Raw genomic sequence first — 57671 nt, 5'->3', positions numbered from 1 at the left:
TGGTACCCACCAGGGTGATCTGCGGGTTGCCCGAATCACCGAACAGGTCGCCGTCAGCGGCTTCGCCCCTGGGCTCGGTGCTGAACTGGTCCATGTACTGCACGGCATAGCTGGTGCCGCATAACTGGCCGGCCATGTTGTGCAGGGTGCCGGTCTTGCCCATGCGCCCGGAGATTCTGGTTTCGAATTCGCGCCGGGGAATATCGGCGAAAGCGGGGATTTTTTTCACCGTGTCGGCGACGATTCTGGCGGTGCGTTCGGCGCCGTAGGGTGTCCAGTGCTGGTCGCCGCGGAAGTAGAAATCGTGGGCCTGTTTTTCGTTGGTCAAAGGCGACAGGTCAGGCACGTGGTAGCCCATTTTGGCGAAGCGCCCGAGCATGGCCTGGTAGTTTTTCAGGGCCTTGTCGTAGTCGTAGCGGTCACGCTCGGCAGGCATCAGTTTGTTGCGGTTGACCAGCCCGCGGGTCGGTTGATACACCACCACCAGTTCCACACCTTTGCTTTTGAACGCATCGTGCAGTTGCTGCATGCGTCGGTAGCCGGCAGGGGTGGTATCGAATTCGGTGCGCAGGTCTTCCTGGGTGCGGAACAGCCAGTCGCCTTCAGCCTGCACCAGGGTGGTGAAGTTTTGCTGGTAGCGGGTGGTGTAGTTTTTCGCATCGTGGGCTTGGGGGCACAGGTTGCAGCAGGGTTCTGCGTTGAACGCCGGGGCTTGAATCTCATCTGCCTGCACGCCGGCACTGACAGCGAGGATGGCGGCGGTCAGGCCCGACAAGCTTAGAAATTTGATCATTTTGGGGGGCATAACAGTCATCCTCAGTCGCGCATTTCGGTCTGGCGTTCAACGGGGTCGATCAGCACGGCTTTTTGCTGGCGCACCAGCAGGTCGAGAATCTCGCTCTGGCGCTCACCCAGAATGCCGTTGAAGCTGATGCCGCTGGATTTGCTCGGGGCCAGCATCGATACCCGATACAGCTCGATGCTCAGGGGCGAGTCGATACTCAGCGGGCCGCTGCCGTTACCGGCCAGTTCGCCGCCCACCAGGATCAGTGACACCTGGGTGTCGAACGGGTCGAGGTCGATATCGCGATCGGTATCGGTCAAATCCTTGATGTGGCCGTAGATGCCGGTCAGGCCGTTGGCCAGGGCGATGTTTTCGTACAGCCGGATATTCACGCTGTTGCGCACCCGGATTCCGTGGCGACGGTTGTTGATCACCTTGTTGCCCCACAGCAGGTTGTCGCCGCTCTCGTACAGGGTGATGCCGTCGGTGTGGTTCTGGAAAATCTGGTTGTCGGCAATCAGGTTGTTGGAACTGTTGCGGTCGATCACCAGGCCCGACAACTTGTTGTCATGGCTGCGGTTGTTGAAGATGAAGCTGTCGTTCACCTCGCGGGAAATGATGATCCCGTGCTTGCGCTGGGTCCCGAATACATCGTTGTCGGCGATGATCAGCCCGCGGGAACGGTCATGGGGGTCGATGCCGTAGACGATGTTGTCGCGGTAGGTGTTGCCCTTGACTACAAAGTCGCGGGTTTCATAGCAGTAGAAGCCGTACCACATGTCCGAGAATTCGGAGCCCAGGATCCAGCCGGTGGGCTCATCGCGCTTGACCACCTTGGCCATGTTGGGTGTGTACTGGGAAATACTCACCCCGTACGACTTGCTGTTGGCGTAGCCGAAGCTGGCCATTGTGCTGTTGACGATATAAGTCTCGGTGCCACCCCAGGCCAGCAGGAACGGGCGAAACTCTTTGGCATCACGGAAGGTCGCCGGGCCGTTGGCCTTTTCGCGCCAGCCGGTAACCTTGGTGTCGCGTACGAACAGCTGGCCGTCGTTGACCATGAACGCACCGGCTTCTTCGGACAGGCGCAGCTCCCTGGTGCTGCTGTCGATTTCCAGAATGCCCTTGTGCCCGACCACGATCGGCAAGCGTGCCAGGTACACCCCCGGTGCGGTTTCGCTGAAGTATTTTTTCGGCAGGCGGCGGGCCAGATCCTTGAGGTTTACATAGCCGTCGTCGATGAAAATTGCCTGGGGGATACCGCCCTGGCGCACCACCCATTCGGCCATCTTGTTGTCGCCGCCGATGAAATCCTTGAGGGCGTTTTCCTGCATCATGCGGCGCACGCTGACCTTGCCGGCGGTGCTGCGCACGATCTTGGCCGCAACTGCTTCGGCGGTGTAGCCGCTGGTGTCGGGCAGTGCCGGTTTGGCTATTTCCAGCGGCGCACTGGGGGCTGTACGCACGGTATAGGTCCTGGCCTGTTGCAGCTCTTTGGCCAGGCCCGGGCGCAGTGGCTCGACATTGCCAAAGGCGACTGAACTTGCCAGCAGCAGGGCGCCGGCCAGCAGGCTGATTGCGCCTTTATTGGCAGGATGGATCATCTCTCGCACTCCCGTTGGCGTGGTCATCAGAAGCGCCAGATCACGTCGACAAACGCGCGGTGCATGTATGAGTCGACGCTTTTGCCGTAGGCATCGCCGGGCTTGAATACACCGCCGCGAAAGCGCACCAGCGCCGAAGGTTCATCGATGGACTGGCTGAGGGCGGCCGGCAGCAGGCCTTGTTTGAAGTACTTGGTGACCACCAGATCCATTTCCTGACCGAGGTCGTTTTTGCCGTCGACCAGCGGCAGCGAGGTGCTGGAGAGCAGGCCGCTGGTGGGGTCTTCGCTGTTTTCTACGGCATTGATACCGTTGCTGCCCACCGGTTTGCTGGCGTCGACGCGCCAGAACTTGTGATAGACCAGGCTGGCGTCGTAGTCCTCGCGCAACTGCCACGAGGTGAACAGGCTGGCGCTCTGGATGTTCTGCATCTCGCCACGGAAGGCTTCGCCGAAACGGTGGACCCGCGAGCGGGTGCCGGTGAAGCTGGAGCGGTTGCTCTCAAGCCCGGTCTGCTGGTAGTCGGCGCTGGCCCGGGAGTAGGCAGCGCCCACTTGCCAGTTCGGATCAAGGCGCAAACGTACCCCCAGATCGGTGGCCCAGCCGTCGACGTCGTCACTGGTTTTGGCGCCGGCTAGGGTGCGCCCGTCGATCGTCGAGGTGGCCAGGGTGTCGCGCTTGCCGGTCATGCCGGTGACGCTGGCCCAGTAATTGACGGTGTTGCTGTTGCGGTAGTTGTAGGCGTCGCTGTTGGCCTCGATACCGAGCCAGGTCAGGTCGCCGTTACGGGTTTTATCCAGGGCGTCGACTTCTGCGCCTTCGTGTTTGAGCTTGCCGTCGTCGTGGCTGTGGTGGGCGCGGACGCCGACCCATTGGCCGGGCTGCCATTGCGCCGAAATGTCGCCGTACAGGTGCAACCGGTCCTGATCGTCCGGGGCCAGTTCGCTGAGGTCGGTGCGGTACTCGCTGAAGCGCTGGGCAGCACCGAGGTTGGCCTTGAGCAGGGTGGTGTCGAAGGTCCAGTTCAGGGCTTCGATATTGGTATCGCGCCACATACCGTCATCGTTGTGCAGGCGCTGGCGTCCGAGTTTGAGCTGCTCGCCGGGGTAAGCGGTGAAGCCTTTGTAGCCGATCCAGAATTCGCGCAAAGCCAGATAGCTTTTGTCCGGTTGGCGCGCGTCATTGCCGCTGCTCGATTGCTCTTGATCGGACTGCTGCAGGGTATCGGTTTCAATGATGTCGCTGGAGGTCACGGCCTGGCCCATGGCGTAGGCGCTCCAGTTACCGCGCTCGCCATATACCCAGGGGCGCAGGTCCAGACCCACGCCGTTGACGTCGCCTCCCTCGCGGGTGCCCAGGTCGCGATCGTCTTCGGACTGGGCGGTGACTTTCAGGTCCAGCCCGAAATTCTGCTCGTCGGTCAGGGCGGCCAGGGTCGGACACGACCACAGCAGGGCGAAAGACAGACCAATGCCGGCTTTCACAAAGGGATTCAGGGTCATAGGGCTTCCTCGCCGTTTTCTTGTTCCAGCGACTGCACGGCCAGGGCGTTCTGGCTCAGGCTGGCACGCAGCGCTTGTTCTTTTTGCAGCAGGCGCCGGGCTTGTGCGCGCTGCTCTACGGGTAACTGCTCGTCGAGTTGCGCGGCCAGCTCGTTGCCCTGCGGGGTGTCCTGGACTATGGCCAACTGGCTGAATACATAGGCATTGAGCAGGTTGGGGCGGGTGCCCTTGCCCTGGGAGAACAGCTGGGCGATGGCGAAGTCGGCGCTGTTCTGGCCGTTGCGGGCGGCCTTGAGCAAATGATCGAGGGCTTTTTGCGGGTAGACCTGGCCCAGGTAGCCCCGGCGGTAGATCTGCCCCAGGTAGTAATCGGCGGCCACTTCTTTATCCACTGCCTGCAGGAAATGCGCCTCGGCTTTTGCCGCGTCCGGGGTCAGCCACTTGCCGTCGTAGTACAGCTTGCCCAGCAACAGTTCGGCTCGCGGCTGGTCTGCGGCCCGGCCGTTGTCCAGGTACTCCTGCAATTGCGCGACATCGCCTTGTTCCGGGAAGTCGTAGAGCAGTTGCGCGAGGCTGACCCAGGACGCCGGGTAAACCGGTGCGATGTTCTCCAGCAGCGACTTGGCCGTGTCCGGGTCGGGAGTGCCGAAGGCGGTCAGCACCCGGGCGACCCCGTCGACCCGCTGGGCTGATGCCGTGCCACGGCTGTAAGCGTTTTGCAGTTGCTTGAGCAGGTGTGCCTGTTGCTCGGTTTTGCCTTGTTTCTGATAAACCGTGGCCAGCTCGACGTAGCAGCTGTCATTGCTGGCCAGCGCCTGTTTGCAGATGGATTCGACTTGATCCAGATGCTGGTCGTAGGTGTCCTGGATGCGATAGAGGGCAATTTGTGCCAGGCCCGCCTGGGGATAGCCGGCCGCGAGCCACTGGCTGATTTGTTGCTGCGGGTTGACCTCGGGGAAGCTCTGCGGGTGCTGCAAATACAGCATGGCCAAAGGCGTGAGGCTGCTGGCGTCGCCGCTGGCAAAGGCTTGCTTGAGCAAGGTTTGCGCTTCGTGCAGTTCGGCTTCGCTGGCGCCTGGCTTGGCTGCCAGCAAGCGACCCAGACGCGCCTTGGCCCGGGGCGAAGTTTTCGCCGCTGCCCGGTAGGTGGCTTCGGCTTTTTTCAATTGCCCGGCGTCGCGGCTTTGCATCCAGATATCGGCCAGGCCAACCTGGGCCTCGGTGTAGCCCAGGTCTGCCAGCACTTGGTAGTTCTGTTGCGCGGTGGCGATATCGCCGCGCTTGAGCGCTTCATTGGCCAGGCGTTGATCGGGCAGGCCGGAACAGCCGGCCAGGGCGATGGCCAGCAGACATAGCGCGGTAATCTTGTGGGAGCTGGCTTGCCAGCGATACGGTCCATGGGGTTGGCCTGCAACACCGGGGGGATGCAATCGCTGGCAAGCCAGCTCCCACAACTGATTGGGGGTAGGGTTTGTCATGGTTAAAGACCCGCGGCCATGGCTTTGTCGATCAGCCAGTTCAGCGACGGCCCCCGGTCGCTGCTGACTTCAACCGGGCGGCCGGTGAGGGCGCTGTCGAGCGGGGCGTCCGGCTTGATTTGCACGCGGATGTCCGAGGACAGGTTGTCGCTGTCCAGGCTGGTGCTGCTGATGATCTTGCCGCTGCGCACGGCGTCTTCACCGGCCACCTGGAAGTTGACCCGGGTGCCGGGCAGTACGTTGCCAAACTGGCGATAGCTGAAGCGTGCTGCCACGTCGGCTTCACTGTTGCGCGGTACCAGTTTGAAAATCACGTCGCCCTTGCTGGCGTACTGGCCGTTGGCGACCAGTTGCTCGGCAACCACGCAGTCACAAGGCGAGGTCAGGGTGCCGGTCATTTGCTTGCCGAACAGGGTTTCGATGTTTTCGGGTTGCAGCTGGTTTTCGTCCAGATGGCCCTTGAGCACATCGAGCATGCTGGTGCTGAAGGTGGCCAGGGGCGCGCCGTTGGCCGCCAGCTGGTCATCCTTGATCAGGCTTTGCACGGTGCCGTCGCGGGGCATGGTGATGTTCAGGCCCTGCACGCTGACCAGTGCCGACTGGGCGTGGGTCACGAAGTACAGGCCGTAGACCGATTTGGCCACGAAGCCGAAGGCCAGCAGGCCGACGAAAAAAATCCCGGCGCTGAAGGTGACGGCTTTGAACCGCCCGAATGGGCTCATGCCGCTGCCACCGTCCTTGACCTTGCGCGCCTTGGTGAAGTTGTCGCGTTGCAGGGTGGCCAGGACTTCGCCCATGGTCACGATGTCGCCGCTCAGGTGCGAGGTGATGAGGTGGCGCAAGGTGGCAATGTCTTGCAGGTCGAGGTTCTGGAACTGGCAGCCGACGCGACCGGTCTGGCGGTCTGCGTTGCGCACCAGCAGGTCGACGTCCATCGTCAGGCCCAGGTTGTCGATCACAAACTGTAAGCGCCCCTTGATCAGGTCGCCGGCCTTGAAGGTCTGGTTGGCGGCGTTGAAGCTCAGGCCCCCGGCCGAGAGGTCAATCAGCTTGACCTCCATCGGCGTACGATCGGCGCCGGAAAAGTGCAGCCTGGCCGGGATTTTGACCCGCGCATGCTGACGCTGGGCTTCAGATTCGTGGACAACGTTGGCGTTTACTTGAGTGTTCATAAGGTCTTGTTCCTGGTTAATTCGATCGAAGCGGTTCAGACCATCAGCAACAGCACGGCGACGAAGATGCTGCCGGCGGAGAAGGTCATGGTCCGGGACGACCAGGTGTTGAACCAACGTTGAAAGCTGGCCAGATCACGGGTCAATTTGGTGTCCTGACGGGTCCAGGATTGCTGGTCGAGGCGGAAGAACACGTAGATCTTCACCAGGGCGCCAACGATCTGGTTGTAATAAAGAATCAGCGGGTAGGCCGGGCCGATCCGGTGCCCGGAGCAGGCGAGTAACAGGGTCAGAATCAGGCGGGTGAAACCGATCCACAGCAGGTAGGCGATGAGGAAGCTGATGCCGTATCGGGCCGTGGCGATCAGCGCGGCGGTCAGGCCCAGCAAAGAGGTCCACATCGATACCCGCTGGTCGAACAGCACCAGGCTGGTGAACAGGCCCAGGCGTTTGACCCCCAGGCCCAGGGCCCGGGCGTTCTGGCGCAGGTTGTTGCCGTACCAGCGAAACATCAGTTTGCGGCTGGCCTTGATAAAGCTTTTTTCCGGCGGGTGTTCCACGGTGTAGATGGCGGCGTCCGGCACGTAGAAGGTGTCGTAACCCAGGCGCATCAGGCTGAACCAGCTGGACTTGTCATCGCCGGTCAAAAACTTGAAGCGGCCCAGGCGCCAGTGCTGCAGCGAGTCGCTTTCCACATCGGCGATAAAGGCCGGGTCGGTGACCACATTGGCGCGGAATACCGACATGCGCCCGGTCATGGTCAGTACGCGTTTGGACAGGGCCATGGAGCACATGTTGATATGGCGCTGGGCGAAGCGCAGCTTGTGCCATTCGCTCATGATGTAGCCGCCGCGCACTTCACAGAATTCGTTGGTGGTGAGGCCGCCGACATTGCCGAACAGCTGAAACCAGGGCACGGTTTTGCGTACTACGCCGGGGGCGAGCACGGTGTCGCCGTCAATCACTGCAACCACTGCGCGGTCATCCGGCAGATGGCGGGAGATGGCGCGAAAACCAAAGGCCAGGCCATCGCGCTTGCCGGTGCCGGCGATGCGTACGAAGTCCAGTTTGACCCGGGCTGGCGGGTTGAGGCGTTGCCACATGCTTTTGACCAGCAACTCATCGGATAGCTCGACCAGCGAGCAGACGATGGTGGTGGGCAGGCCGCAGTCGATCGCTTCACGAATCACCGAGCTGTACACCTGGGCGGTGGTCAGGGCGTCGATGCGAAAACTGGTGACCATCAGGAACACGTGGGAGGGGTCGGCAGCCGTGCCCAGCTTGCGCACTTTGCGCCGCAGGTGCGGGTACACCACATATAAAAACAGCATGCCGCGCAGGAAGTGCGTGGCACCCATTGAGTAGCGCCAGATACCCACGGCGCCAATCAGGAAAATAAAGTTTTTCGACTCGGCGTCGAAGATCGATGTCGGCAGCGCCAGGGCGAGACCCATCAACAGTGTCAGGTAAAACAGCCAACCGGCGGCCTGGAGAAGGCCGTTTTTAAGCCTGGGCATGATCAGTATCCGTTTGGGTTCTGCGCGGCCCCGCAGGAGCAAGCTCGCTCCTGCGGGGGGATATCGGTTTGTTACCAGCAGATGCCTTCAGTGCGGCCGGTTACGCTGGTGGCCCGGGACATGAAGCCCACCAGGTCGATCACTTGTTTGCCGTGGGGGGCGTTTTGCGCCAGGGCGCGGAATTTTTCGTCGCGGTTACCCAGGATGATCAGGTCGCTGTTGTTGATCACTGCGTCAAAATCCGAGTTGAGCAGGGACGAGACGTGGGGGATTTTCGATTCGATGTAGTCTTTGTTCGAACCATGAACGCGGGCGTATTCGACGTTGGTGTCGTAGATGCTCAACTCGAACCCCTTGCCGATCAGCATTTCGGCCAGTTCAACCAGCGGGCTTTCACGCAGGTCATCGGTACCGGCCTTGAAGCTCAGACCGAGCAGGGCGACTTTGCGTTTGTCGTGGCTGGAGACGATGTCGAAGGCGTTCTGTACTTGTGATTCGTTGCTGCGCATCAGTGAGTTGAGCAACGGTGCTGCAACGTCCAGGGAGCCGGCACGGAAGGTCAGTGCACGGACATCCTTGGGCAGGCACGAGCCGCCGAAGGCAAAGCCGGGGCGCATGTAGTACTGCGAGAGGTTGAGGGTTTTGTCCTGGCACACCACGTCCATCACTTCGCGGCCATCCACGCCGACTGCTTTGGCGATGTTGCCGATTTCGTTGGCGAAGGTCACTTTGGTGGCGTGCCACACGTTGCAGGTGTACTTGATCATCTCGGCCACTTCGATGTCCTTGCGGATAATCGGCGCGTCGAGTTCTTCGTACAGTGCCTGCAGCACATCCCCGGAGGCGGTGTCGAGTTCGCCGATCACGGTCATTGGTGGCTGGTCGTAGTCGGCGATGGCGGTGCTTTCACGCAGGAACTCAGGGTTTACTGCGACCCCGAAGTCGATACCGGCTTTTTTGCCCGAGCATTGCTCAAGGATCGGGATCACGACATTTTTCACGGTGCCCGGCAATACGGTGCTGCGTACCACGATGGTATGGCGCGAGGTTTTGTCACGCAGCACCGCGCCGATTTCACGGCACACCGCTTCGATGTAGTTGAGTTCCAGGTCGCCGTTTTTCTTGCTCGGCGTGCCGACGCAAATCATCGACAGATCGCTTTCACGAATCGCCGAGGCAAAATGGGTAGTACCGCGCAGGCGGCCGGTCTGGATGCCCCGGGCCAGCAGTTCGCCCAGGCCGGGTTCAACGATGGGCGACTTGCCGAGGTTGATCAGGTCGATTTTATCCTGGGAAATATCCACTCCGATAACTTCGTGGCCACGTGCAGAGAGGCAACCGGCGCACACGGCACCGACGTAACCCAAACCAAATATGCTAATGCGCATCGCGTATACCTCTGTCATCTAAAGTGTGGGCGAGCCAGGAATTACGGCGAATAAAGTCCGCAACGCCAGGAATCGGCATTGTTAATGTTCAAACTTTTTTAAGTTGTGCGAATGGCAGTCAACTGATGATTTACTGCAAGGCGTGCCGGGTGAAGGGGGCAGCCGTGTATTGTCGATGATCGTCTGTAAATCGTTGGTTTTTAAACGATTTAATGCCGCTCGTGATGAGGGTTGACGCTCATCTTTATCATGCTTACTTCAGTCGTATATACCTTCGAAGTTGGAGCCTTGGTTGTAAGTCATATCCTACAATCCTTGTAATAAATGTTACGGGTTCTCTGAGCGGCGCTTATGGACATAGTTCCAATCCGTTGATCGCGTTTTCTCGGAATATGAACATTTACGAAAAAGATGGCACTGGTCTCATATTGATGGCACTTGAGGTTTGGCCCTTTAATTACGGGTAGTTAGTTGTGGCTAATAGTTAAGTGCCATTACCGGACAAAAAACAGGGTGCCATTACGAAAAAAATTCACCGTTGTCGAGTGAATTTAAGTTCATGGAGCACAGAGACAGGATTTTTACAGCGCGACGCATGCTCTGTGGGGCAGAGCTGCGTCATAAGGGCGGGGGTTACTCGGGGGCGTGATCACGCAAGAAGACCAGCAGGTCAGGTTTTGACTGCTCGGCACTGTAGCGATAGCCCTGCTCATCGAACTGCTTGAGCAGTTCCGGGTTATTGATCCGCTCCTTGATCACAAAGCGGCTCATCATGCCCCGGGCTTTTTTCGCATAGAAGCTGATGATTTTGTGCTGACCGTTTTTCAGGTCCTTGAATTCGGTGTTGATGATGCGTGCGTTCAGGGCCGGTTTTTTGACCGCCGAGAAGTACTCGTTGGACGCCAGGTTGAGCAGCACGTCATCGCCCTGTTCGGCCAGGGCCTCATTCAGCCATTCACTGATGCGCGTGCCCCAGAACGCGTAAAGATCCTTGCCTCGGGCATTGGCCAGCTTGGTGCCCATTTCCAGGCGGTACGGCATCATCAGGTCCAATGGGCGCAGCAGGCCGTACAGGCCCGAGAGCATGCGCAGATGAGTCTGGGCGTAGTCAAAGTCGGCTTCACTGAAGTCCACGGCGTTGAGGCCGGTGTACACGTCGCCCTTGAAGGCCAGCAGCGCCTGCTTGGCGTTTTCCGGGGTGAAGGCCGGTGTCCAGCTACCGAAACGGGCGGCGTTGAGGCCCGACAGCTTGTCGGATAGATGCATCAGTTCGCCAATCTGTTGCGGGCTCAGCTCGCGCAATTGCTCGATCAACTCCTGGGAGTGGTCCAGGTATTGCGGCAGAGTGAACCGCGCAGTGGCCGGCGGCGTCTGGTAATCGAGGGTTTTGGCGGGTGAAATCACCATCAGCATGGGGTCGTCTCCTTTTAGCGTCGGGCGATTCTAGGCGCTGGCGGGTTTTGACTCCACCTATGGTGGTGATAGAAAGCCCTCGTCGCTGACAAGGTACGAGGTTGCAACAAGGGCCGAAGCAGCCTCAGCAAATCCTTTCGCAACCTCGTGCCTCGTCAGGGACTACGGTGCGGTTATAGTGCTGGCAGTTATTTAAAGGGGAACTGATCCGTGCGCATTGCTCTTTTTTTCTGCGCCTGGCTGCTGGGTTCGGGGGCTGTCGCCGCAACCAATGAACCCGCGACGCTGGACCGCAGCACCTGGCCCGAACAATTGCTCAGCCCGGCCTTGTTCGATGTGGCCTCGCGTGCCGAAATCCTGACCTTCGCCCGTGAATTGCTGACCAGCGAGGCACTTGATGACGACGCCCTGAAGCAGCGCCTGAATCTGAAAATCATCAACATCGACGAGATTGATGGCGTTCGGCGCAGGATGTGGCTGCGGCTGCTGGCCAATTATGATTTTGCCCAGCAAAGCTGCGACCAGGATGCATCGTTTTGTTATTACGTCGACGACATGGCCAGTTTGCGTGAGCAGGCCGGCAAGTTCGAAGTCGCCGATGATTCGTTTTATGCCGCCTGGGCCGGGCCGAGTCGCGAGTTTCACCGGCGCTATCTGGATGAGCAATTGCGCCTGGCGGCACTGTTCCCGCAAATCAGCAGCGAAATCGGTCTGTTTGGCGATCAGGAATTCAACGGCGACGAGATGAATGACCGGCTGTTCATGCTGACCTTTGACAGCGGTCCGACACAGTTGCCGGGCAACACGGACTGGTTGACCGACTATCTGCGCAAGCAGTCCATCAGTGCCACTTTCTTTGTCTTGGGTAACGGTCTGCAAGGGCGACTCGATAAAAGCTCGGAAGCGGCAGTGCAAGCGCTGTACAAGGGGCAATGCGTGGGCGTGCAGGGCTGGGAGTATCGTTCCCATAGCCATTGGCAAGACTGGCAGGGTTCGATCTTGCGCAGTGTGGCGTTGGTCAGGCAAGTGGTGCCGCAGAACTACGTTCCCCTGTTTCGTCCGCCTTATGGGCAGCGTCGGGCGGACAGCGCCGGGTTCTTTGGGGCACAAGGCTTGAAAGTGGCGCTATGGGACATTGATTCCCGGGACCTGGCTGCCAGCCTGACCGCCGAACAGTCGGCGCAACGGGTGTTGAGCCTGATGCTGCTGTGGCGCCATGGGGTTATTGTCTTTCACGATACCCAGGACAAGGTGCGCAGTGCAGTGCCCTGGCTATTGAAGGCGACGGCGCAGAGCGGGCTTGGCTGGGAGGATTGCGCGAAGGCTATGTAGGAGCGAGCTTTTCAAACAGCTCGTTCCTGCGGGGCTGGGGTAACAAAAGATTACATATAGACCTCTGACTCTAGCTGCGCTTCGGGCATCCGCCAAGGCTATTCGTCAGTCTGAAAAATAAATTCCTTATTCGTTAAAAATCCTTTTTTTTGTCACACGTTTAGGAGTATTACGAAGACAGACCGCCGAAACCTGCACCACAGGTGGCGTCTTCCAGGACCCATCGGGAAGGGTATTCATCTGAACGCATCAGATGAGTTCGGCAGTCACTTCGAGGCGCAGCACTGTTGAGGTATTGCGTCGAATGGCTCCCACAAAGGTGACCGAGTATGGATGATCACGGACGCACTCCTTCTTCCAACCAGCCAATCCTTTATGTGCTCGATACCAATGTTCTGATTCACGATCCAAACGCATTGCTTAACTTCGAGGAACACCACGTCACCATCCCGATGACGGTGCTCGAAGAGCTCGACAAACTCAAAACCGGCAAATTACTGGTGGCTGCGGAGTGTCGCCAGGCGATCCGTCTGATTGATCAGACACTGGGCGCGTCTTCTCCCGAAGACGTCGAGTTGGGCGTACCTATTCTGCGGGGCAAAAGCGGTCCCAAAGGCTTTTTATCGATTCTGATGAACAAGCGCCGGGAGCCCAACGCGCTGCTGCCTGAAAACCTCAACGACAACATCATCATCAACCAGCTGATCGATCTGCATACCCGTGACCCTGCGCGGCGTGTGGTGCTGGTGACCAAAGACATCAACATGCGCCTCAAGGCCCGGGCGTGCGGGATCGCCTCCGAGGACTACAGCACTGACCAGCTGGTTGACGACGTGGCGCTGCTGCCCCGTGGCTATCACACCATGACGGGCTCGTTCTGGGACCGGGTCAGCAAAGTCGAAACCCGTCAGGGCCATGGCCGTACCTGGCATCAGGTGCAGTTGATCGACAACCTGCCGGCCGTGCATATCAACGAGTTCATCATTGATGAACAGGGTTTTGTCGGCTGGATCAAAGAGATCCGCAAGGACCACCTGCTGATTCTCGACCTGCATCAGGAGCCGCTGCTGCATCAGGAAGCGTGGGGGCTCAAACCGCGGGATATCTATCAGGCGCTGGCGCTGTTTGCCTTGCTTGATCCGGACATTCATCTGGTCAACCTGTCGGGTGCGGCGGGTTCGGGGAAAACCATTCTGGCGCTGGCCGCCGCCATCGAACAAACCATGGTCAGCAAGCGCTACCGGCGCATTATCTGTACCCGCAGCGTGCAAGGGCTGGATCAGGAAATCGGCTTCTTGCCGGGCACCGAAGCCGAGAAAATGGAACCCTGGCTGGGGGCCATCACCGATAACCTTGAAGCCTTGCATATGGAGGACGAAAACACCCATGGCAGCGTTGATTACATCCTGAGCAAGGTGCCGTTGCAGTTCAAATCCCTGAACTACATCCGTGGCCGCAGCTTCCAGCAAAGCCTGATCCTGATTGACGAGTGCCAGAACCTGACACCGCACCAGATGAAAACCATCATCACCCGTGCGGGCGCAGGTTCGAAAGTGGTGTGCCTGGGCAACCTGGCACAGATCGATACGCCTTACCTGTCGGCCACCAGTTCGGGGCTGACCTACCTGACGGAGCGTTTCAAGGACTTCCCCAACGGTGTGCACATCGCCCTGCAAGGGGTACCGCGTTCGATTCTGGCCGAGTACGCCGAATCTCACCTCTGAGTTAACCCGGCAATAAACCTGTAGGAGCGAGTTTGCTCGCGAGCTTTTGAACAGCTCGCGAGCAAGCTCGCTCCTGCTTCAGTAGCCTGAGGTAAGCTTGCTCGGCTTACGCGCTGTTGCAGTGTGTTGTTCGGGTTCAGGCATGCAGCGCTCCCAGGAGTTGGCCAAGACAGGAGAGTCGGGTGTTATTGCGTAATATCGATTTGAATTTGTTGGTGGTGCTCGATGCGCTGCTGACTGAAAAACACGTGACCCGTACCGGAGTCCGTTTGCATTTGAGTCAGCCCGCCATCAGCCACTCGCTGAATAAACTCAGGGTGTTGCTCGATGATCCGTTGCTGATTCGCCAGGGCAACGAGGTGGTGCTCAGTGCGTTGGCGCAAAACCTTCAGGCGCCACTCAAGGAGATCCTGGGGCAGATTGAAACCTTGCTCGGCCAGTCCATCGACTTTGTGCCGGCAGACTCGCAACGTACCTTGCGCATAGCCATGTCCGATTACGGGGCCGCGATCGTGCTGCCAAAATTGCTGGTGCAACTCAGGGCGCAGGCGCCGGGCACCTCGCTGGTGGTAATCCAGGACAGCCGCCTTGGCATGCTTGAGCAAGTGGGGCAGGGCAGGATCGACCTGGCCATCGGTGTGTTTCCCGCTCCGGGGGCGGATATCTGCACTGAGGTGCTGTTTGAAGAAACCTTTACCTGCCTGCTCGACCGTCGTTCTCTGCCTGAAAATGGTGTGCTTGATCTGGACAGCTACCTGGCGCGCCCGCACCTGCTGGTGTCGATGGACGGCAACACCCGGGGAGAGGTCGATAACGTCCTGCGGGCCCGGGGTTTAAAACGTCGGGTGGCGGTCAACGTGCCTCATTGGGGTACGGCCCCCGGGATGATTGCCGATACCGACCTGATCCTCACCGTGGCCACCCGCACCCTGACCAACGTGCCGTTTGGCGACACCCTGGTGGCAATGGCGCCGCCGCTGACGGTTGCCCCGTTCAACTATGTGCAGGCCTGGCATAACCGTTTTAACCAGGACCCGGCCCATCGCTGGTTGCGCGAACTGGTCAGGCAGGTGAGTGCCTGATCCTCCGATCTCCTGATCTCCTGATCTTTCGATCACCTGATCTTTCGATCACCTGATCTTTCGATCACCTGATCTTTCGATCTCCCGATCTCCCGATCTCCCGATCTCCCGATCTCCCGATCTTTCGATCTTTCGATCTTTCGATCTGTAGGAGCGAGCTTGCTCGCGAGCTTTTGATCTTGAAGAGCTCGCGAGCAAGCTCGCTCCTACAGTTTTGGCAGTTTTGGCAGTTTTGGCATTTGGGGCAGTGTTGGCAGTGTTGGCATTTGGAGCAGTTTTGGCAGTTGAGACAGTTTTGGTGGCTAAGGCAGTTGAGACAGTTGAATCATTCCGTCAGCCCCGTGAGGCGATGACAAACCCTGCCAGCACTACGCTCACCCCGATTATTTTCTGCAGGCCCGGAGTGTTCTTTGGCAGTCCGAGCAAGCCGAAGTAATCAATCACCAGGGAAATAATCAACTGGCCCAGCACCACTGCCATGATGAAATTGAGTGCACCCAGGCGCGGTACGCTGATCAGCGCGACGGTGATGTAGAACACGCCGGCCAGGCCGCCGAGCCAGATCCACCAGGGGCCGCTCAGCAAGGCGCCAAGGTGGGGGCGCGGGACTTTGACGATAAGCATCACCAGCGCAATGGCGACACTGCTGACCAGCAATGAAATGACGGTGGCCCAGAATGGATGTCCCAGCGTCATCCCCAGCCGGGCGTTGCTGGCGGCCTGCAAGGGCACCGCAACGCCCGCCAGCAGGCTCAGGGCAATGGCAATAAATAGTGGCATGAGTACGGTCTCCAAAGTTTCAACCGTTGTACGGCCAAGACGCGCAGGTGGCCAATTCGATGTTCTGATGCGCGGTATTCGCGGGGTCGATGGCCTTGAGCCGGGCCCCGGGTTTACAATCGCGGCTCCCCTCTGGAGTACTCCCCTGTGCTGACTCATCTGGATTCCCAAGGCCGCGCGAACATGGTCGATGTCACCGATAAAGCCGTGACATCCCGTGAAGCGACGGCACAAGCGGTGGTGCGCATGCGCCCTGAAACCCTGGCAATGATCGTCAGCGGCGGTCACCCCAAGGGCGATGTTTTTGCCGTGGCGCGGATCGCCGGAATCCAGGCCGCGAAAAAAACCTCGGATTTGATCCCGTTGTGCCATCCGCTGATGCTCACCAGCGTCAAGGTTGAACTCAGTGCCCAGGGCAGCGATGCAGTACTGATCGTGGCGCGCTGCAAACTGTCGGGGCAGACCGGCGTCGAGATGGAGGCCCTGACCGCCGCCAGCGTCGCGGCCCTGACTATTTATGACATGTGCAAGGCTGTCGACCGCGGCATGAGCATCGAAAGCGTACGCGTGCTTGAAAAGCTCGGTGGCAAGAGCGGGCACTTTCAGGCTGATGCCTCATGAAACTAAAGGTGATGTTCTTTGCCCGTTACCGCGAAGCCCTGGGGCTGGATGGCGAAGCTGTCGAAGGCCCGTTCACCTCCATTGAGCAGTTACGCGGGCACCTGGTGCAGCGGGGCGGAGCCTGGCAAGTATTGGCCGAGCCCAACCTGATGTGCGCGCGCAATGAAGAGCTGTGCAAGCCTGACGAGCCCTTGGCGGACGGCGACGAAGTGGCGTTTTTCCCGCCCGTGACAGGAGGCTGAAGATGACGGTTCGGGTGCAAGCGGCAGCCTTTGATCCGGGGGCGCAGGTCAATGCGCTGCACGCGGCCAACCTGGGGGTGGGCGCGGTGGTGAGTTTTGTCGGCTATGTGCGCGACTTCAACGACGGGCGCGATGTGGCGGGGATGTTTCTGGAGCACTATCCGGGTATGACCGAAAAAGCCCTGGACAAGATCGTCCTGGAGGCCGAACAACGCTGGCCGCTACTCAGGCTTGAAGTGCTGCACCGGGTTGGCGCGCTTGAACCGGGGGAGCCGATAGTCTTTGTCGGTGTTGCCAGCGCCCATCGTCAGGCCGCATTCGATGCCTGCGCCTTTGTCATGGACTACCTGAAAACCCGGGCACCGTTCTGGAAGAAAGAACAGACCGGCGATGGACCGCGTTGGGTCGAAGGTCGCGTGAGCGATGAGGAAGCAGCGGACCGCTGGAAGAAATAATACCCCTTGGGAGCGAGCTTGCTCACGAGCCGTTAAAAGCTCGCGAGCCAGCTCGCCCCAGAGGGAGATGATCAGGCCGTTACAGTCGGATCATGGGGCTTGCGCACGGCCCGTACTACAGGTCGCAGCAATTCAGTCGGCGGTGTTTCGCAGCTGATTTTTTTGCCCAGCAAGGCTTCGATCGACGGCAACTGATAGGAGTCGTCTTCACCGGCAAAACTGATCGAGACGCCGCTGGCGCCCGCCCGGCCAGTACGGCCAATGCGGTGCACGTAGTCGTCCGGCACTTCGGGCAGGGTGAAGTTGATTACGTGGCTGATACCGTCGATGTGAATCCCGCGTCCTGCCACATCGGTGGCCACCAGTACGCGGATCTTGCCTTCGCGGAAACCTTCGAGGGTCTTGATGCGTTTGTGCTGCGGCACGTCACCCGACAGTTGCGCGGCGTTGATGCCGTCACGCACCAGGCGTTCTTCGATGCGGCGCACTTCATCCTTGCGGTTGGCGAAGACGATGACCCGCTCCCAACCGTTGTCGTTCACCAGGTTGAACAGCAACTTGTACTTGTCTGCCCCGGCAACCGCGTAAACGTGTTGCTCCACCATGTCGCTGGCGACGTTGAGCGCTTCGATTTCGACAATGGCCGGGTCGGTGGTCCATTGCTTGGCCAGGTTCATCACGTCCTCGGTAAAGGTCGCAGAGAACAGCAGCGTCTGGCGCTCGGCTTTCGGTGGGGTCTGGCGAATGATCTGGCGGACTTGCGGGATAAAACCCATATCAAGCATGCGGTCGGCTTCGTCGAGCACCATGACTTCGACCATGTCCAGATGCACTTCGCCGCGCTGGTTGAAGTCCAGCAGACGGCCCGGGGTGGCTACCAGAATGTCGCAATGGCGGGCTTCGAGCTGTTTCAGCTGCTTGTCGAAGTCCATGCCGCCGACGAATGTCATGACATTGAGGTCGGTGTACTTGGTCAGGTCGGCTGCGTCTTTGGCGATTTGCACCACCAGCTCGCGGGTCGGCGCAATGATCAGTGCGCGCGGCTCGCCCATGTAGCGTTCTTTGGGCGGCGGGGTCTGGGTCAGCTGGCTGATGATCGAAATCAGGAACGCGGCAGTTTTGCCGGTACCGGTCTGGGCGCGACCGATGGCGTCACGGCCGCTGAGGGTATAGCCCAGTACGCCAGCCTGAATCGGGGTGCAGTACGGAAAACCCAGGTCTTGAATGGCGTGCATCAGCTCCGGGGCGAGCTTGAAGTCGTGAAAACGGACTTTGCCTTCTTGTGGCTCGACCACGAAGTCTTCGAGTTTCCAGGGAGTGACCGGCGGCTTGGGGGCCGCTTCTCGCCGTGGTTTTGCAACTTTGGGTTGTTCGATCTGAACCGGTTCAGGAGCGGGCTGTACGTCGGGAGTGTCCACCGAGGCTTGAGCAGGGGCAGAGCGGCCAGGCTGTTGCGCGTCGGTGCGCGGGCTGGTGGTGCTCGAAGGTGTCACTGAAGCTGATGCGAGTGGCTCAGCCTCGCTTTTACCGAATATTTTTTTGAGTGCTTTGAGCACGGTCATCTCATCAGTTGGTTAAGGAGTGTACGCCGGGCAGTGTAATGCAAGTCGCGTGCTCGGCGTAGTGAACGACAGGATGTTTCGGTTTTAGCCCAGATGTTTGGCCAGCCAGGCACCGATGTCGCTGATCTCTTTGGGTAACACTTCATGACCCATTGGGTATTCCTGCCATGTTACGGCCACACCCGCAGCCTTCAATCGCTCATAGGCCGTACGGCCCATGGCGTTTTGCACCACTTCGTCGTACTGGCCATGCAGGCACAGGGCCGGGATCCGTTGCTGACTGGCGGATAACGGCAGCACGTCAGTGAAGGTCGGGGCATAGGTGGAGAGGGCAAGTACGCCACCCAGTGCACCTTCATATCTCACATAGGCGGTGTGATAGACCACGGCGCCGCCCTGGGAAAATCCGGCGAGGAAAATCCGGCTGGCGTCTATTCCGGCCCTTTTCTGATCTTCGATCAAGCTGAGGACGGTTGCCGCGGACTCTTCCAGCTCTTCTTCGCTGATGGAACGCGCCGGGCTCATGGCCTTGATGTCGTACCAGCTGGGCATGGCATAACCGCCATTGATCGTCACCGCGCGGGTGGGGGCCTGGGGCAAAACAAAGCGGGTGGTCAATAACTTCTCTTGCAGCATCTCGGCCACCGGCATGAAGTCATAACGGTCGGCGCCCAGGCCGTGGAGCCAGATAACACAGGCATCTGCAGGCTTTTGGGGCTGGATAAACAGGGGTTCGGTCATGGCTGCTCCATCGTTGTGCGTGCGCGCGGCTTGGGTGCGCGGCAAAGGTGCGTGTTCGTCAGGAAATTACAGAAGATGTCGCCTGCTTGAACGTTTTATCAGCAAATGCGACCTGAAATGTTCAAGGCTTCAGAGTGGTACGCGCTTTGCTATGTGGACAGGGACGTTAATGCGTTCACCTTCGGCGGTAACACTAACAGGCTACTGCCGATGGAGGGACAGCAAAAGCCCGAGGTTGAAGTTAGACATGGAATTCAACAGCTCAAGGGAGCGCTTCGGTTCGAAGGCTGGTGCGATATACCCATCGCTCAAGGCTTATGCCGCGTGACCCAATAAAAAGCCGACACGGGTCAACATCGCCTCACAAGGGGGCGGCGGGTCTTGTTCAAACACAACAAAAGCAGTACTTGGAGGTTTGAATGAAGCAGTTGAAATCCACCCTGGCTTTGGCCACCGCAGCCATCGTGTTGAGCGTTAGCGGTTTTGCTCACGCAGGCGCGACGCTCGATGGCGTTAAAAAGAAGGGTTTTGTGCAGTGTGGCGTCAGCGATGGTTTGCCGGGTTTTTCGGTGCCTGACAAAGACGGCAAGATTCTGGGGATCGATGCCGACATCTGCCGTGCAGTGGCCGCCGCCGTGTTTGGCGATGCAACCAAGGTCAAGTTCAGCCAGTTGAACGCCAAGGAGCGTTTCACCGCGCTGCAATCGGGCGAAGTCGATGTGCTGTCGCGCAACACCACCTGGACCAGCTCCCGTGATGCGGGCATGGGCATGGTGTTTGCCGGGGTTACCTATTACGACGGCGTCGGCTTTCTGGTCAATAACAAGCTGGGGGTAAAAAGTGCCAAGGAACTGGACGGTGCAACCATTTGCATCCAGGCCGGTACTACCACTGAGCTCAACGTGTCGGATTACTTCCGCGCCAATAACCTGAAATACACTCCGATCACCTTCGACACCTCCGACGAAAGCGCCAAGTCGCTGGAAAGCGGGCGTTGCGACGTGCTGACCTCCGACAAATCGCAGCTATATGCACAGCGCAGCAAGCTGGCGAACCCGAATGACTACGTGGTGTTGCCGGAAACCATCTCCAAGGAGCCCCTGGGCCCTGTGGTTCGCAAGGGTGACGAGGACTGGTTCAGCATCGTCAAGTGGACCCTGTTCGCCATGCTCAACGCTGAAGAAGCCGGCATCACCTCGAAAAACGTCCTGGCTGAAGCCAAATCCACCAAGAACCCCGATGTTGCCCGCTTGCTGGGTGCTGACGGCGAATATGGCAAAGACCTGAAACTGCCAAAAGACTGGGTGGTGCAGATCGTCAGCCAGGTCGGCAACTACGGCGAAGTGTTTGAGAAAAACCTCGGCAAAAGCACTCCTCTGGCCATCGACCGCGGGCTGAATGCCTTGTGGAACAACGGCGGCATCCAATACGCACCACCTGTGCGCTGATGGACCTGTCACCCGGTGGGCCAACCACCGGGTGACGTTCTGATCCATTTTTTCAGGGGCACTTCATGCAGACTAAAGTCGGCGCACCCAAGCCGAGGCTCAGCCTCAGCGATCCACGTGTGCGTGCGTGGTTATTTCAGATCATCACCGTCGCGTTGGTGGTCTTCATGGGCTGGTATCTGTTCAACAATACCCAGACCAACTTGCAACACCGGGGTATCACTTCGGGTTTTGACTTTCTTGAGCGCAGTGCCGGGTTTGGTATTGCGCAGCATCTGATTGATTACACCGAGTCGGACAGTTATGCCCGGGTGTTCGTGATCGGCCTGCTGAACACGCTGCTGGTGTCGGTAATAGGTGTGATCCTGGCGACCATCCTCGGCTTTATCATCGGTATTGCCAGGTTGTCCCCCAACTGGATGATCAACAAGCTGGCGACGGTTTACGTCGAGGTGTTCCGCAATATCCCGCCTTTGCTGCAAATCCTGTTCTGGTACTTCGCGGTCTTCCTGACCATGCCGGGGCCACGTAACAGCCATAACTTTGCTGACACTTTCTATATGAGCAGCCGTGGCCTGAACATGCCTGCGGCCATTGGCACCGAGGGGTTCTGGCCGTTTGTGGTCAGCGTGCTGCTGGCGATTGTGGCAGTGGTGCTGATGGCACGCTGGGCCAACAAGCGGTTTGAAGCGACCGGTGTGCCGTTCCACAAGTTCTGGGCCGGGCTGGGCCTGCTGCTGGTGATTCCGGGGCTGTGCATGCTGATCTTTGGCTCGCCGGTGCACTGGGAAATGCCGCAGCTCAAGGGCTTCAACTTTGTCGGTGGCTGGGTGCTGATTCCGGAGCTGCTGGCGCTGACCATCGCGTTGACTGTTTACACGGCGGCGTTCATTGCCGAAATCGTGCGCTCGGGGATCAAGTCGGTCAGCCATGGCCAGACCGAAGCGGCGCGCTCGCTGGGCCTGCGCCCCGGGCCGACGCTGCGTAAGGTGATCATTCCCCAGGCGCTGCGGGTAATCATCCCGCCGCTCACCAGCCAATACCTCAACCTGGTGAAAAACTCGTCGCTGGCGGCAGGTATCGGTTATCCGGAAATGGTTTCACTGTTTGCCGGTACGGTGCTTAACCAGACCGGGCAAGCGATTGAAGTCATCGCCATCACCATGAGCGTTTACCTGGCCATCAGCATCAGTATTTCGCTGCTGATGAATTGGTACAACACGCGCATTGCGCTGATCGAGCGATGAGGACGGGACTATGACAACTCATGTTTTCAAACCCGACATGCCGCCGCCGGGTAACCGCATCGGCATCGTCGCCTGGGCCCGGGCCAATCTGTTTTCCAGTTGGCTCAACACCTTGCTTACGCTGTTTGCCTTTTACCTGATCTGGTTGATCGTGCCGCCGCTCCTGAGCTGGGCGATCTTTGACGCCAATTGGGTGGGCACGACCCGGGCCGACTGCACCAAGGACGGCGCCTGCTGGGTCTTCATTCAGCAGCGCTTCGGCCAGTTCATGTACGGCTATTACCCCCGCGACCTGCGCTGGAGGGTCGATCTGACGGTGTGGTTGGCCGTGATCGGTGTGGCGCCGCTGTTTATCTCGCGCTTCAAGCACAAGGCGATCTATGGCCTGGGCTTTTTGGTGCTGTACCCGGTGCTGGCTTACAGCCTGCTGCATGGCGGTTACTGGGGGCTGAGCAACGTGGCCACCAGCCAGTGGGGCGGCCTGATGCTGACCCTGGTAATTGCCACGGTCGGCATCGCGGGTGCTTTGCCGCTGGGGATTTTGCTGGCGCTGGGAAGACGCTCGGACATGCCGGCCATTCGCGTGGTGTGCGTGACGTTCATCGAGTTCTGGCGCGGCGTGCCATTGATCACCGTGCTGTTCATGTCTTCAGTGATGTTGCCGCTGTTTCTGCCCGAAGGCATGAACTTCGACAAACTGCTGCGGGCCTTGATTGGCGTGATCCTGTTCCAGTCGGCCTATGTCGCGGAAGTGGTGCGTGGTGGTTTGCAGGCCATTCCCAAGGGGCAATACGAAGCCGCCGCCGCGATGGGGCTGGGTTACTGGCGTAGCATGGGGCTGGTCATTCTGCCCCAGGCCTTGAAGCTGGTGATCCCCGGCATCGTCAACACCTTTATCGCCCTGTTCAAGGACACCAGCCTGGTGATCATCATCGGTCTGTTCGACCTGCTCAACAGCGTCAAACAGGCTGCTGCCGACCCGACCTGGCTGGGTATGGCCACCGAAGGCTATGTGTTTGCGGCGTTGGTGTTCTGGATTTTCTGTTTTGGTATGTCCCGCTACTCCATGCATCTGGAGCGCAAGCTGGACACTGGCCACAAGCGTTAGGTAGGAGTGCGACATGAGTGAAGCAATCAAGAAACCTGCGAGCCCTGAAGGCATTATTCAAATGCAGGGCGTCAATAAATGGTACGGCCAGTTCCACGTGCTCAAGGACATCAACCTTAACGTGCAACCCGGGGAGCGGATTGTATTGTGCGGGCCTTCCGGTTCCGGCAAATCGACCACTATCCGTTGCCTGAACCGCCTCGAAGAGCACCAGCAAGGGCGCATCGTGGTTGATGGGGTTGAGCTGACCAACGACATCAAGCAGATCGAAACGGTGCGCCGTGAGGTTGGCATGGTGTTTCAGCACTTCAACTTGTTCCCGCACCTGACCATCCTGCAGAACTGCACGCTGGCGCCGATGTGGGTGCGCAAGATGCCCAAGCGCCAGGCCGAAGAGATCGCCATGCATTATCTGGAGCGGGTACGGATTCCGGAGCAGGCGCACAAGTTTCCGGGGCAGTTGTCCGGTGGTCAGCAGCAGCGGGTAGCGATTGCCCGGGCGTTGTGCATGAAGCCTAAAATCATGTTGTTCGATGAGCCGACTTCAGCCCTCGATCCGGAGATGGTCAAGGAGGTGCTGGATACCATGATCGGCCTGGCCGAAGACGGCATGACCATGCTCTGCGTGACCCATGAAATGGGCTTTGCCCGTACCGTGGCTAACCGCGTGATCTTTATGGACAAGGGTGAAATCGTCGAGCAGGCGGCTCCGAACGACTTCTTCGACAACCCGCAAAATGACCGGACCAAAATGTTCCTGAATCAGATTCTGCATTAACCGCACCCCCTGTAGGAGCGAGCTTGCTCGCGAGCTCTTCCGCGCCCCGGTAAACAGCTCGCGAGCAAGCTCGCTCCTACAGTTTTGTGGCGTCAGGCACCCCCCGTCTCCCGCAGAAAATGACCGGACCAAACTGCTCCTGAATCAGATTCTGCATTAACCGCACACCTCCCCGTAGGAGCGAGCTTGCTCGCGAGCTCTTCCGCTTCCCGCCAAGGCTTTTGCAGACCTTTTAGCCCGTGGTCGATTGCCCTTGCGCAGGGGGCTGACTACCATGTTGGGCAACTCATCAGAGGACTGTGCTGACAGGCGTACCGCATGTCAGACACTTCCCGCTATCAAGTCATGGCGCTCTGCCGGACTTCTTGACTGCCCAACACCGGAGATCCCATGCCGCGCAATGCCTCGCCATCGATAAACAATACCGAACCGGTGCGTCATCTGGATGATCTGGAGGAGTTGCTGATCGATGCCGAAGCCGACGACGAGCAAGTACAGCAAGCACCAGTGGCGGTGTTACGTCCCTGGCTGCTGCTGTTGGGTCTGGTGCTGGTGGCGTTGAACCTGCGTCCGGCGTTGTCGAGCATGGCGCCTTTGCTCTCACAAGTGTCTACCAGCCTGGGCCTGTCTGCTGCCCAGGCGGGCTTGTTGACCACCTTGCCAGTGCTTTGTCTGGGTGTGTTTGCGCCTCTGGCGCCGATTCTGGCCCGGCGCTTCGGTACTGAGCGGGTGGTGCTGGGTATTTTGCTGACGCTGGGCGGCGGGATTGTCCTGCGCAGCTACCTGGGGGAAATCGGCCTGTTTGCCGGAAGTATTCTGGCGGGCGCCAGTATCGGTGTGATCGGTGTGTTGTTGCCCGGCATCATCAAGCGCGATTTTGCCGGACATGCCGGGACGATAATGGGGGTCTACACCATGGCCTTGTGCCTGGGGGCTGCCCTGGCGGCGGGTGCAACCGTGCCGTTGAGCAATTATCTGAACGACAGCTGGGCGCTGGGGCTGGGATTTTGGGCGTTACCTGCGCTGGTGGCGGCCATTTTCTGGCTGCCCCAGGCCGGCAAGCGCCAGGGGGCGCACAAGGTGGCCTATCGGGTGAGTGGCCTGATACGTGACCCGCTGGCCTGGCAAGTGACGCTGTACATGGGTTTGCAGTCTTCTCTGTCCTACATCGTTTTTGGCTGGCTGCCTTCGATTCTGATGGGCCGTGGCCTGACCCCGACCCAGGCCGGGCTGGTGATGTCGGGTTCAGTCATTGTGCAACTGATCACGGCGCTGAGCGCTCCCTGGCTGGCGACGCGGGGCAAGGACCAGCGCCTGGCAATCGTATTGATGATGAGCATGACCCTGGCTGGCCTGTTTGGCTGTCTGTATGCACCGCTGGATGGCTTGTGGGGCTGGGCGATTGTGCTGGGTCTGGGGCAGGGCGGTGCATTCAGCCTGGCGTTGACCTTGATCGTGCTGCGCTCGCGCGATGCCCATGTGGCGGCCAATCTGTCGGGCATGGCCCAGGGGATCGGCTATACGGTGGCATCCATGGGGCCGTTGGCGGTGGGTGTGGTGCATGAAATGACCGGTGGCTGGAGTGCCGTGGGCTGGATTTTCGGGGTGATCGGCATCATCGCCATCGCCGCCGGGCTCGGGGCAGGGCGGGCGCTGTATGTGAATGCGCTGAGTGAAAAGATTTGAAGCCATAGTGTTTCGGCTCCTTGCAGATTATCTTTTGTAGACCCCTGAACCCCGCGGATCCTGCCATGAGCCAAGACCACCAAGCGTTGATTACTCGCTTCTATCAAGCTTTCCAGCGGCTGGATGCTGAGGCAATGAGTGCCTGTTACACCGAAGATGTATTGTTCAGCGACCCGGTGTTTGGTGAGTTGCGCGGTCGTCGTGCCAGCGATATGTGGCGCATGCTGACCTCGCGGGCCAAGGATTTCAGCCTGACCTTCGATCAGGTGCAGGCAGATGCCCAACGTGGCAGTGCGCATTGGGTAGCCACTTATAGGTTTATCCCGACCGGGTTTACCGTTATCAACGATATTCAGGCGCGCTTTGTGTTTCGCGACGGAAAAATCTGCGAGCACCACGATCAGTTCGACCTGTGGCGCTGGTCGCGTCAGGCGCTGGGTACCAAGGGTTTGTTGCTGGGCTGGACGCCACTGGTGAAAAATGCCATTCGGGCTCAGGCGCGCAAAGGGCTCGAAGCCTTTGAGGCCAGTCGTTGAAGGTGAGTTCCAGACCCTGGTTTGTGTACCTGGTGCGGGCTGCTAACGGCTCGCTGTATTGCGGGATCAGTGATGATCCGGTGCGTCGTTTTGCCAAACATCAAAGCGGCAAGGGCGCGCGTTTTTTTGCTTCAAGCCCTGCCGTTGCCCTGGTCTATACCGAGTCCTGGCCCGATAAAGGTGAAGCGCTGCGTCAGGAACGACTGATCAAAAAGCTCAAAAAGAGTGCCAAGGAATGCCTGGTGCAAAGCCAGGCAGGGCAGTTTGATTAAGTGCGTTATGCTGCTGGCTTACTCTTTTGCGGCGGATAACTGAATGTCAGATTTGATTCTTCATCACTACGCGGCTTCCCCTTTCGCACAAAAGGCCCGCCTTCTACTGGGCTTCAAAGGGCTGTCCTGGCATTCGGTACATGTCCCGCCCATGATGCCAAAACCCGATCTGACGGCGCTGAGCGGTGGCTATCGCAAGACTCCGGTATTGCAGGTGGGGGCGGATGTCTACTGCGACACGGCTTTGATTGCGCGCCGGCTGGAGCAGGAGAAATCGATCCCCGCCCTGTTTCCTCTCGGTCAGGAAATGGTGGTCAGTGCCTTTGCTGCGTGGGCTGACTCGGTGGTGTTTCAACATGCGGTGAGCCTGGTGTTCCAGCCGGAGTCTGCCGCGGTACGGTTTGCCAAAATGCCCCCGGACATGCTCAAGGCGTTCGTGGCCGATCGCGCGGCATTGTTCAGCGGTGGCAGCGCCACCCGCATTCCCGCCGAACAGGCGGTATTGCAATGGCCGGTGATCATGGGCCGGCTCGAGCAGCAGTTGCAACACGAGCAGGGCGACTACCTGTTCGGTGAGCCCTCGATTGCCGACTTCGCGCTGGCGCACTCGCTGTGGTTCCTTAAAGCCACGCCGGTGACAGCACCTCTGGTTGATGCTTATCCGGCCGTTGCGGCCTGGTTGCAGCGAGTTCTGGACTTCGGCCAGGGCACACCGATTGAAATCACCGCCGAGCAGGCGCTGGCGATTGCCAAAGGCGTTGAGCCGGTTGCCTTGCCTGAGTTCGATTCGGCTTTTGGCTTCAGCAAGGGCCAGCGGGTTACGGTTGCGGCAACCGACTACGGGGTTGACCCGGTAGCGGGCGAGCTGGTCCATATCGGCGCAGAAGAGCTGGTAGTGCGTCGCGAAGACCCACGAACCGGAGTGGTGCATGTGCACTTTCCGCGGATCGGGTTTCGGATTGAGGCGGTGGGTCAATAAGCTAGGGGCGCTTGAATCGCTGGCAAGCCAGCTCCCACAAAAGCAGCAGTGGTAATCGGTTTGCCTGAATTGCATCGCTGGCAAGCCAGCTCCCACAAAAGCAGCAGTGGTAATCGGTTTGCCTGAATTGCATCGCTGGCAAGCCAGCTCCCACAAAAGCAGCAGTGGTAATCGGTTTGCCTGAATTGCATCGCTGGCAAGCCAGCTCCCACAAAAGCAGCAGTGGTAATCGGTTTGCCTGAATTGCATCGCTGGCAAGCCAGCTCCCACAAAAGCAGCAGTGGTAATCGGTTTGCCTGGATTGCATCGCTGGCAAGCCAGCTCCCACAAAAGTAGCAGTGGTAATCGGTTTGCCTGGATTGCATCGCTGGCAAGCCAGCTCCCACAAAAGTAGCAGTGGTAATCGGTTTGCCTGGATTGCATCGCTGGCAAGCCAGCTCCCACAAAAACAGTAGTGGTAATCGGTTTGCCTGGATTGCATCGCTGGCAAGCCAGCTCCCACAAAAGCAGCAGTGGGAATCGGTTTGCCTGAATTGCATCGCTGGCAAGCCAGCTCCCACAAAAGCAGTAGTGGGAATCGGTTTGCCTGGATTGCATCGCTGGCCAGCTCCCACACAAACTGTGGGAGCTGGCTTGCCAGCGATTAGAGTCGGGAAATTACGGTTTTGCTGAGCCGCAGGGTTATTTCAACGCGGCCATTATCGCATCCGGGTTGAAGTCCCTGAGCAGTGTGCCGTTCACGTCCAGAATCGGAATTCCACGTCCGCCCAGTGCCTCATAGGCCTGGCGGGCGGCGGCATCCTTGTCTATATCAAACTCTTGATACGGGATGCCTTTCTGATCCAAAAAGCGCCGGGTGGCCTTGCAGTAGCCACACCACTCGGTGGAGTACAGCACCACCCGGGCACTGGCCCGGGTTTGCTCGGGCACCGCCGCCGAGGGGTCAAGCACTCGCTCGATCTTGCCCCAGTTCTGAAAGATGACCACCACCACCAGAACAAACAGGACCTTCTTCAAGATGCCGTTGAGCATTACTTGTTGCGCTTGAGCTGGTCGAGCAACTGGGTGGGCAGGCCTTTGATGACCAGGGTTCCGGCTTCTTCGTCGAATTCGATCTTGGAGCCCAGCAGATGGGCCTCAAAGCTGATGGACAGGCCCTCGGCACGTCCGGTGAAGCGCCGGAACTGGTTCAGGGTGCGTTTATCTGCCGGGATCTCCGGGGACAGGCCGTAGTCCTTGTTGCGGATATGGTCGTAGAAGGCTTTCGGGCGCTCTTCGTCGATCAGTTCGGACAACTCGACCAGGCCCATGGGTTCGCCGATCTTGGCCTGGCTGCTGGCGTAATCCACCAGAGTCTTGGTTTTTTCCCGGGCCGACTCTTCAGGCAGGTCTTCGCTTTCGACAAAATCGCTGAACGCCTTGAGCAGGGTGCGGGTTTCGCCGGGGCCGTCGACGCCTTCCTGACAGCCGATAAAGTCGCGGAAATACTCCGAGACTTTCTTGCCGTTCTTGCCCTTGATAAACGAAATGTACTGCTTGGACTGCTTGTTGTTCTGCCACTCGGAAATATTGATCCGCGCGGCCAGATGCAACTGGCCCAGATCCAGATGCCGCGAAGGGGTGACGTCCAGTTCCGAGTTCACCGCCACGCCGTCGCTGTGGTGCAGCAGGGCGATAGCCAGGTAGTCAGTCATGCCTTGCTGGTAGTGGGCGAACAGCACGTGACCACCCACCGACAGGTTGGATTCTTCCATCAGCTTTTGCAGGTGCTCCACAGCCACGCGGCTGAAGGCGGTGAAGTCCGTGCCGCCTTCCAGGTATTCCTTGAGCCAGCCACTGAACGGGTGGGCTCCGGACTCGGCATGGAAAAAGCCCCAGGCTTTGCCTTGCTTGGCGTTATAGCTCTCGTTGAGGTCCGCGAGCATGTTCTCGATGGCTTGGGACTCGGCCAGTTCAGAGTCGCGAGCGTGGAGAACAGCGGGCGTACCGTCGGGTTTTTTCTCAATTAAATGGACGATGCAATGACGGATCGGCATGGGTTTCTCGGCGAGTAATGAGAGGACAGGGTGCGCACCCCGCAAAGGCGTCAAGTGTACCGCACCTGAGCGCCGGGTCGGGGTTTGGGGCGCTTGAGACGGGTGTTGACGGTTTTTTTACGGTTTTAAGCCTATAAAGCTGACCAAATGGCTAGGTAGAGGCGGATATTTCGCTGTCTCTGTGCTAGTTTTGCCCGGTCTTGCGCTCGGAAACGGCGCAATGCATGCATTCAGCATGTGTCAGGTCGAACCAAACCCCGTTTTAGCTATCTACATCCGCGATTCGTCGTGAAAGCTGGCGGGTGTGCCAGACCCTTGAGATCTGGCTCGATGGCTGACATTGCACTCTGCAAACCAAATGAATTTGATAGGGAAGGAACATCTCAATGGCTATTACTAAAGACCAACTGATTGCCGATATCGCTGAAGCTATCGACGCGCCAAAAACTACCGCGCGTAACGCTCTGGACCAACTGGCCCAGATCGTTGCTGATCAATTGGAAAATGGCGGCGAAATCACTCTGCCAGGTATTGGCAAACTGAAAGTGACCGAGCGTCCTGCCCGCACTGGCCGTAACCCTTCGACTGGCGCTGCCATCGAAATCGCCGCCAAAAAAGTTATCAAGCTCGTTGTGGCCAAAGGCCTGACTGACGCTGTTAACAAGTAAGACTGTTTTAAAAAAGCCGCGCTTCGAATCACTTCGAAGCGCGGCTTTTTTTTGGGCGAAAATCCTGAAAACACCGTCTTCCCTTGCAGGAGCGAGCTTGTCTCGCGATCTTTTGATTTTGTAAAAGATCGCGAGACAAGCTCGCTCCTGCGGGGTTACAGGGTGCTTACTTCCAGTTCTTTTCGCGCCACATTTGCTGCTGGTCCTTGTCATGGAACGTCCAGGCTACAAAGCGGCTCTGCTTGTTACCCTGGGACATGTCGACGACCTGGCTTTCACGGGCACCGGCTTTTTTCAGCGCGGTCTGGATTGCCGGCAGGTTGGACGCCTTGGACACCAGTACGCTGAACCACAGGATCTGACGGGCCACATGCACGCTTTCGCGGATCAGTTGGGTCACAAAGCGCTGCTCGCCGCCTTCACACCACAATTCGGCCGCCTGGCCACCAAAGTTCAGAACCGGCAGCTTGCGCTTGGGATCTGCCTTGCCCAGTGCGCGCCATTTACGCTCACTGCCGCGTGTAGCTTCGTCCAGGGAGGCGTGGAACGGCGGGTTGCACATGGTCAGGTCGAAACGCTCAGTGCTCTCCAGCAGGTCCAGCAGGATCTTCTGCGGGTTAGGTTGCAGGCGCAGGCTGATGGCTTTGTTAAGACCGTTGGACTGCACAATCGCCTTGGCCGCCTTGACTGCAGTCGGATCGACTTCAGTACCCAGGAACTGCCAGCGGTACTCGCTATGGCCGATCAGCGGGTAGACGCAGTTGGCGCCCATGCCGATGTCCAGCACGCGAACGTTCTGCCCGCGGGGGATTTCGCCGTCGTTCATGCTGGCCAGCAGGTCGGCCAGGAAGTGCACGTAGTCGGCGCGTCCCGGAACCGGCGGGCACAGGTAGTCGGCCGGGATGTCCCAGTGGGCAATGCCGTAGAACGCCTTGAGCAGGGCGCGGTTGAACACGCGTACCGCGGTCGGGTTGGCAAAGTCGATGCTCTCTTTGCCGTACGGGTTGATGATGACGAATTCGGCCAGTTCAGGGCAGACCGAAATCAGTTGCGGGAAGTCGTAACGGCCCTGGTGACGGTTGCGCGGGTGCAGGCTGGGCTTGACGCGCGGCTCGGCCGGTTTGGCCTCGGCAGCGGACTTGGGCTTGTGGCGTGTGGCTTTGGAAGTGCGTGGGGTCGTCATGTTCAATTCATTCCACAAAAGCAATCGCGGGCAAGGCCGCCCCAGCAGGGTTGAACCCTGCGGGAGCGGCCTTGCCCGCGATCAGGTGCGCAGCGTTATTACAGGCTGGAAATCCGCGCGTGCTGTTCTGCCAGTTTGCTCAAGGCCTGTTCGGCTTCAGCCAACTTGGCACGTTCTTTCTCGATGACTTCGGCCGGAGCCTTGTCAACGAATGCGGCGTTCGACAACTTGCCGCCAACGCGGGCAACTTCGCCGTGCAAGCGCTGGATTTCCTTGTCCAGGCGCGCCAACTCTGCATCTTTGTCGATCAGGCCGGCCATTGGCACCAGCACTTCCATCTCGCCAACCAGAGCGGTAGCGGACAGCGGTGCTTCGGCGCCGTCTTGCAGCACGGTGATGGATTCGAGTTTAGCCAGCTTTTTGAGCAGGGCGTCGTTCTCGGTCAAACGGCGCTGATCTTCGCTGCTGACGTTTTTCAGGTACAGCTGCAAAGGCTTGCCAGGACCGATGTTCATCTCGCCACGGATATTGCGCGTGCCGAGCATCAGGCCCTTGAGCCATTCGATATCATCTTCGGCAGCCTGGTCGATGCGGGCTTCATTCGCCACCGGCCATGGTTGCAGCATGATGGTCTTGCCTTCGACACCGGCCAGCGGCGCGATGCGCTGCCAGATTTCTTCGGTGATGAACGGCATGAACGGGTGTGCCAGGCGCAAGGCCACTTCCAGTACCCGCACCAGGGTGCGACGCGTGCCACGCTGGCGTTCAACCGGAGCGTTTTCGTCCCACAGCACAGGCTTGGACAGTTCCAGGTACCAGTCGCAGTACTGGTTCCAGATGAACTCGTACAGGGCTTGAGCGGCGAGGTCGAAGCGGAACTGGTCGAGGTGACGGGTCACTTCGGCTTCGGTGCGCTGCAGCTGCGAGATGATCCAGCGGTCAGCCAGTGACAGTTCGTAGGCTTCGCCGTTCTGGCCGCAGTCTTCGCCCTTGTCCAGCACGTAGCGCGCGGCGTTCCAGATCTTGTTGCAGAAGTTGCGATAGCCTTCAACGCGGCCCATGTCGAACTTGATGTCGCGACCGGTGGATGCCAGTGAACAGAAAGTGAAGCGCAGGGCGTCGGTGCCGTAGCTGGCGATGCCGTCAGCGAATTCGTCACGGGTCTGTTTTTCGATCTTCTTCAGCAGTTTTGGCTGCATCAGGCCGGTGGTGCGTTTGGCCACCAGGTCTTCGAGCTCGATGCCGTCGATGATGTCCAGCGGGTCCAGGACGTTGCCCTTGGACTTGGACATCTTCTGGCCCTGACCGTCACGTACCAGGCCGTGTACATACACGGTCTTGAACGGAACTTGCGGGGTGCCGTCTTCATTTTTCACCAGGTGCATGGTGAGCATGATCATCCGGGCAACCCAGAAGAAAATGATGTCGAAGCCGGTAACCAGCACGTCAGTTGAGTGGAAAGTTTTCAGCGCGTCGGTTTTTTCCGGCCAGCCCAGGGTGGAGAACGTCCACAGACCCGAACTGAACCAGGTGTCGAGCACGTCGTTGTCCTGTTGCAGCGCAACATCCGGGCCCAGGTTGTTCTTGGCCCGGACTTCGGCTTCGTCGCGGCCTACATAGACCTTGCCCGACTCGTCGTACCAGGCCGGAATCCGGTGGCCCCACCACAGCTGACGGCTGATGCACCAGTCCTGGATGTCGCGCATCCACGAGAAGTACATGTTTTCGTACTGCTTGGGTACGAACGCGATGCGGCCATCTTCAACGGCGGCAATGGCCGGTTCAGCCAACGGCTTGGTCGATACGTACCACTGATCGGTCAGCCACGGCTCGATGATGGTGCCCGAACGGTCGCCCTTCGGTACTTTCAGCGCGTGATCGTCGACGCTCACCAGCAGGCCTGCGGCCTCGAAGTCGGCGACGATTTGCTTGCGCGCTTCGAAGCGGTCCAGACCGGCATACTTGGCCGGCAGGGTGCCGTCGATGGTTTCGTTCAGTTTGCCGTCGAGGTTGAACACCTGGGCGGCAGGCAGTACCACCGCGTTTTTGTCGAAAATGTTCAGCAGCGGCAGGTTGTGGCGCTTGCCGACTTCGTAGTCGTTGAAGTCGTGGGCCGGCGTGATTTTCACACAGCCAGTGCCGAATTCAGGATCGCAGTAATCGTCAGCAATGATCGGGATGCGACGGCCAACCAGTGGCAGCTCGACGAATTTGCCGATCAGGGCCTTGTAGCGTTCGTCTTCCGGGTTTACCGCAACGGCAGCATCGCCGAGCATGGTTTCCGGACGGGTGGTTGCAACTACCAGGTAGTCCAGGCCTTCAGCGGTTTTGGCGCCATCAGCCAGCGGGTAGCGCAGGTTCCACAGGAAACCTTTCTCGTCGTGGTTTTCCACTTCAAGGTCGGAAATGGCGGTGTGCAGCTTGGTGTCCCAGTTGACCAGGCGCTTGCCGCGATAGATGAGGCCGTCTTCGTGCAGGCGCACAAAGGCTTCCTTCACGGCTTCGGACAGGCCGTCGTCCATGGTGAAGCGTTCGCGGCTCCAGTCTACGGACGAGCCAAGGCGACGAATCTGACGGCTGATGTTGCCGCCGGACTGATCTTTCCATTCCCAGATCTTGTCCAGGAACTTCTCGCGGCCCAGGTCGTGGCGGTTCAGACCTTGTGCTTCGATCTGACGCTCAACCAGCATCTGGGTAGCGATACCCGCGTGGTCGGTGCCCGGCTGCCACAGGGTGTTGCGACCCTGCATGCGGCGGAAACGGATCAGGGCGTCCATGATCGCGTTGTTGAAGCCGTGGCCCATATGCAGGCTGCCGGTGACGTTCGGCGGCGGAATCATGATGGTGTACGGGTCGCCCGCGCCTTGCGGGGCGAAATAATTCTGTTCTTCCCAGGTTTTGTACCAGGAAGTTTCAATGGCGTGCGGCTGGTAGGTCTTATCCATGCGCGGCGGGACCCTATTGGCATTAATTCAGGAAAGCCGGCAAGTATAGCGGGGCGGGAGGCAGAGGGCGAGTTGTGCAGGGAACCTATTGCTTCTGCGGGAACGCTGCAGGGTAAAACCTGTGGGAGCTGGCAAGTCAGCTCCCACAGGAGCGGCATGTGCTACATCGCCGATCAGCTCTGATGCTGGGCGAGCAAGCGCTCCATATGTGCATCGAGGCGGCGTTTGATTTCGGTTTCGATGTGCGGGGCGAAGTCGTTGATCACGTCTTGCATGATCGCTTGCGCCGCAGTGCGCAGCTCTTTGTCCAGATGAACCAGCAGTGCGTCCGGCGCTTTTTCGGCTTTGGGGGCTGGCGCTATGCCGGCCAGCGGTATTTGCGCAGGTTCGGGCTCTTCGCTGATCACTTCAGAGAGCAACGGAATTTGCGCTTCTTCGCCACCCACCATTTCCGTCAGCAGGGGAGGTTGCAGATCTTCATCTCCCAGCAGCTGGCGAATGGATTCAAGATCATCGAGCAGGTGTGCGGCTTTTTGCGGCGAATTGGAGGTGTCCATCGTGTGCTCAGAGTCGTTGTAGCTTGTGGTCTTGCAGAGGATAGCCCTGTTCACGGTAGAAGCGGAAACTCTCCCGTGCGGCCAGTCGGACGGCGGGGTCTTCGACCACGACTTCAGCCACGCGGGCGAAGCGTTTGAAGAATTCGGGGACTTTAAGGTCCAGGTTGATCAGTAAGTCCTGATGGCTGGCTGGTGCCTCGCCCAGGCCCATGAGTATCACGCCATCGGGCTGGTCTTCAGCGTTGCTGTGGGGGACGAAGCTTTCGCCCTTGAAGCGCCACAGACGCTCATCCAGATCCTGGCGTTGCGCTGCATCGCTGCAGTGCAGGTACACCCGGTGCCCGAGGCGCCAGGCTTTGTCCGCGAGTTTGCAGGCAAAATCCAGGCGTGCCGAAGGGTCGGCGCTGGGAAGGATATAAAAGTCGACTTTGCTTAATTCTGGGGTCATTGCAATTCCTGAATCGGGGCCGCGCCGCTATTAATAAGCAGCGCAGCCTTCGATTGTCAGCTTCAAGCGTTGGCGCGATCCAGCAGGTACTGAGTCAGCAGTGGCACAGGTCGGCCGCTGGCGCCCTTGTCCTTGCCGCCGCTGACCCATGCGGTACCGGCGATGTCCAGATGCGCCCAGTGGAAGGCCTTGGCAAAGCGCGACAGGAAGCAGCCGGCAGTGATGGCGCCGGCCTTAGGGCCGCCGATGTTGGCCATGTCGGCAAACGGGCTGTCCAGTTGTTCCTGGTACTCGTCGAACAACGGCAACTGCCAGGCGCGATCGTCGGCTTGCTTGCCGGCTTCCAGTAGCTGGCCGATCAGTTCGTCGTTGTTGCCCATCAGGCCCGAGGTGTGAGCACCCAGTGCAACCATGCAGGCGCCGGTCAGGGTGGCGATGTCGATCACGGCCTGGGGCTTGAAGCGTTCGGCGTAGGTCAGGGCATCGCACAGCACCAGACGGCCTTCGGCGTCGGTATTGAGGATTTCCACGGTTTGCCCGCTCATGGTGGTCACGATGTCGCCCGGACGCGCCGCGCCGCCGCTTGGCATGTTTTCGGCGCAGGCCAGAATGCACACCAGGTTGATCGGCAGTTTCAGCTCGAGCACGGCGCGCAGGGTGCCGAACACGCTGGCAGCACCGCCCATGTCGTACTTCATTTCATCCATGCCGGCACCCGGCTTGAGGCTGATGCCGCCGGTGTCGAAGGTGATGCCCTTGCCGACCAGTACAAACGGCTTCTCGGATTTCTTGCCGCCGGAGTAGTTCATCACGATCAGGCGTGGCGGCTGGTCGCTGCCCTGGCCGACGGCGTAGAACGCGCCCATGCCCAGGTCCTTGATTTTTTTCTCGTCAAGGATCTCTACTTTCAGGCCTTTGTGTTCCTTGCCCAGCTCTTTGGCCTGTTCGGCCAGGAAAGTCGGGTGGCAGATGTTGGGCGGCAGGTTGCCCAGATCGCGGGTGAACGCCATGCCGCTGGCAATGGCCTGGGCGTGGGTCACGCCACGCTGAACTTCAGCCTGTGCAGCCTTGATGGTCAGCAGGGTGATTTTTTTCAGGGCGCGGGGTTCTGCTTTCTGGCTTTTGAAACGGTCGAAGCTGTATTCGCCGTCGGCCAGGGTTTCTGCCAGCAGGCGGGTTTTGCCGTAGCTGTCGCGACCCTTGACCACCAGTTCGTCGAGCGCCAGCACGGCATCACTGCCGCCCAGGCCTTTGAGTACGTTAAGTGCGGTGCTGATGATTTTGCGGAACGGACGGTCGCCCAGTTCTTCATCCTTGCCGGTGCCCAGCAACAAAACGCGTTCTGCTTTCAGGTTCGCCAGGCTGTGCAGCAGCAGGCTCTGGCCGGTTTTGCCGGTGATGTCGCCACGCTTGAGTACGGCGCTGATGGCGCCGCCGGTGAGTTCGTCAATGGCCTTGGCGGTGTGGTCGAGCTTGCGGCCTTCACCGATGGCGACCACGAGAGTGGCCGTTTTCAACGTTTCTGGGCTGACGCTTTTTACAACCAGTTCCATGTCCGGGTCCCTGAATCAAATGGTCAACGTGCGCACAAACGGCAGTGTTTGCTTGCCTGATAAATGAGGCGCCTCTCCTGTGATCCAGGCGGGCGTCAAGGCAGGCAGTTTGAACCCCGTCAGTCGGGCCTGACAACCCTCGCTTGCGCGCATATTGCAGCTTTGAATACTTGGGTGAGCAAGCGCAGTGACAGGCGGGGTCATTCACAGGATAATGCGCAATCTTTTTCAATGGCCCGGCTCATCCATTTGAGCCTGTGTCGACTGGTTATGTCGCTTGTTTGGCCGCCTTAGCCTGACGACCCTGGAGTGTCTGGTTTGATCGTCTTCCGTTATCTGTCCCGCGAAGTCCTGCTTACATTGAGCGCTGTCAGCGCTGTGCTGCTGGTCATCATCATGAGCGGTCGTTTCATCAAATACCTGGCCCAGGCTGCATCCGGGGCTATGGATCCGAGCTCGTTGTTCTTGATCATGGGCTTTCGTCTTCCGGGCTTTATGCAGCTGATTCTGCCTTTGGGGCTGTTTCTGGGCATTTTGCTGGCATACGGGCGCATGTATCTCGAAAGCGAGATGACCGTGCTGTCGGCCACCGGTATGAGTCAGCAGCGCTTGCTGGGCATTACCATGGTGCCGGCTGTCATCGTCGCCCTGATTGTGGCCTGGTTGAGCCTGAGTCTGGCCCCGCAAGGCGCCAATCAGTTTCAGCTGCTGCTGAACAAGCAAGATGCGCTGACCGAATTCGACACGCTGGAGCCGGGCCGCTTTCAGGCATTGAATGACGGTTCGCGGGTCACTTATACCGAACAGTTGACCAATGACCGGACCCACCTGAACGGGGTGTTCATTACGCAGAAGCCCGCGGCTCAGAACGGCAAGGATCGTGGCATTACCGTGCTGGTGGCAGAGAAGGGGCGTCAGGAAGTGCGTGCCGACGGCAGTCGCTGGCTGATTCTGGATAACGGTTACCGTTATGACGGTAACCCGGGGCAGGCCGACTACCGTGCCATTCAGTACGACACCTATGGTGTGTTGCTGCCCAAGCCTGATGTCAGCGATGAAGTGACCGACCGCGATGCGATGCCGACCATGGATCTTGTCGGTAACCCGGATATTCGTGCGCAAGCCGAACTGCAATGGCGTTTTTCCATGCCGCTGCTGGTCTTTATCGTGACGCTGATCGCGGTTCCGCTGTCTCGCGTCAATCCGCGTCAGGGGCGCTTCCTCAAGCTGTTACCAGCCATTCTTCTTTATATGGCGTATGTGACCGCTTTGATTCTGGTCCGCGGTGCTCTGGAAAAAGGCAAGATTTCACCGGCGCTCGGTTTGTGGTGGGTGCATGGCCTGTTCCTGATCATTGGCCTGTTGTTGTTTTACTGGGAGCCTTTGCGCTTGAAACTGGCGAATCGCCGTAGCGTGAAGGAGATGGCCCGTGGTTAAGCTCGATCGCTATATTGGTAAAAGTGTGTTCCTGGCGATCCTGGCGGTAACCGGGATCATTCTGGGGCTGGCGTCGCTGTTCGCGTTTATCGATGAGGTAAAGAGCGTCTCCGATACCTACACGATCATGGACGTTTTCAGTTTTGTCATGCTGACAGCGCCGCGCCGCATGTACGAAATGTTGCCGATAGCGGCGCTGATCGGCTGCCTGATTGGTCTGGGCAGTCTTGCGAGCAACAGCGAACTGACGATCATGCGTGCGGCCGGTGTGTCCACCGGGCGTATTGTCTGGGCGGTCATGAAGCCAATGCTGGTACTGGTGCTGGCCGGCATCCTGATCGGCGAGTATGTCGCCCCTGCAACTGAAACCGTTGCCCAGGCCAACCGTGCACTGGCCCAGGGTGGCGGTGACGCACAAAGCTCCAAGCATGGTCTGTGGCATCGCCAGGGTGATGAGTTCATCCACATCAACGCTGTTCAACCAAACGGCATGCTGTTGGGCGTAACCCGCTACCGGTTTGATAAAGAACGTCATCTGCTGTCGGCGAGTTTCGCCAAGAAGGCCCAGTTCGACCAGGATCAATGGTTGTTGAGCGATATTGCAACCACGGTTTTCCATGAGCGCAGCACTGAAGTCATCAAGGTGCCTGAAGAGCGTTGGGATGTTTCGTTGAGTCCGCAGTTGCTCAATACCGTGGTCATGGCTCCGGATGCGCTGTCCATCAGCGGCCTGTGGAATTATATCCACTACCTGAAAGATCAAGGTCTGAACAACGGCCGTTACTGGCTGGCATTTTGGGTGAAAGTGCTGCAGCCACTGGTTACGGCGGCGCTGGTATTGATGGCCATCTCCTTTATTTTCGGGCCGTTGCGTTCCGTCACCCTGGGGCAGCGCGTGTTTACCGGTGTATTGGTGGGTTTTGCTTTCAAAATCGCGCAAGACTTGCTGGGGCCGGCCAGTCTGGTGTTTGGCTTCTCACCGCTGTTTGCGGTACTGCTGCCGGCCGGTATTTGTGCGCTGGCCGGTATCTGGCTGTTGCGCCGGGCACGTTGATGAACTGCCCTTGATGCAATCAAAAGCCTCTATCACGCGATAGGGGCTTTTTTGTGCGGGGCTATTGGCCTGCGGACGTGACGCTTGGCGCGCGGATCAGGTACAATTCCCGGCTATTTTTCGGCGGGCAGTCTGCCTGCGACTTTTTTTGAGTGTTGACCCGTGAGTGATTTGAGTCATATCCGCAATTTCTCCATCATCGCCCACATTGACCATGGCAAGTCGACGCTGGCCGATCGTTTTATTCAGATGTGCGGCGGCCTCGCCGAGCGCGAAATGGAAGCCCAGGTTCTGGACTCCATGGACCTCGAGCGCGAGCGCGGGATCACCATCAAAGCCCACAGCGTCACCCTGTATTACACGGCCAAAGACGGCAAAACCTATCAGCTGAACTTCATTGATACCCCGGGCCACGTTGACTTCACCTACGAAGTCAGCCGGTCTCTGGCGGCGTGTGAAGGTGCGTTGCTGGTGGTCGATGCCGGGCAGGGCGTAGAAGCCCAGTCCGTAGCCAACTGCTACACCGCCATCGAGCAGGGCCTTGAGGTTATGCCGGTCTTGAACAAGATCGACTTGCCCCAGGCCGATCCTGATCGCGTCAGGGATGAAATCGAAAAAATCATTGGTATCGATGCCACTGATGCCGTGACATGCAGCGCCAAAACCGGCCTGGGCGTCGACGAAGTGCTTGAGCGCCTGGTGCAGACCATTCCTGCGCCGACCGGCAACTACGAAGATCCGCTGCAAGCGTTGATCATCGACTCCTGGTTCGACAACTACCTGGGCGTTGTGTCCCTGGTTCGCGTGCGCCACGGCCGCGTGAAAAAGGGCGACAAGATCCTGGTCAAGTCCACCGGCAAGGTGCATCTGGTCGACAGCGTGGGTGTGTTCAACCCCAAGCACACCGCGACCACTGATCTGAAAGCCGGTGAAGTAGGCTTCATCATCGCCGGTATCAAGGACATTCACGGTGCGCCAGTGGGCGACACCCTGACCTTGAGCTCCACCCCGGATGTTGACGTACTGCCAGGTTTCAAGCGGATTCAGCCGCAGGTCTACGCGGGCTTGTTCCCGGTCAGCTCTGACGACTTCGAAGACTTCCGTGAGGCCCTGCAAAAGCTCACGCTGAACGACTCGTCGCTGCAGTACACCCCGGAAAGCTCCGACGCCCTGGGCTTCGGCTTCCGTTGCGGGTTCCTCGGCATGCTGCACATGGAGATCATCCAGGAGCGCCTTGAGCGCGAATACGACCTGGACCTGATCACCACGGCGCCTACCGTAATTTTTGAGCTGCTGCTCAAGACCGGTGAAACCATTTATGTGGATAACCCGTCCAAGCTGCCGGACGTGTCCTCCATTGAAGACATTCGCGAACCTATCGTTCGTGCCAATATCCTTGTGCCTCAAGAGCACCTGGGTAACGTCATTACCCTGTGCATTGAAAAGCGCGGCGTTCAGCATGACATGCTGTTCCTCGGCTCCCAGGTGCAAGTGACTTACGATTTGCCGATGAACGAAGTGGTTCTGGACTTCTTCGACCGTCTCAAATCCACCAGTCGCGGCTATGCTTCGCTCGACTACCATTTTGACCGTTATCAATCGGCCAACCTGGTCAAGCTTGATGTCTTGATCAACGGCGAGAAGGTTGACGCACTGGCTCTGATCGTTCACCGCGACAACGCTCACTACAAAGGGCGTGCGCTGACCGAGAAGATGAAAGAGCTGATTCCGCGTCAGATGTTCGATGTGGCAATTCAGGCTGCCATTGGTGGCCAAATCATTGCGCGCTCGTCTGTTAAAGCGCTCAGAAAAAACGTACTGGCCAAATGCTACGGTGGTGACGTTAGCCGTAAGCGCAAGCTGTTGGAAAAGCAGAAAGCCGGTAAAAAACGCATGAAGCAAGTGGGTAACGTGGAAATTCCACAAGAAGCCTTCCTTGCAGTGCTCAGGTTGGATAGCTAGGTCCTATGTCACTAAATTTCCCGCTGTTGCTGGTCATTGCTGTTGCCGTGTGCGGTTTGCTGGCGCTGCTCGATTTGGTCTTCCTGGCACCTCGCCGGCGCAAGGCCATTGCCAACTATCAAGCCAGTGTTACACCGGCTGATGCGCAGGTAATCGAAAAGCTCAACAAGGAACCGTTGCTGGTTGAATACGGCAAATCGTTCTTCCCTGTGTTGTTCATCGTGCTGGTATTGCGTTCGTTTCTGGTTGAGCCGTTCCAGATTCCGTCCGGCTCGATGAAGCCAACCCTGGATGTGGGCGATTTCATCTTGGTGAACAAATTTTCCTACGGGATCCGCTTGCCGGTTCTCGATACGAAAATCATCGAGGTGGGTGATCCGAAGCGGGGCGATGTGATGGTGTTTCGCTACCCTAGCGATCCGACGGTCAACTACATCAAGCGTGTAGTCGGCCTGCCGGGCGACAAGATTCGCTACACCAGCGACAAGCATTTGTACGTCAACGATCAACTGGTTGCCGAGCAACTGGTGGGAACGGAGCCGGGCACCCTGGGCAGCGCGGAGCTCTACAAAGAGAAGCTGGGCGAAGTCGAGCACATGATCCGCAAGGAAATGAGCCGTTATCGCGCGCCGCCTGACAAGGAGTGGACGGTTCCGGCCGGTCACTACTTCATGATGGGTGACAACCGCGACAACTCGAACGACAGCCGTTACTGGGATGATCCGAACATTCCCAAAGACGAACTGGGCATGGTTCCCGACAAGAATATCGTCGGCAAGGCCTTCGCTGTCTGGATGAGCTGGCCGGAACCCAAGACAAGCAACCTGCCGAACTTCTCGCGGGTTGGATTGATCAAGTAGCCAAGACGGCGCTGTTAATAACAGCGCCGAATGCTTTTCAGGCGTCCGAATAAATTCGGAGGTCAGCGGTTCTTAAGGTCGTCATGCCGCTTCAGGCATGCCGGCCAACAGTATTCAGGATGTGGATTTGAACAAAGCGTTAAGTGTGACGGCGGCGAACAGCCTGTTCCCTGTCCATTTGCTATGCGATAAACGAGCATCACTGATCCCTAATATCGGTCCGGTGGTGACATTCGGCCACGAACTCAGCGTGGGTAAATCGTGAGTTTTTCTTTAGAGCGTTTAGAGCGTCAGCTCGGCTATACCTTCAAAGACCAGGAGCTGATGATTCTGGCCCTGACACACCGCAGTTTCGCGGGGCGCAATAACGAGCGTCTCGAGTTTCTGGGGGATGCCATTCTTAATTTTGTAGCCGGCGAAGCGCTGTTTGACCGCTTTCCGCTGGCCCGGGAAGGCCAGCTGTCGCGCTTGCGTGCCCGCCTGGTAAAAGGTGAAACCCTGGCCGTCCTGGCCCGTGGTTTTGAACTGGGCGAGTATCTGCGCCTGGGCTCGGGTGAGCTCAAGAGCGGTGGTTTTCGCCGTGAGTCGATTCTGGCCGATGCCCTCGAAGCGCTGATTGGCGCCATTTACCTGGATGCGGGCATGGATGCCGCCCGTGACCGCGTACTGGCCTGGCTTGCCAGCGAGTTCGAGACCCTGACCCTGGTCGACACCAACAAAGATCCAAAGACCCGCCTGCAAGAGTTCTTGCAGTCACGTGCCTGTGATCTGCCACGTTACGAAGTGGTAGATATCCAGGGCGAACCGCATTGCCGCACATTCTTCGTTGAGTGCGAAATTGCCCTATTGAATGAAAAAAGCCGGGGTCAGGGTGTGAGCCGTCGTATTGCCGAACAGGTAGCGGCCGCCGCAGCACTGATAGCCCTTGGCGTGGAGAATGGCCATGACTGATTCAACTGCAACACGCTGTGGCTATGTCGCCATTGTTGGTCGACCAAACGTGGGTAAATCCACACTGCTGAACCACATTCTGGGTCAAAAGCTGGCGATCACTTCGCGCAAGCCACAGACCACCCGCCACAACATGCTGGGGATCAAGACCGAAGGCAACGTGCAAGCGGTCTATGTCGATACCCCGGGCATGCACAAAGGTGGCGAGAAAGCCCTGAACCGCTACATGAACAAAACTGCATCGGCTGCGTTGAAAGACGTTGATGTGGTGATTTTTGTCGTTGATCGCACCAAGTGGACCGACGAAGACCAGATGGTCCTCGAGCGTGTCCAGTACGTGACCGGTCCTTTGATCGTGGCCCTGAACAAGACCGATCGCATTGAAGACAAAGCCGAGCTGATGCCGCATCTGAGCTGGCTGCAGGAACAACTGCCGAACGCCCAGATCATTCCGATCTCCGCTCAGCATGGTCACAACCTTGAAGCCCTTGAGCGTGTGATTGCCGATCATCTGCCGGAGAACGAGCACTTCTTCCCGGAAGACCAGATCACTGACCGCAGCAGCCGCTTCCTGGCCGCAGAGCTGGTACGTGAGAAAATCATGCGCCAGATGGGGGCCGAACTGCCGTACCAGATCACTGTCGAGATCGAAGAGTTCAAGCAGCAGGGCAAAACCCTGCACATCCATGCATTGATTCTGGTTGAGCGTGATGGCCAGAAGAAAATCATCATTGGCGACAAGGGCGAGCGTATCAAGCGCATCGGTACCGAAGCGCGCAAAGATATGGAACTGCTGTTCGACTCCAAAGTCATGCTTAACCTGTGGGTTAAAGTGAAAGGCGGCTGGTCCGACGACGAACGCGCCCTGCGTTCCCTGGGCTACGGCGACCTGTAACAGGCTGTAATCTGCGGCGCGACAATCGCTGGCAAGCCAGCTCCCACAAGGTCAGTTCAAGACTTGTGTGGGTTGGCAGCTCAGCTTTCACAAGGTCAGTTCAAGACTTGTGTGGGTTGGCAGCTCAGATCCCACAAGATCAGTTCAAGACTTGTGTGGGCTGGCAGGTCAGCTTTCACAAGGTCAGTTCAAGACTTGTGTGGGTTGGCAGCTCAGATCCCACAAGACTGGTTCAAGACTTGTGTGGGCTGGCAGGTCAGCTTTCATAAGGTCAGTTCAAGACTTGTGTGGGTTGGCAGGTCAGCTCCCACAAGACCGGTTCAGACCTGTGGGAGCTGGCTTGCCAGCGATGGCTCCCTGGAAGTCGTCCAGGGTTTTCAGGATTAAAACTGTCCATGTCCAGCAAAACCCCCATCCCGCAACTCGCTTACGTCCTGCACAGTCGCCCCTATCGTGAAACCAGTGCCCTGGTGGATTTCCTCACGCCCCAAGGCCGGCTGCGGGCGGTGCTGCGCAGTGCGCGCGGAAAGGCCGGGACTCTGGCGCGGCCCTTTGTCCCGCTGGAGATCGAGTTTCGTGGGCGTGGCGAGCTGAAAAACGTCGGACGCATGGAAAGCGCCGGTATTTCAACCTGGCTCAATGGCGAAGCGCTGTTCAGCGGTCTCTACCTTAATGAGCTGCTGATTCGCCTGTTACCTGCTGAAGATCCGCATCCCTCTATCTTTGATCATTACGCGGCGACCTTGTTGGCGCTGGCTGAAGGCCGGCCGCTGGAGCCTTTGCTGCGGGCCTTTGAATGGCGTTTGCTGGATGACCTGGGCTACGGCTTCTCATTGTCGCTGGATATCCATGGCGAGCCGGTGCAGGCAGACGGCCTGTATCGGTTGCAGGTGGATGCCGGGCTGGAGAGGGTATGGCTGCAGCAGCCCGGGCTGTTCCATGGCGAGCAATTGCACGCCATGGCTGAGGCTGACTGGAGTGCACCCGGGGCATTGCTGGCAGCCAAGCGCCTGATGCGCCAGGCATTGGCGGTGCATCTGGCAGGCAAGCCGCTGGCCAGTCGTGAGTTGTTTCGCAAGCCCTGAATAGACCGGTATGCTGTGCGCCGAATCTTCAACTCTTCAGGAGAGCCCTCGTGACTACCAGTAACCGCATTCTTCTCGGCGTGAATATCGACCACGTAGCCACGCTGCGCCAGGCGCGCGGCACCCGTTACCCTGATCCGGTCAAGGCTGCCCTGGACGCAGAAGAGGCGGGCGCTGACGGCATCACCGTGCACTTGCGCGAAGACCGCCGGCACATCCAGGAGCGTGATGTGCTGCTGCTCAAGGATGTACTGCAAACGCGCATGAACTTCGAAATGGGCGTCACCGAAGAAATGATGGTATTTGCCGAGCGCATTCGCCCGGCCCATGTCTGTCTGGTGCCCGAGACCCGTCAGGAGCTGACTACCGAAGGTGGTCTGGACGTTGCCGGGCAAGAAGCGCGGATCAAGGCTGCCGTCGAGCGCCTGGCGAAAATCGGTTGTGAAGTCTCGTTGTTTATCGATGCCGATGAGCGGCAGATTGCGGCTTCAAAACGCGTTGGTGCCCCTGCTGTCGAGTTGCACACCGGGCGTTATGCCGATGCGCAAACCCCGACCGAAGTGGCCGAAGAGTTGCAGCGGGTGGCTGATGGCGTGGCATTTGGCCTGGCGCAAGGGCTGATCGTTAATGCCGGTCATGGCCTGCACTACCACAACGTAGAAGCGGTGGCGGCGATCAAGGGCATCAATGAGCTGAACATTGGTCATGCCTTGGTGGCACATGCTCTATTCGTTGGCTTCAAGTCGGCAGTGGCCGAGATGAAGGCGCTGATTCTGGCGGCGGCAAAGGCTTAAACCCGGTCACGGCTCGACGGGTATTGGCGGTGCTGGCTTAAAGCTGCGGCTCTTCTTTAGGCTTGGTCTTGTTGATACCCGGTATGTGCAGCTTGCCGTCAGCGGCCTGGTCGCCCTCAAGCTGTGGCTGTGTGGCCCATGTCAGGATGTCGTAGTAACGACGGATGTTGGCCACAAAGTGCACGGGCTCGCCGCCCCGGGCGTAGCCATAGCGGGTTTTGCTGTACCACTGCTTCTGCGCAAGGCGAGGCAGCATTTTTTTCACGTCCAGCCACTTGTTCGGGTTCAGGCCTTCTTTCTTGGCCAGCTTTCTCGCGTCATCCAGGTGACCGCCGCCAACGTTGTAGGCCGCCAGTGCAAACCAGGTGCGATCAGGCTCTTCGATATCGTCGTCCAGTTCGCTCTTGATCAGTGCCAGGTACTTGGCACCGCCCATGATGCTTTGCTGCGCGTCCAGGCGGTTGGACACGCCCATGGCTTGTGCAGTGTTCTGGGTCAGCATCATCAGGCCGCGAACGCCGGTTTTGGAGGTAACGGTGGGCTGCCACAAGGATTCCTGATAGCCCATGGCTGCCAGCAGGCGCCAGTCGACCTGTTCCTTTTTGGCCGCATCCTTGAAGAATTTTTCGTATTTGGGCAGGCGCTGCTGCAGGTGCTGGGCGAAGGTATAGGCGCCGACGTAACCCAGTACGTCGACGTGGCCGTAGTAACGGTCCTTCAAGCGTTGCAGGGTGCCGTTCTTTTCGACCTTGTCCAGGTAGGCGTTGATCTCGTTGAGCAGGCTGTTGTCTTCACCGGCCATTACCGCCCAGCGCTGGCTGCGGGCATCACCCAGGTCAAAGGCCACGCGAACGTTGGGGAAGTACACCTGGTTCATTGCCACTTCGTTGGAGTCGACCAGGGTCAGGTCTATCTGCCCTTCATCGACCATGCGCAACAGGTCGACGACCTCGACAGCGTCGGACTCTTCGTATTCGATTCCGGGATATTGCTTCTTGAGTTCGGCAAGTTGCTCGGCGTGGGAGCTGCCTTTAAGCACCATGATGCGTTTGCCCACCAGATCGGCGGCATTGGTGGGGCGCGATTGACCGTTGCGGTAGATGATCTGGGGCGTGACTTCAAGGTACGGGTGAGAGAACTTGGCTTGCTGCAGGCGTTTCTCGCTGCTGACCAGACCGGCAGCAGCTAAAGCGGGACCGTCAAGTTTACCCAGCTGTATGAAGATGTCGTCCAGGTTATCGGCTGTTTCGATCTTCAGTTCGACGCCCAGATCGTCGGCAAAGCGCTTCACCAGCTCGTATTCGAAGCCGGTTTCGCCGTTGCGATCTTCGAAGTAGGTGGCCGGGCTGTTACGGGTGATCACCCGCAGTACCCCATCCTCCTTTACGCGCTCAAGGGTACTGGGTTTTTCAACGCAGGCACCGAGCATCAGGAAGAGTCCGGTTACGAGTAGCCATCTGGCTCCACGCTGGCGGAATGCAGTTAGAGAAAACATTCGCGCAGTATACGCAAAGCAGCACGGGTGCCATATCTCGACAATTTACGGTCATTCTGATAACAGCTGCCAAAAACGACAAAACCCTTATGGAATGGGGTGTAGGGGGCTGTTTAAAGATCATGACCGCCCATCCACAAACGCTCTGATAGCTATAAAGAATAAGGCTTTGGTCGGTTAACGGCCTTTGGCGCACGTCAGGTGTGCCGTTTCGGGTGCCGTTAGCGCCGGTTTAGGCTAGAATGCCGGGCCTCAAAGCATACCCCTCCCGAGGCTGTCCCGAAGATGTTGATCCTGCGCGGCGCTCCTGCCCTTTCTGCCTTTCGCCACAGCAAACTCCTTGCACAACTGAGCCTGAAGGTTCCGGCTGTCACTGGTTTGTATGCTGAATTCGCCCACTTCGCCGATGTTACCGGTGAGCTGACCAGCGATGAACAGCAGGTCCTGGCTCGTCTCTTGAAGTACGGCCCTAGTGTGCCGGTCCAAGAGCCCAGTGGCCGACTGTTCCTGGTGTTGCCGCGGTTCGGCACCATTTCCCCTTGGTCGAGTAAGGCCAGCGACATTGCCCGTAACTGTGGCCTGGCTAAAGTCCAGCGCCTGGAGCGTGGCATTGCGTTTTACGTGGCCGGTCAGTTCAGCGACGCTGATGCAGAGCTGATTGCAGCGGCACTGCATGACCGCATGACGCAAATCGTGCTGGGCAACCTTGAGCAGGCTTGCGGTCTGTTCAGCCATGCCGAGCCCAAGCCGCTGACGGCGATTGACGTGCTGGGCGGCGGTCGCGCCGCGCTGGAAAAAGCCAACGTCGAGCTGGGCCTGGCTCTGGCTGAAGACGAAATCGATTACCTGGTCAATGCGTTCAACGGTCTTGGCCGCAACCCGCACGACATCGAACTGATGATGTTCGCCCAGGCCAACTCCGAGCATTGCCGTCACAAGATCTTCAATGCCAGCTGGGACATTGACGGCCAAAGCCAGGATAAAAGCCTGTTTGGCATGATCAAGAACACCTACGTGATGCACAGCGAAGGCGTGTTGTCGGCTTATAAGGACAACGCTTCGGTCATCGTCGGCAGCGTCGCAGGGCGTTTCTTCCCGGACCCTGAAACCCGCCAGTACGGCGCGGTGCAGGAGCCGGTGCATATTTTGATGAAGGTTGAGACCCACAACCACCCGACCGCCATTGCCCCGTTCCCGGGCGCGGCGACCGGCTCCGGTGGCGAGATCCGTGACGAAGGTGCTACCGGTCGTGGCGCCAAGCCAAAGGCCGGCCTCACCGGCTTTACCGTATCCAACCTGCAAATCCCGGGCTTTGAACAGCCATGGGAAGTGCCGTACGGCAAACCCGAGCGCATCGTTACCGCGCTGGACATCATGATCGAAGGCCCGCTGGGCGGCGCCGCGTTCAACAACGAATTCGGCCGTCCGGCCCTGACCGGTTACTTCCGTACCTTCGAGCAGTCGATCACGACTCCCCGTGGCGAAGAAGTGCGCGGTTACCACAAGCCAATCATGTTGGCCGGCGGCATGGGCAACATCCGCGCCGAACACGTACAGAAAGCCGAAATCACCGTTGGCTCCAAGCTGATCGTGCTGGGCGGCCCGGCAATGCTGATCGGCCTGGGTGGCGGTGCAGCTTCCTCCATGGCCACCGGCGCGAGCTCGGCCGATCTGGACTTCGCTTCGGTACAGCGCGAAAACCCGGAAATGGAACGCCGTTGCCAAGAGGTCATCGACCGTTGCTGGCAACTGGGCGACAAAAACCCCATCAGCTTCATCCACGACGTGGGCGCGGGCGGTCTGTCCAATGCCTTCCCGGAACTGGTCAACGACGGTGAGCGTGGCGGTCGTTTCGAACTGCGCAATATTCCCAACGACGAGCCGGGCATGGCCCCGCACGAAATCTGGAGCAACGAATCCCAGGAACGCTATGTAATGGCGGTGGGCGTTGCCGATTTCGAGCGCTTCAAAGCGATCTGCGAACGTGAGCGTTGCCCGTTTGCCGTGGTCGGTGAAGCCACTGCCGAACCGCAGCTGACGGTTACCGATAGCCACTTCGGCAACAACCCGGTGGACATGCCACTGGAAGTGTTGCTGGGCAAGGCACCGCGCATGCACCGTTCGGCCGTCCGAGAAGCCGAACTGGGGGATGACTTCGATCCGTCCACGCTGGCCATCGGCGAGTGTGTCGAGCGCGTACTGCATCACCCGGCCGTGGCCAGCAAAAGCTTCCTGATCACCATCGGCGACCGGACCATTACCGGCCTGGTAGCCCGTGACCAAATGGTCGGTCCGTGGCAAGTGCCGGTTGCTGACGTTGCGGTCACCGCCACCAGCTTTGACGTATACACCGGTGAAGCCATGGCCATGGGCGAGCGTACTCCGCTGGCACTGCTGGATGCTCCGGCATCGGGCCGTATGGCCATCGGCGAAACCCTGACCAACATCGCGGCTTCGCGGATCGGCAAGATCAGCGACATCAAACTGTCGGCCAACTGGATGTCAGCGGCGGGTCACCCCGGCGAAGACGCCCGTCTGTACGACACCGTAAAAGCGGTCGGTATGGAGCTGTGCCCTGAGCTGGGCATCACCATTCCAGTGGGCAAAGACTCGATGTCGATGCAAACCCGCTGGAGCGAAGAGGGCACTGACAAGACTGTCACCTCGCCGCTGTCGCTGGTAGTAACCGGTTTTGCTCCGGTGCTCGATGTACGTCAGACCATGACCCCGGTGCTGCGCATGGACAAGGGCCTGACCGATCTGATCCTGATCGACCTGGGCCGTGGCCAGAACCGCATGGGCGCCTCGATCCTGGCCCAGACTTACGGCAAGCTCGGTAAACACGCCCCGGACGTGGATGACGCAGAAGACCTCAAGGCCTTCTTCGCCGTGATCCAGGGCTTGAATGCCGATGGCCACCTGCTGGCTTACCATGACCGTTCCGACGGTGGTTTGCTGACCAGCGTGATGGAAATGGCGTTCGCCGGTCACTGCGGTGTCAACCTGGCACTCGACGGCCTGGCTGAAACCGCTGCCGACATTCCGGCCATCCTGTTCAACGAAGAGTTGGGTGCAGTGGTCCAGGTGCGTCAGGACTCTACTGCTGACGTACTCGCACAATTCAGCGCCGCCGGCCTGGGTGAGTGCGTGTCGGTAATCGGTCAGCCGCGCAATTGTGCAGACGTCACGATCACCTTCAATGGCGAGACCGTTTTCGCCGGTCAGCGCCCTCTGCTGCAACGTCAGTGGGCTGAAACCAGCTACCAGATCCAGCGTATGCGTGACAACGCAGACTGCGCCCAGCAAGAGTTCGACGTGCTGCTGGAAGAAGACAATCCGGGCCTGAGCGTTCAGCTGAGCTTTGATGTCAACGCCAACATCAGTGCGCCGTATATCAAGAAAGGCATTCGCCCACAGGTTGCCGTACTGCGCGAGCAGGGCGTCAACGGCCAGGTTGAAATGGCGGCGGCGTTTGACCGTGCCGGTTTCAACGCGGTCGATGTGCACATGAGCGACATTCTGGCCGGCCGTGTCGACCTCAATGACTTCAAGGGCATGGTTGCGTGCGGTGGTTTCTCCTACGGTGACGTACTGGGTGCCGGTGAAGGCTGGGCCAAGTCGGCCCTGTTCAACGCCCGTGCACGTGATGCGTTCCAGGGCTTCTTCGAACGTACCGACAGCTTCACCCTGGGTGTTTGCAACGGTTGCCAGATGATGTCCAACCTCAGCGAACTGGTACCGGGCAGCGAGTTCTGGCCGCACTTTGTGCGTAACCGTTCCGAGCAGTTCGAAGCCCGGGTGGCAATGGTTCAGGTACAGGAGTCGAACTCGATCTTCCTGCAGGGTATGGCCGGTTCGCGCATGCCAATCGCCATCGCCCACGGTGAAGGCCATGCCGAGTTCGCCAGCCCTGAAGCCCTGCTGCAAGCCGATCTGTCGGGTTGCGTGGCACTGCGCTTCGTCGACAACCACGGCAAGGTTACCGAGAGCTACCCGGCCAACCCGAACGGCTCGCCGCGCGGGATTACCGGTCTCACCAGCCGTGACGGCCGTGTGACTATCATGATGCCGCACCCGGAGCGGGTATTCCGCGCCGTGCAGAACTCGTGGCGTCCTGAAGAGTGGAACGAAGATGCGCCTTGGTTGCGCATGTTCCGTAACGCGCGCGTGTGGGTCGACTAAGGGCATGTACAAGCTCAGCTTCTTCGTTCCTCCAAGCCATGTCGAAGTGGTCAAGGATGCTGTATTCGCTGCCGGTGGCGGACGGATCGGCAACTATGACCACTGCGCCTGGCAGGTATTGGGCCAGGGCCAGTTTTGCGCGCTGGACGGCAGTCAGCCGTTTATCGGGCAAACCGGTCAGGTCGAATATGTCGGGGAATGGAAAGTTGAGCTGGTCGTTGCCGATGATCTGATCCATGGGGTGGTGGCTGCGCTCAAGCACAGTCACCCCTATGAGACGCCCGCTTATGAAGTGTGGCGACTGGCGGACTTGTAACCCCCAAACACCAACCTGTAGGAGCGAGCTTGCCTCGCGATGCAAACAATGCGCGGTTTCTGAGAAAACGCATTGAGACCATCGTGAGGCAAGCTCGCTCCTACAGTTCGTTCAGCGTGCGTGATCTGGCCTGATCAATCGCGCCAGCGCTTCGCTCAACCCCTGCGCCTGTTCCCCCACCAATACATGCCAAACGCCATCGGCGTGCTGGCTGATGCCCTGGCTGCCCAGTGCCTTGAGCTGGCTCTGCGACAACGAACGCTCGTCTCCCAGCTTGATCCGCAAGCGGGTGAGCGCTACGCACTCGACGTGCAATACATTGCTGCTGCCGCCCAGCGCGCCCAGCCATTTGTTGGCGGCCTCGCGCCCGACCTCGTGCGCCGGTTCCACCGCAGGAGCTTGAGCCTTGCTGACGGCGGGCGAACGGCTGACCCGGGTTAGCGCCAAACGTATTTCATCGGCAATGCTGTCGGCCATCGGCCCGACCACTACTTGCAGGCTGCCCGCGCGGCCGGGGCGCATCACACCCATGGCGCCCAGCGCCTTGAGTTCGCTGTCCTGAGCCTTGTTGCGATCGGCCAGCTCCAGGCGCAGGCGCGTGGTGCAGGCGCCGACGGTGAGCAGATTGTCCGGGCCACCCAGCGCCTGGATATAGCCATCGGCCCGCTGGTTCTCGGTGAGGTCGGCGGTTTCTGCCACCGGGTTGTCTTCACGGCCCGGGGTTTTGAGTTTGAAGCGGCGGATGCAGTAATCAAACACCAGGTAATAAATGGCGAAGTAGACCAGCCCGACGGGAAAGATCATCCAGCCATTGGTGGACTTGCCCCAGCCCAGCAGCATATCGATGGCACCACCGGAAAAGGTGAAGCCCAAATGGATATTCAGCAGGTTGGTGATGGCCATCGACAGCCCGGTCAGCAACGCATGCAACAGATAGAGGAAGGGCGCGAGGAACATGAAAGCAAATTCGATGGGTTCGGTGACGCCGGTCAAAAACGCGGTCAGCGCCAGTGACAGGAAAATCCCGCCCATCAGTTTGCGCCGCTCCGGCAACGCATTGCGGTACATCGCCAGGCACGCAGCCGGCAGGCCAAACATCATCACCGGGAACATGCCGGTCATGAATTGGCCGCCCTTGGGGTCGCCCGCGAAGTATCGGGTCAGGTCGCCGGTCACCACTTGCCCGGCATCGGTGGTAAAGCTGCCGAACACGAACCACGCCATATTGTTAAGGATATGGTGCAGCCCGGTGACGATCAGGATGCGGTTCAGCACGCCAAAAATGAACGCCCCCAGGCTGCCGCTTTCGAGCAGCAACACACCCAGGCTATTGATGCCTTCCTGAATCGGTGGCCAGATCAGGCCGAACAGGGCCCCCAGGGCTACGGCGGCAAACCCGGTGACGATCGGCACAAAACGCCGGCCGCCAAAAAACGCCAGGTATTCCGGCAGTTTGATGTCCTTGAAGCGGTTGTACAGCGCCCCGGCCATCAGGCCGCTGACGATCCCGGCGAGCATGCCCATGTTGATATGGGGGTCCAGGGCCTTGAGGGTCGAGATCAGCACCAGATAACCGATGGCCCCGGCCAGGCCCGCAGTACCGTTGTTGTCGCGGGCAAAACCCACGGCAATGCCGATGGCGAAGATCAGCGCCAGGTTGGCGAAAATCGTGTTGCCGGCATCGTGGATGATTGCGATGTTGAGCAAGTCGGTGTCGCCCAGCCGCAGTAGCAGCCCGGCAATGGGCAAAATCGCAATCGGCAGCATCAACGCCCGGCCAAGCCGCTGCAGACCTTCGATGAAGTATTGATACATGAGAAATTCTCCGTCGTTGTTTTTGTTGTTGTCAGTCGGAAAGCGGCCAGTACTGATGACAGGCCTCGCGTACAGATTTTGCGTTGCTCATGTTCAGCAGTTTCTGGCTCAGTGTTTGACACATTCCGGCGTCCAGCTGGCGGACCCTGGCCTTGATTTCACCGATTTGCAGCGGGCTGACCGACAGCTCGCGAACCCCCAGGCCGATCAGCACCGGGGTGGCCAGAGGGTCGCTGGCCAGTGCACCGCATACGCCTACCCAGCGTCCGTGCTTTGCCGCACCGGCACAGGTATGGGCGATCAGGCGCAGCAGCGCCGGATGCAGGGCATCGACCCGTGAGGCCAGCCCTGCATGGTCGCGGTCCATGGCCAGGGTGTACTGCGACAGGTCGTTGGTGCCGATGGACAGAAAGTCCGCGTGCTCGGCCAATTGTTCTGCCATCAGGGCCGCTGCCGGCACTTCAATCATCACCCCCAGTTCCGGGCGCTGGCTCAGGCCCATTTCACCGCGCAAGGCCTCCAGGCGACGGCGGATATGCAGCAGCTCGTCGACCTCGGTGATCATTGGCAACAAGATGCGGCAGCGTTGTACCGGGCTGACCTGCAGCAGGGCGCGCAGTTGCTGATCGAGGATGTGCGGATGCATCTGTGCCAGGCGGATGCCGCGCAGGCCCAATACCGGATTGGCTTCGGCGGGCAGCGGCAGATAATCAAGTTGCTTGTCGCCGCCCACATCAATGGTGCGAATGATCACCGGCTTGTCACCCATCGCATCGACCACGCCCTGGTAGGCCGCAATCTGCTCCTGTTCATTGGGAGCAGTGCTGCGATCGACAAACAGGAATTCGGTGCGCAGCAGTCCGACGCCATCTGCGCCATTGGCATGGGCGCCGGCCGCTTCGTGGCTGGAGGCAACGTTGGCGGCAATTTCGATCTGCAGCCCGTCACCGGTCACTGCCGGTTCGTGGGCGTGCAATTGCTGCCGGGCAAAGCGTTGCTGACGGGCGAGAATGCTGTTTTGCACCTGTTCGATGCGTTCGGCGCCGGGGCTCAGTTCCAGGCGGGCGCTGTCGGCGTCGAGAATCACCTGTTGTCCGGCCGGCAAGTCCAGCAACCCTGAACCCAGGGCCACCAGGCAAGGCAGGCCTTTGCCCCGGGCCAGAATCGCGACATGGGAGGTGGCCCCCCCTGCGGCCATGCATAAACCGGCAACTTGCTGTGCGCTGAGCATCAGCAGGTCGGAAGGGGTCAGCTCGTGTGCGGCAACAATGGCTCCGGGCGGCACCTGGCACTGGGCACTTTCCCCCAGTAATGCTCTGAGAACCCGTTGTTGCAGGTCGTGCAAGTCGTTGGAGCGTTCAGCCAGCAGGGTATTGCCCAGTTGCTGCAGAATCGCGCATTGCTGCTCGATCGCATCACTCCAGGCGTGGGCCGCATTGCGGCCCTGGGCGATGGCGCCGTGGCTGGCCTGCAGCAGCTCGCTGTCTTCGAGCAAGGCCAGGTGAGTGTCGAAAATGGCTTCTTCGTCGAGGTTACCCTCGGCCCGGGCCTGGATCAGGGTCAGGCGGATCTCGGCGCGCACCTGCTCCAGCGCCGAATGCAGCGCCTGCATTTGCTCCTCGGGGAGGTGATTGCCGAGGTCGGGTGGCAGTTGCACGGTGCTTAAAAAATACAGCGCACCACTGGCCAGGCCGGGGGCCGCACTCACTCCGTTCAATTGTCCTTCTTGATTGATGGGGCGAGCGACGGCCGGCAGCACTTTCAGCGTGGCGGCGGCCGGTCTGACCTGATCTTTGGCCAGTGCGGCCAGAATGGCCTGCAGCGCGGCGTCGGCATCCTCGCCGGCACAGCTGACTTGAACTTCATCGTGCTCGCTGATGCCCAGGGCCAGCAGCCGGACAATACTGTCGCACGGAGCCGAATTGGCGCCGATGTGCAGCCGGCAAGTGCTTTTGAAACCCAGTGCTGTTTGCCGTATCAGCGCAGCCGGACGTGCATGCAGGCCACCGTGGTGAGTTATGCGCACGCTGCCTTGGGCCTGCCCCTGAGAACTGTCGGTCGCGGTAACGGCGGCCTCGATCTGGCGCGCGGCTATCTGCAGCAGTGGCTCGCCGGCCACGGCGGTGTCGTGTTGCAGCAGTTGCAGCGCGAACCGATCGCCATTGGTCAGCACCAGCAGGCTGATCAGGCTGGTGCAGCGCTGGGCGATGTAATCGGGGTCGAAGCGTACCAGGGGCTGGCCGTTGCTGATCTGCTCGCCGTTTTCCACCAGCAGTTGAAAACCTTCGCCCTGTAGATCAAAGGTGTCCAGCCCCACATGCAAAAGCACCTCGGCGCCATTATCGGCACGCAGGGTCAGGGCATGGGCGGTCTTGGCCACGTGCACGATCACCCCGTCACAGGGCGCATACAAACAGTCGTTCAATGGGTCGATGGCAATCCCGTCGCCCATTACGCCGCTGGAAAATACTTCATCCGGCACCAGGGCGAGTTTGATGATCGGCCCGCTGAGCGGCGCACTGAGGGTGAGCTTTTTATTATTGTGCATGGCGCGATACTCATTAAACCTGCGGGGGAAGACAACTCAGTGGGTACGGGTCACTTTGCTCAGGAACCGTGGCTGATCCGGGTCCAGCCCCCGGGCCTCGGCCAGACCCGCAGCCATCACGTAGAAACTTTGAATGGCCAGGATCGGGTCCAGATCCGGGTGTGCCGCCTGGCTCAACGTCAGGTCGCGCTCGGCCACATCATCCGGGGCCGCCAGCAGCACCCGGGCGCCGCGCTGGCGCATGTCACGGGCCAGGGTCAGCAAGCCCGCCTGTTCCACACCCCGAGGGGCGAAAATCAGCAGCGGGTAGTCTTCTTCGATCAGGGCCATCGGGCCGTGGCGCACTTCGGCACTGCTGAAGGCTTCGGCCTGCAGGGTCGAGGTTTCCTTGAATTTGAGCGCGGCTTCCTGGGCAATGGCAAAGCCCGCGCCCCGGCCGATCACCAGCAATCGCTGGGCATCGCGCAGGGTCTCGATGGCTTTGCTCCAGTCCTGGGTGCAGGCGTCGCGCAAGTCGGCGGGCAGCAGGTGGCCGGCTTCAAGCAGGGCTTTATCATTGGCCCAGTGCGCAACCAGGCGGGCACTGGCACTCAAGGTGGCGATAAAGCTTTTAGTGGCTGCGACGCTGATTTCGGCGCCAGCACACAAGGGCAAGCTGTAGGCGCAGGCGGCTTCCAGTGGTGTGTTTTCGGCATTCACCAGCGCCACGCTCAGTGCCCCGCGTTCGCGCAACAGGCTCAGGCTGTCGATGATGTCGGGGCTCTGGCCGGACTGGGAAAAGGCAAATACCGCCTGGCCCTGCACCCGCAACGGGGACTGGCGCAAGGTCACCACTGACATCGGCAACGACGCCACGGGCACGCCCACATGCTGCATGGTCAGGTAGGCAAAGTAACTGGCGGCATGGTCGGAGCTGCCACGGGCCAGGGTCATGGCTACGTCGGGCGGGCTGGCCCGCAGGTCGCGGGCAAGGTCGATCAGGCGCGACTCCAGGTTGAACAGTTGACGTTCGACCGCTTCGCTCGCGGACCGGGCCTCTTCCAGCATTTTTGACGGCTTGTTAGAAGACAAGTGCTTCCCCTTCGACCATGACAGCGGTGAGATTCAATGAACGGTCCAGGCGCACGCAGTCGGCCCAGCTACCGGGCTGCAAACGCCCGCGTTCGGTAATGCCGAGGTAGTCGGCCGGGTACTGCGACAGGCGTTGCGAGGCTTCGGCCAGTGGCAGGCCGATTTTCACCAGGTTGCGCAGTGCCTGATCCATGGTCAGCGTGCTGCCCGCCAGCGTGCCGTCTGCCAGGCGTACGCCGCCCAGGCATTTGGTGACGGTGTGGCTGCCCAGTTGGTACTCGCCATCGGGCATGCCGGTGGCTGCAGTGGAGTCGGTGACGCAATACAGGCACGGAATCGCACGCAAGGCTGCGCGAATGGCGCCG

At 59.2% G+C, this 57671-nt stretch carries 48 protein-coding genes (2 of these 48 only partly in view); 25 read left to right on the top strand and 23 right to left on the bottom strand.

All coding sequences use genetic code 11. The features are described from left to right. The 8 genes from FEZ21_RS21535 to yaaA all read right to left on the bottom strand — a co-directional run. Positions 1-805 carry the 5' portion of an alginate O-acetyltransferase gene (locus FEZ21_RS21535; protein WP_160628366.1) on the bottom strand. It extends 629 nt beyond the left edge of the window, so 805 of the gene's 1434 nt are visible here — the first part of the coding sequence; its start codon is at positions 803-805; its stop codon lies beyond the left edge, outside the window. An 11-nt stretch (positions 806-816) separates the two neighbouring features. Next, entirely contained in the window at positions 817-2388 is a 1572-nt protein-coding gene (gene algG / locus FEZ21_RS21530) for a mannuronan 5-epimerase AlgG (RefSeq protein ID WP_160628438.1), read from the bottom strand. A gap of 26 nt (positions 2389-2414) precedes the next feature. Then, complete coding sequence (locus FEZ21_RS21525) at positions 2415-3890, bottom strand: alginate export family protein (RefSeq protein WP_160628364.1); 1476 nt, start codon at positions 3888-3890, stop codon at positions 2415-2417. After that, complete coding sequence (gene algK, locus FEZ21_RS21520) at positions 3887-5368, bottom strand: alginate biosynthesis TPR repeat lipoprotein AlgK (protein ID WP_160628363.1); 1482 nt, start codon at positions 5366-5368, stop codon at positions 3887-3889. The genes FEZ21_RS21525 and algK overlap by 4 nt, the downstream gene beginning before the upstream one ends. A gap of 2 nt (positions 5369-5370) precedes the next feature. Further along, positions 5371-6540, bottom strand: coding sequence for an alginate biosynthesis protein Alg44 (locus FEZ21_RS21515; RefSeq protein ID WP_010656004.1), 1170 nt, complete (start codon positions 6538-6540; stop codon positions 5371-5373). A 35-nt stretch (positions 6541-6575) separates the two neighbouring features. Then, on the bottom strand, positions 6576-8057 hold the full coding sequence (gene alg8 / locus FEZ21_RS21505; protein ID WP_160628361.1) for a mannuronan synthase: 1482 nt from the start codon (positions 8055-8057) through the stop codon (positions 6576-6578). A 71-nt stretch (positions 8058-8128) separates the two neighbouring features. After that, positions 8129-9445, bottom strand: coding sequence for a nucleotide sugar dehydrogenase (locus tag FEZ21_RS21500; RefSeq protein WP_160628359.1), 1317 nt, complete (start codon positions 9443-9445; stop codon positions 8129-8131). A 633-nt stretch (positions 9446-10078) separates the two neighbouring features. Continuing rightward, positions 10079-10858: a peroxide stress protein YaaA gene (gene yaaA / locus FEZ21_RS21495; RefSeq protein WP_003440096.1), complete on the bottom strand. Its 780-nt coding sequence runs from the start codon at positions 10856-10858 to the stop codon at positions 10079-10081. 210 nt (positions 10859-11068) lie between these two features. On the opposite strand from yaaA, the gene FEZ21_RS21490 reads away from it, so the two are divergent. The 3 genes from FEZ21_RS21490 to FEZ21_RS21480 all read left to right on the top strand — a co-directional run bounded on the left by FEZ21_RS21490 (position 11069) and on the right by FEZ21_RS21480 (position 14996). Then, positions 11069-12190 (top strand): polysaccharide deacetylase family protein, encoded by a 1122-nt coding sequence (locus FEZ21_RS21490; RefSeq protein WP_003440097.1) that lies wholly within the window; start codon positions 11069-11071, stop codon positions 12188-12190. Between the two features lie 329 nt (positions 12191-12519). Beyond that, positions 12520-13914 carry a PhoH family protein gene (locus FEZ21_RS21485; RefSeq protein WP_003440099.1) on the top strand — a complete coding sequence of 465 codons (1395 nt, stop codon included), beginning with the start codon at positions 12520-12522 and terminating at the stop codon, positions 13912-13914. A gap of 182 nt (positions 13915-14096) precedes the next feature. Next, positions 14097-14996, top strand: coding sequence for a LysR family transcriptional regulator (locus FEZ21_RS21480; RefSeq protein ID WP_003440101.1), 900 nt, complete (start codon positions 14097-14099; stop codon positions 14994-14996). 333 nt (positions 14997-15329) lie between these two features. Here the strand turns inward: FEZ21_RS21480 and FEZ21_RS21475 are convergent, their stop codons facing one another. Further along, positions 15330-15776, bottom strand: coding sequence for a DMT family transporter (locus FEZ21_RS21475; protein WP_160628357.1), 447 nt, complete (start codon positions 15774-15776; stop codon positions 15330-15332). A 147-nt stretch (positions 15777-15923) separates the two neighbouring features. Here FEZ21_RS21475 and moaC point away from each other — a divergent pair, with 147 nt between their 5' ends. The 3 genes from moaC to moaE are packed head-to-tail and all read left to right on the top strand — an operon-like array spanning position 15924 to position 17094. Further along, positions 15924-16397, top strand: coding sequence for a cyclic pyranopterin monophosphate synthase MoaC (moaC, locus tag FEZ21_RS21470; RefSeq protein WP_010655998.1), 474 nt, complete (start codon positions 15924-15926; stop codon positions 16395-16397). After that, positions 16394-16639: a MoaD/ThiS family protein gene (locus FEZ21_RS21465; protein WP_003440108.1), complete on the top strand. Its 246-nt coding sequence runs from the start codon at positions 16394-16396 to the stop codon at positions 16637-16639. The genes moaC and FEZ21_RS21465 overlap by 4 nt, the downstream gene beginning before the upstream one ends. A gap of 2 nt (positions 16640-16641) precedes the next feature. Continuing rightward, complete coding sequence (gene moaE / locus FEZ21_RS21460; protein ID WP_003440110.1) at positions 16642-17094, top strand: molybdopterin synthase catalytic subunit MoaE; 453 nt, start codon at positions 16642-16644, stop codon at positions 17092-17094. A 71-nt stretch (positions 17095-17165) separates the two neighbouring features. On the opposite strand, the gene rhlB is transcribed toward moaE, so the two are convergent. Together rhlB and FEZ21_RS21450 are read right to left on the bottom strand one after the other, a co-directional pair. Beyond that, positions 17166-18656, bottom strand: a complete 1491-nt coding sequence (gene rhlB / locus FEZ21_RS21455) for an ATP-dependent RNA helicase RhlB (RefSeq protein ID WP_003440111.1) — start codon at positions 18654-18656, stop codon at positions 17166-17168. Between the two features lie 84 nt (positions 18657-18740). Further along, positions 18741-19397 carry an alpha/beta hydrolase gene (locus FEZ21_RS21450; RefSeq protein ID WP_003440112.1) on the bottom strand — a complete coding sequence of 219 codons (657 nt, stop codon included), beginning with the start codon at positions 19395-19397 and terminating at the stop codon, positions 18741-18743. Positions 19398-19816: 419 nt separating this feature from the next. Between FEZ21_RS21450 and FEZ21_RS21440 the strand changes: the two genes are divergently transcribed. The 8 genes from FEZ21_RS21440 to FEZ21_RS21405 all read left to right on the top strand — a co-directional run bounded on the left by FEZ21_RS21440 (position 19817) and on the right by FEZ21_RS21405 (position 27451). Further along, the gene (locus FEZ21_RS21440; RefSeq protein WP_003440115.1) at positions 19817-20845 is read left to right on the top strand and encodes an amino acid ABC transporter substrate-binding protein; all 1029 of its coding nucleotides are present in this window, start codon (positions 19817-19819) and stop codon (positions 20843-20845) included. Between the two features lie 65 nt (positions 20846-20910). After that, positions 20911-22092 (top strand): amino acid ABC transporter permease, encoded by a 1182-nt coding sequence (locus FEZ21_RS21435; RefSeq protein ID WP_160628355.1) that lies wholly within the window; start codon positions 20911-20913, stop codon positions 22090-22092. 10 nt (positions 22093-22102) lie between these two features. Then, complete coding sequence (locus FEZ21_RS21430) at positions 22103-23200, top strand: amino acid ABC transporter permease (RefSeq protein WP_003440119.1); 1098 nt, start codon at positions 22103-22105, stop codon at positions 23198-23200. 13 nt (positions 23201-23213) lie between these two features. After that, positions 23214-23978, top strand: coding sequence for an amino acid ABC transporter ATP-binding protein (locus tag FEZ21_RS21425; RefSeq protein ID WP_003440122.1), 765 nt, complete (start codon positions 23214-23216; stop codon positions 23976-23978). 390 nt (positions 23979-24368) lie between these two features. Beyond that, positions 24369-25664: a CynX/NimT family MFS transporter gene (locus FEZ21_RS21420; RefSeq protein ID WP_160628354.1), complete on the top strand. Its 1296-nt coding sequence runs from the start codon at positions 24369-24371 to the stop codon at positions 25662-25664. 65 nt (positions 25665-25729) lie between these two features. After that, complete coding sequence (locus tag FEZ21_RS21415) at positions 25730-26200, top strand: nuclear transport factor 2 family protein (RefSeq protein ID WP_160628352.1); 471 nt, start codon at positions 25730-25732, stop codon at positions 26198-26200. Continuing rightward, the gene (locus FEZ21_RS21410; protein ID WP_029612406.1) at positions 26197-26472 is read left to right on the top strand and encodes a GIY-YIG nuclease family protein; all 276 of its coding nucleotides are present in this window, start codon (positions 26197-26199) and stop codon (positions 26470-26472) included. The genes FEZ21_RS21415 and FEZ21_RS21410 overlap by 4 nt, the downstream gene beginning before the upstream one ends. Before the next feature lie 43 nt (positions 26473-26515). After that, positions 26516-27451 carry a glutathione S-transferase family protein gene (locus FEZ21_RS21405; protein ID WP_010655995.1) on the top strand — a complete coding sequence of 312 codons (936 nt, stop codon included), beginning with the start codon at positions 26516-26518 and terminating at the stop codon, positions 27449-27451. A gap of 681 nt (positions 27452-28132) precedes the next feature. Here the strand turns inward: FEZ21_RS21405 and FEZ21_RS21400 are convergent. Both FEZ21_RS21400 and yejK read right to left on the bottom strand, forming a co-directional pair. Further along, positions 28133-28483: a glutaredoxin family protein gene (locus FEZ21_RS21400; RefSeq protein ID WP_010655994.1), complete on the bottom strand. Its 351-nt coding sequence runs from the start codon at positions 28481-28483 to the stop codon at positions 28133-28135. Beyond that, complete coding sequence (yejK, locus tag FEZ21_RS21395) at positions 28483-29487, bottom strand: nucleoid-associated protein YejK (RefSeq protein ID WP_003440136.1); 1005 nt, start codon at positions 29485-29487, stop codon at positions 28483-28485. The genes FEZ21_RS21400 and yejK overlap by 1 nt, the downstream gene beginning before the upstream one ends. A gap of 386 nt (positions 29488-29873) precedes the next feature. Here yejK and FEZ21_RS21390 point away from each other — a divergent pair, with 386 nt between their 5' ends. Then, complete coding sequence (locus FEZ21_RS21390; protein ID WP_003440137.1) at positions 29874-30155, top strand: HU family DNA-binding protein; 282 nt, start codon at positions 29874-29876, stop codon at positions 30153-30155. 166 nt (positions 30156-30321) lie between these two features. Here FEZ21_RS21390 and rlmF read toward each other — a convergent pair whose 3' ends face one another. The 5 genes from rlmF to FEZ21_RS21365 form a co-directional block, all read right to left on the bottom strand. Beyond that, positions 30322-31338 carry a 23S rRNA (adenine(1618)-N(6))-methyltransferase RlmF gene (gene rlmF / locus FEZ21_RS21385; protein WP_003440138.1) on the bottom strand — a complete coding sequence of 339 codons (1017 nt, stop codon included), beginning with the start codon at positions 31336-31338 and terminating at the stop codon, positions 30322-30324. 98 nt (positions 31339-31436) lie between these two features. Further along, entirely contained in the window at positions 31437-34283 is a 2847-nt protein-coding gene (locus tag FEZ21_RS21380; RefSeq protein WP_003440140.1) for a valine--tRNA ligase, read from the bottom strand. Between the two features lie 173 nt (positions 34284-34456). Next, positions 34457-34840 carry a hypothetical protein gene (locus FEZ21_RS21375; protein ID WP_003440142.1) on the bottom strand — a complete coding sequence of 128 codons (384 nt, stop codon included), beginning with the start codon at positions 34838-34840 and terminating at the stop codon, positions 34457-34459. 7 nt (positions 34841-34847) lie between these two features. Further along, a complete protein-coding gene (locus FEZ21_RS21370; RefSeq protein WP_003440143.1) occupies positions 34848-35288 on the bottom strand; it encodes a DNA polymerase III subunit chi in 441 nt (146 codons plus the stop codon). A 62-nt stretch (positions 35289-35350) separates the two neighbouring features. Next, positions 35351-36841, bottom strand: coding sequence for a leucyl aminopeptidase (locus FEZ21_RS21365; RefSeq protein ID WP_003440147.1), 1491 nt, complete (start codon positions 36839-36841; stop codon positions 35351-35353). Positions 36842-37159: 318 nt separating this feature from the next. Here FEZ21_RS21365 and lptF point away from each other — a divergent pair, with 318 nt between their 5' ends. From lptF to pdxJ, 8 genes are all read left to right on the top strand, one after another. Further along, positions 37160-38278, top strand: a complete 1119-nt coding sequence (gene lptF, locus FEZ21_RS21360; protein WP_003440150.1) for an LPS export ABC transporter permease LptF — start codon at positions 37160-37162, stop codon at positions 38276-38278. Next, positions 38271-39332, top strand: coding sequence for an LPS export ABC transporter permease LptG (gene lptG / locus FEZ21_RS21355; RefSeq protein WP_003440153.1), 1062 nt, complete (start codon positions 38271-38273; stop codon positions 39330-39332). Before lptF ends, lptG begins: the two co-directional genes overlap by 8 nt. 162 nt (positions 39333-39494) lie before the next feature. Then, positions 39495-41294: a translation elongation factor 4 gene (gene lepA / locus FEZ21_RS21350; protein ID WP_029612404.1), complete on the top strand. Its 1800-nt coding sequence runs from the start codon at positions 39495-39497 to the stop codon at positions 41292-41294. A 5-nt stretch (positions 41295-41299) separates the two neighbouring features. Beyond that, positions 41300-42154: a signal peptidase I gene (gene lepB, locus FEZ21_RS21345; RefSeq protein ID WP_010655992.1), complete on the top strand. Its 855-nt coding sequence runs from the start codon at positions 41300-41302 to the stop codon at positions 42152-42154. 261 nt (positions 42155-42415) lie between these two features. After that, entirely contained in the window at positions 42416-43105 is a 690-nt protein-coding gene (rnc, locus tag FEZ21_RS21340; RefSeq protein ID WP_003440162.1) for a ribonuclease III, read from the top strand. Further along, positions 43098-44000: a GTPase Era gene (gene era / locus FEZ21_RS21335; protein ID WP_010655991.1), complete on the top strand. Its 903-nt coding sequence runs from the start codon at positions 43098-43100 to the stop codon at positions 43998-44000. Before rnc ends, era begins: the two co-directional genes overlap by 8 nt. A gap of 395 nt (positions 44001-44395) precedes the next feature. Then, a complete protein-coding gene (gene recO, locus FEZ21_RS21330) occupies positions 44396-45085 on the top strand; it encodes a DNA repair protein RecO (RefSeq protein WP_010655990.1) in 690 nt (229 codons plus the stop codon). A gap of 50 nt (positions 45086-45135) precedes the next feature. Next, positions 45136-45879 carry a pyridoxine 5'-phosphate synthase gene (gene pdxJ / locus FEZ21_RS21325; protein WP_003440201.1) on the top strand — a complete coding sequence of 248 codons (744 nt, stop codon included), beginning with the start codon at positions 45136-45138 and terminating at the stop codon, positions 45877-45879. A gap of 37 nt (positions 45880-45916) precedes the next feature. Here the strand turns inward: pdxJ and mltF are convergent, their stop codons facing one another. Beyond that, the gene (mltF, locus tag FEZ21_RS21320; protein WP_160628350.1) at positions 45917-47374 is read right to left on the bottom strand and encodes a membrane-bound lytic murein transglycosylase MltF; all 1458 of its coding nucleotides are present in this window, start codon (positions 47372-47374) and stop codon (positions 45917-45919) included. A gap of 285 nt (positions 47375-47659) precedes the next feature. Here mltF and purL point away from each other — a divergent pair, with 285 nt between their 5' ends. Beyond that, on the top strand, positions 47660-51556 hold the full coding sequence (purL, locus tag FEZ21_RS21315) for a phosphoribosylformylglycinamidine synthase (RefSeq protein WP_010655988.1): 3897 nt from the start codon (positions 47660-47662) through the stop codon (positions 51554-51556). Positions 51557-51560: 4 nt separating this feature from the next. Further along, positions 51561-51872 carry a YqfO family protein gene (locus tag FEZ21_RS21310; protein WP_003440210.1) on the top strand — a complete coding sequence of 104 codons (312 nt, stop codon included), beginning with the start codon at positions 51561-51563 and terminating at the stop codon, positions 51870-51872. Between the two features lie 111 nt (positions 51873-51983). Here FEZ21_RS21310 and nagE read toward each other — a convergent pair whose 3' ends face one another. The 4 genes in view from nagE to nagA are tightly spaced (at most 36 nt apart) and all read right to left on the bottom strand, a layout consistent with a single transcriptional unit that may run on beyond the window. Then, positions 51984-53687 (bottom strand): N-acetylglucosamine-specific PTS transporter subunit IIBC, encoded by a 1704-nt coding sequence (nagE, locus tag FEZ21_RS21305; RefSeq protein ID WP_160628348.1) that lies wholly within the window; start codon positions 53685-53687, stop codon positions 51984-51986. A 31-nt stretch (positions 53688-53718) separates the two neighbouring features. Further along, on the bottom strand, positions 53719-56235 hold the full coding sequence (gene ptsP, locus FEZ21_RS21300) for a phosphoenolpyruvate--protein phosphotransferase (protein WP_127196027.1): 2517 nt from the start codon (positions 56233-56235) through the stop codon (positions 53719-53721). Positions 56236-56271: 36 nt separating this feature from the next. After that, the gene (locus tag FEZ21_RS21295; RefSeq protein ID WP_160628436.1) at positions 56272-57282 is read right to left on the bottom strand and encodes an SIS domain-containing protein; all 1011 of its coding nucleotides are present in this window, start codon (positions 57280-57282) and stop codon (positions 56272-56274) included. 13 nt (positions 57283-57295) lie between these two features. Then, positions 57296-57671, bottom strand: the final stretch of a protein-coding gene (gene nagA / locus FEZ21_RS21290) for an N-acetylglucosamine-6-phosphate deacetylase (protein WP_003440214.1). It continues 722 nt past the right edge of the window; 376 of the gene's 1098 nt are visible here — the last part of the coding sequence; the start codon falls outside the window, past its right edge — the gene reads right to left on this strand; it ends in the stop codon at positions 57296-57298.

Source organism: Pseudomonas sp. 9.1(2019), assembly GCF_009910445.1.
Classification (GTDB): domain Bacteria; phylum Pseudomonadota; class Gammaproteobacteria; order Pseudomonadales; family Pseudomonadaceae; genus Aquipseudomonas; species Aquipseudomonas paraversuta.
The sequence above is the reverse complement of the archived record's forward strand: the minus strand, read 5'-3'. Positions and strand labels throughout refer to the sequence as shown.

Coding starts and splice junctions, on each gene's coding strand:
- algG (WP_160628438.1), bottom strand. CDS start 2,388: ATGATCCATCCTGCCAATAAAGGCGCAATCAGCCTGCTGGCCGGCGCC.
- FEZ21_RS21525 (WP_160628364.1), bottom strand. CDS start 3,890: ATGACCCTGAATCCCTTTGTGAAAGCCGGCATTGGTCTGTCTTTCGCC.
- algK (WP_160628363.1), bottom strand. CDS start 5,368: ATGACAAACCCTACCCCCAATCAGTTGTGGGAGCTGGCTTGCCAGCGA.
- FEZ21_RS21515 (WP_010656004.1), bottom strand. CDS start 6,540: ATGAACACTCAAGTAAACGCCAACGTTGTCCACGAATCTGAAGCCCAG.
- alg8 (WP_160628361.1), bottom strand. CDS start 8,057: ATGCCCAGGCTTAAAAACGGCCTTCTCCAGGCCGCCGGTTGGCTGTTT.
- FEZ21_RS21500 (WP_160628359.1), bottom strand. CDS start 9,445: ATGCGCATTAGCATATTTGGTTTGGGTTACGTCGGTGCCGTGTGCGCC.
- yaaA (WP_003440096.1), bottom strand. CDS start 10,858: ATGCTGATGGTGATTTCACCCGCCAAAACCCTCGATTACCAGACGCCG.
- FEZ21_RS21485 (WP_003440099.1), top strand. CDS start 12,520: ATGGATGATCACGGACGCACTCCTTCTTCCAACCAGCCAATCCTTTAT.
- FEZ21_RS21475 (WP_160628357.1), bottom strand. CDS start 15,776: ATGCCACTATTTATTGCCATTGCCCTGAGCCTGCTGGCGGGCGTTGCG.
- FEZ21_RS21465 (WP_003440108.1), top strand. CDS start 16,394: ATGAAACTAAAGGTGATGTTCTTTGCCCGTTACCGCGAAGCCCTGGGG.
- moaE (WP_003440110.1), top strand. CDS start 16,642: ATGACGGTTCGGGTGCAAGCGGCAGCCTTTGATCCGGGGGCGCAGGTC.
- rhlB (WP_003440111.1), bottom strand. CDS start 18,656: ATGACCGTGCTCAAAGCACTCAAAAAAATATTCGGTAAAAGCGAGGCT.
- FEZ21_RS21450 (WP_003440112.1), bottom strand. CDS start 19,397: ATGACCGAACCCCTGTTTATCCAGCCCCAAAAGCCTGCAGATGCCTGT.
- FEZ21_RS21440 (WP_003440115.1), top strand. CDS start 19,817: ATGAAGCAGTTGAAATCCACCCTGGCTTTGGCCACCGCAGCCATCGTG.
- FEZ21_RS21435 (WP_160628355.1), top strand. CDS start 20,911: ATGCAGACTAAAGTCGGCGCACCCAAGCCGAGGCTCAGCCTCAGCGAT.
- FEZ21_RS21430 (WP_003440119.1), top strand. CDS start 22,103: ATGACAACTCATGTTTTCAAACCCGACATGCCGCCGCCGGGTAACCGC.
- FEZ21_RS21425 (WP_003440122.1), top strand. CDS start 23,214: ATGAGTGAAGCAATCAAGAAACCTGCGAGCCCTGAAGGCATTATTCAA.
- FEZ21_RS21420 (WP_160628354.1), top strand. CDS start 24,369: ATGCCGCGCAATGCCTCGCCATCGATAAACAATACCGAACCGGTGCGT.
- FEZ21_RS21415 (WP_160628352.1), top strand. CDS start 25,730: ATGAGCCAAGACCACCAAGCGTTGATTACTCGCTTCTATCAAGCTTTC.
- FEZ21_RS21405 (WP_010655995.1), top strand. CDS start 26,516: ATGTCAGATTTGATTCTTCATCACTACGCGGCTTCCCCTTTCGCACAA.
- FEZ21_RS21400 (WP_010655994.1), bottom strand. CDS start 28,483: ATGCTCAACGGCATCTTGAAGAAGGTCCTGTTTGTTCTGGTGGTGGTG.
- yejK (WP_003440136.1), bottom strand. CDS start 29,487: ATGCCGATCCGTCATTGCATCGTCCATTTAATTGAGAAAAAACCCGAC.
- FEZ21_RS21390 (WP_003440137.1), top strand. CDS start 29,874: ATGGCTATTACTAAAGACCAACTGATTGCCGATATCGCTGAAGCTATC.
- rlmF (WP_003440138.1), bottom strand. CDS start 31,338: ATGACGACCCCACGCACTTCCAAAGCCACACGCCACAAGCCCAAGTCC.
- FEZ21_RS21380 (WP_003440140.1), bottom strand. CDS start 34,283: ATGGATAAGACCTACCAGCCGCACGCCATTGAAACTTCCTGGTACAAA.
- FEZ21_RS21375 (WP_003440142.1), bottom strand. CDS start 34,840: ATGGACACCTCCAATTCGCCGCAAAAAGCCGCACACCTGCTCGATGAT.
- FEZ21_RS21370 (WP_003440143.1), bottom strand. CDS start 35,288: ATGACCCCAGAATTAAGCAAAGTCGACTTTTATATCCTTCCCAGCGCC.
- FEZ21_RS21365 (WP_003440147.1), bottom strand. CDS start 36,841: ATGGAACTGGTTGTAAAAAGCGTCAGCCCAGAAACGTTGAAAACGGCC.
- lepB (WP_010655992.1), top strand. CDS start 41,300: ATGTCACTAAATTTCCCGCTGTTGCTGGTCATTGCTGTTGCCGTGTGC.
- era (WP_010655991.1), top strand. CDS start 43,098: ATGACTGATTCAACTGCAACACGCTGTGGCTATGTCGCCATTGTTGGT.
- recO (WP_010655990.1), top strand. CDS start 44,396: ATGTCCAGCAAAACCCCCATCCCGCAACTCGCTTACGTCCTGCACAGT.
- mltF (WP_160628350.1), bottom strand. CDS start 47,374: ATGTTTTCTCTAACTGCATTCCGCCAGCGTGGAGCCAGATGGCTACTC.
- purL (WP_010655988.1), top strand. CDS start 47,660: ATGTTGATCCTGCGCGGCGCTCCTGCCCTTTCTGCCTTTCGCCACAGC.
- FEZ21_RS21310 (WP_003440210.1), top strand. CDS start 51,561: ATGTACAAGCTCAGCTTCTTCGTTCCTCCAAGCCATGTCGAAGTGGTC.
- nagE (WP_160628348.1), bottom strand. CDS start 53,687: ATGTATCAATACTTCATCGAAGGTCTGCAGCGGCTTGGCCGGGCGTTG.
- ptsP (WP_127196027.1), bottom strand. CDS start 56,235: ATGCACAATAATAAAAAGCTCACCCTCAGTGCGCCGCTCAGCGGGCCG.
- FEZ21_RS21295 (WP_160628436.1), bottom strand. CDS start 57,282: ATGCTGGAAGAGGCCCGGTCCGCGAGCGAAGCGGTCGAACGTCAACTG.